Here is a 57,671-nt window from a genome sequence, read left to right as displayed (position 1 = left end):
ATGTGCCGTCCCGTGCGCTTCGCCGCGATGATCGAGCATCTTGCCAGTACTTCCCCGGATACCGTGTTGCTGGAACTGGGAGCCGGGCAGTCGCTCGGCTCGATGTTCCGCGGCCACCCCGATTTCCCCCAGACTTCGTGGTCGCTGCTGGTACCCACCCTGCCCGGCGAGGCCGACCCCCGCCAGGACACGGCCGTGCTCACCGAAGCGCTCGGCCGGGCCTGGCTCTCCGGGGCGGACATCGACTGGCGGGCCTATCACGACGGCCGTGACCCGCGGAAGACCACGTTGCCCGGTTATCCGTTCCAACGCGACCGCTACTGGATCGAGCCGACCGAAGCCGCCGCCGACGTCGCCCTCGGCGCCCGGTCGACCCGGCCGGTCTACCTGATCGAAGGCGACCTGGACGTCACCGCCCGGGATCTGGCCGCCCGTCTGGGCGCCGAGCTCGGCGCGACCGTCTTGTTCGCCGAAGAGCACCCCGGCGGCGCCGAGGCGGTGCGGGCCGCCCACGGCCGGCTCGACGGCGTGCTGGATCTGACCACGAGCAACGCAGCCAAGGAGGAACGATGACCCTCGTCGGAGTCGTCGGCGCCGGTGTGATGGGCACCGGGGTCGCGCAGAATCTCGCCACTAGCGGGCACGAGGCCGTGCTCATCGACGTCGACCCCGGCAAGCTGGCCGACGCCCGCGACCGGATCGAACTCGAATGCCGGATGAGCCGCATGCTCGGCGGCCCGGAGATCGACGCGGCCGCCGTCCTCGGCCGGATCACCTTCGGCACCGAACTCGAACTCCTCGCCGAAGCCGAGGTGGTGATCGAGAACATCACCGAGAACTGGGACCTGAAGTCCCGGCTCTACCCGAAACTCGACGAGGCCTGCAAGGCCGACACCGTGTTCGTCGTCAACACCTCCGCCATCCCGATCACCAAGGTCGCCGCGCTCACCCAGCGCCAGGACAAGGTGATGGGTGTCCACTTCATGAACCCCGTGCCGATGAAGCCGTCGTGCGAGTTCATCCCCGGCTACCACACCAGCGAGTCCACGAAGGACATCGTGCGCGAACTGCTGCTGTCGATGGGGAAGAAGCCGATCCCGGTCAACGACGCCTCCGGGTTCGTCTCCAACCGCGTGCTCATGCTCACCGTCAACGAGGCCGCTTTCCTTGTCCACGAAGGGGTCGCGGACGCGGAGACGGTCGACGAGGTCTTCCGCGGCTGCTTCGGGCACCCGATGGGCCCGCTCGAGACCGCCGACCTGATCGGCGTCGACACGATCCTGTACAGCGTCGAGGTGCTCTACGACGAGTTCAACGACAGCAAGTACCGCCCCTGCCCGCTGCTCAAGCAGATGACCGCGGCCGGGCTGCACGGCCGCAAGAGCGGCAAGGGTTTCTACAACTACAGCGGCTGACCCGCGGCCGACGACCGGTGGCGGGTATGTCGCGAAAGCCACTTTCGCGACGTCTGATGCCCCGAAAGTGGCTTTCGCGACACAGTCGCCTGGTCGATCGGGGCCTGCCGCAAAGCGGTGTTGTGAAAGCCACTTTCACAACGTTGAAGGTTGCGAAAGTGGCTTTCACAACCACTTCTCGCGACAACCACTACCCGCTCCGCCGCGGGCCCTCAGCCCTCAAGAAGACCATCTTCCTTTTACGAGAGAGGCATCCACCATGTCGCAGGACGTCCGCGGCGAGATCCGCGCCTTCATCGGGGCCAAGTTCCCCAGCCTGTCGTTCACCGACGAACAGGACATCTTCGCCCTCGGTTTCGTGAACTCGCTGTTCGCGATGGAGCTGGTCATGTTCATCGAGAAGGCGTTCGCCACGCGGATCCCCAACGAGGAGCTGAAGCTGGACAACTTCCGCACCGTCACGCGGATGACCGAGCTGGTCGAGCGGCGCACCGCCGCGGCCGCGCACTGAACGAGGAGAAAGACGTGAGGGCGAGGACACGGCCCGAAACGCCTGAAGTAGAGGTGGTCGGGCGTTTCGTCGACGAGGAGGTCGGCCCGCACGCGGACGCGTGGGACCGGGCCGAGCGCATCCCCGGTGACGTGCTGCGGCGGGTGGGGGAGCTGGGACTGTGGGCCCCGTTCCTCCCCACCGAAGCGGGCGGTGCCGGGCTGGACATGGTCACCCTCGGGCGGCTGCACGAGGAGGTCGGCCGCGGTTGTTCGTCGCTGCGGAGCCTGCTCACCGTGCACACCATGGTGACCGCGACGGTGCAGCGCTGGGGCGACGACGAGCAACGCGACCGCTGGCTTCCCGTCCTGTCCGAAGGCGCGACACTGGGCGCTTTCTGTTTGACCGAACCGGATTTCAGCGGCAGTGACTCGACGGCCGCGGGCACGGTGGCGGTCGCCGAGAACGGCGTCTGGACCCTGCGGGGACGCAAGACCTGGATCACCGGCGGCCAGGTCGCCGGGCTGCTGCTGGTGTTCGCCGGCACCGCCACCGGGATGAGCGCGTTCCTGGTACCCGCCGACCACCCGGGAGTCCGGGTGACCCCGGTCCGGCACATGCTCGGCACCACCGCGAGCATGCTGGCGACCATCGAGTTCGACGACGTCCGGCTCGACCCGTCCGCGCTGGTCGGGCCGCCGGGCTGGGCCGCCGGCACGGTGATGACCGGCGCGCTCGACCTCGGGCGCTACAGCGTGGCGTGCGGTTCGGTAGGGATCGTGCGGGCGGCGCTGGCCGCGTCGGCCGCCTACACGTCGGCGCGTTCGGCGGGCGGCGGGCTGCTGCGGGATCTGCCGCAGATCCGCGCCAAGATCAGCGAAATGGTCACCGCGCGCGAGGCCGCGCGCCTGCTGTGCGAGAAGGCGGGACGGCTCAAGGACGCGGGCGATCCGGCGACGATCATGGCGACCTGGGTGGCCAAGTACTTCGCGTCCACCGCCGCGGCCACGGCGGCTTCGGACGCTGTCCAGATCCACGGCGCGAACGGCTGCGGCCCGGACTATCCGGTGGCGCGGCTGTATCGCGACGCGAAAGTCATGGAGATCATCGAGGGCAGCACCCAGATCCAGGAGCTGACCATCGCGGACGAGGCGTACCGGGAGGTGTCGGGATGACCGGGGTTTTGGAGAAACCCAAGCGGGGCCGCATCAAATGCGTGGTGTGGGACCTGGACAACACCGTGTGGGACGGAACCCTGCTCGAAGACGGTGAGGTCACCGTCCGGCCGGACGTCGTGGCGGAGATCAAGCGGCTCGACGAGCTGGGCATCCTGCATTCGGTGGCCAGCCGCAACGACCACGAAGCGGCGATGGCACGGCTGAAGGCGGCAGGGCTCGACGAGTACTTCCTGTACCCGCAGATCAGCTGGAACCCCAAATCCGGTTCGGTGGAAAGGATCGCGAAGGCGCTCAATATCGGACTCGACGCGATCGCGTTCGTCGACGACCAGCCCTTCGAACTGGAGGAGGTCGCGCACGCGCTGCCGACGGTCAAGACCGTCGACGTGGCGAAGCTGGGGGAGACCCTGGCTTCGGAGGAGTTCCGGCCCAAGTTCGTCACCGACGAGTCGCGGGTGCGCCGTGATCTCTACCGCGCGGCCGCCGTGCGTGAGCAGGTCGAACAGGACCACGAGGGCACCAGCGAGGAATTCCTGTCCACTTTGGACATGAAGTTCACGATCGCCCGCGCGCAGCAGGAGGATCTGCAGCGGGCCGAGGAACTGACCGTCCGCACCAACCAGCTCAACTCCACCGGCCGCACCTATTCCTACGACGAACTGGACGCGCTACGGACCTCGCCCGATCACGTGCTGCTCGTCGCGTCCCTTTCGGACAAATACGGCGGTTACGGCAAGATCGGGCTCGCGCTGGCCGAACGCGGCGCCGAGGCCTGGCATCTGCGGATGATGCTGATGTCGTGCCGCGTGATGTCGCGCGGCGTCGGCACGGTCCTGCTCAACCACATCATGGGGCTGGCGAAGGAAGACGGCGCGAAGCTGCGCGCGGACTTCGTCGAGACCGGCCGCAACCGCGTCATGTACGTGACCTACGCGTTCGCGGGGTTCTCCGAGATCTCGCGCGACGGTGACCGGCTCGTCCTGGAGTCCGACCTGAGCACGATCCAGCCACCGCCGCCCTACCTGACGATGGAGCTGCGATGACCGCACCGAGCACGGCGCGGCCCTGGCTGCCCGGCGGGATCCCGCCGGGTGGCGCGACCAGGCTGTTCTGTTTTCCGCACGCCGGAGCGAGCGCGGTGGTCTATCGCGAGTGGGTCCTCGCGGCGGGTGACGACCTGGTCGTCCTCCCGGTTCAGCTGCCCGGCCGGGCAGAACGCGGCCGCGAGACGCCGCACGAAGACGTCGAAAGCCTTGTCGAGGCGGTGATCGACGGTCTCGGCGACGCGCTGACCGGGGACTTCGCGTTCTTCGGGCACAGCGTCGGCGCCCTGACCGCGTACCTGCTCACCCGCAGGCTCGCCGAGCGCGGGGCCACGCTGCCGAAACACCTGTTCGTCTCGGGCAGGGCGGCGCCGCAGCTGCCCGACACCCGGCTCCAGTTGCGGGACCTGCCGGACGAGCGGCTCGCCGCCGAACTGCACGCGCTCGGCGGACTGCCGGACGTCCTGCGGCGAGAACGGGAACTGCTGGCGATGTTCCTGCCGCTGATGCGGGCCGACCTGGCCGTCAACGAGACCTACCGGCACGTGCCGGGGGAGCCGCTGCCGGTGCCGCTGACCGTGTTCGGCGGCGACCACGACCCGCGGGCCGATCTGGACGAACTCGCGGCATGGCTCGAACTCGCCGCCGACTCGACGATGGTCACCTACCCTGGCGGGCATTTCTACCTCGAACAGCGCGTGCCGGAGCTGCTCGGCGTGATCCACCGAAAACTGGGCCGATGACGACGCAGTGGTTCTCCGCGTGGAAGCAGCCGTCGGGCGCGCTGGGCGAACGGCTCCGTCCCGGCCGGGACGCGCACGTGTGGCGGATCCCCCTCGCGCGAGTGCTCGCCCCGGGCTCGGCCGAGGTCTACGGCCTGCTCGGCGCGCTGTCGGAAGACGAGCTGCGCCGGGCGGCCGCCATCACGGTGGACGAGGAACGAGCGCGGTTCCTGGCCTCGCACGTCGCCCTGCGCGACATCCTCGCCTCCTACACCGGCACCGCGCCGTCCGCGCTGCGGTTCACGCGCGACGGTGACCGTCCGGCACTGGCGGGCGAGACGGGGATCGAGTTCAGCCTGTCCCGCTCCGGCGCGCTCGCGCTGGTCGCGGTCACCGCCGGGGTCCGGGTCGGCGTCGACGTCGAAGAGGTCCGGGAGGTCGACCACGACGGCCTGGCCGCGCGGACGCTGCGTCCGGAGGAGGCCGCCGCCGTGCGCGAGCCGTTGACCTTCTTCCGGTACTGGACCTGCAAGGAGGCCTACCTCAAGGTCGACGGCACCGGCCTCGCCGGGTTGCCGGGCCCCTCCTTCACCCTCACCGGCGGCGACGTCGTCTTCGACGGCCGTCCCGAGTGGACGATCACGGAACTGGACGCCGGCGCCGGCCACGCGGCCGCGCTGGCCGTCCCGGCGCGCCCGGTCACCGTGCGCGCCTTCGACTGGCTTCCCGGCAGGCGGCGTGCGGCCGGGGAGCACCGGAAAGGCGGAGTGAAATGAGCGACCCGAAAGCGGAGCTCGAAGCGTTCATCCAGACCACGGAGTTCAGCTGCCTCGGCGCTCGCGCGGCGTTGAAGAAGGGCTCGATCGTCCACGGCCACTACCCGGCGCTGGGGGATCCGGAGTCGGCGCGTGCCCACTACCGCGACATGCTCGGCTATGCCCGCGGCATCCGGGCCACGTTGTCGGACAAGAGTTTCCGCACGTTCGTGTCCACTTTCGAGGAGCCCGGCGGGATTCTCGACGAGGAGGAGTACGAACGCCTGCTGTGGCGCCATCTCCAGCTCATCCACGACATCGACAGCCGCACCTACGGCCTCGACGAGGGCGCCACCTCGGACCCGAACGAACCGAACTTCGGCTTCCACGTGGCCGGTCACTCGTTCTTCGTCGTCGGCATGCATCCCGGCTCTTCCCGGGCGAGCCGCCGGTTCTCGCGGCCGGCGATCGCGTTCAACTCGCTGATGCAGTTCATGTTGCTGGGGGACAAGTTCTTCTCGATGCAGGACGCGATCCGCAAACGCGAGACGACGAACAACGGCTCGGTCAACCCGAGTTTCACCACCTACGAGTACCAGATGCCGTCGCGCCACTTCTCCGGGCGGATGACCGAAGAGGACTGGAAGTGCCCGTTCACTTCGCGGCACGAGCCCTCGTCGGTCAAGTACACCTCGGACGTGATGCAGCGCCCTACCGGCTGACTCCCCGTCACGAGAAAGCCCCCGGCCGCTTTGGCGACCGGGGGCTTTCCGTTGTGACCAGACACGGAACTCGCGTGCTTGAGCCCGTGACTCACGTGATTGGAGCCGTGACTCGCGTGACCGGAGCCGGAACTCGTCCGATCACGCGAGTTCCGTCTTCAAGCACGCGAGTTCCGGCCTTAATCACGCGAGTCACGGGTTCGAGCACGCGAGTCACGTCTTCGGGCCCGGTCGGGGATCCTCAGGCGAGGGCTTCGACGCGGCGCGGGGCCGTCGGACGGCGGAGCAGCGCGGTGCGGGTCGCGCGCGGGATCCGCTGGTAGACCAGCTCCCGCAGGGTCGAGCGGCGGAACGTGTAGCCGGCGTCGTCGTCCTCGCGGCGCAGCACCGAGAGGCTCGCGAGCCGGGAAAGTGTTCCCTCGATTTCGGCGGTGTCCCGGCCGCAGACCGCGGCGACGTCCTCGGCGGTGAACGCGTCCCCGGTGAGGCTGGCCGCCTTGAGAAGGGATTTCTCGGCGGCGGGCAGGTTGTCGAGCTGCGCGGCGAGGGTCCGGCGGACCAGCGGGGGTGTCATCGCCTGGCCCAATCCCGGAAACGGGGTGGTCTTGCCATGCACCCCCTGGGCGTACGCGTGCGCGAAGCGCGGGTTGCCGCCGATCCTGCCGATCAGTTCCTGCCTGCCGCGGATGAGCCGGGCGGTGCCGGGCAACAGCTTGTCGAGCAGTTTGCCGACGGCGTCGTCGGAAAGCGGCGCGAGGCTGACCGTCGTCCCGCAGCGTTCGCCGTGTTCGGCTTCCAGCAACCCGGGCCGGGCGGACGCGACGATCAGGACCGGCAGTCCCGAGCAAGCCTCCCCGAGCCGGTCCACGGCGTCTCGGGTGTCGAGGTCGGCGCGGTGCAGATCGTCGGCCAGCACCACCAGCGGCCCGAAGGCGGTCAGTTCGCCGGCGGCGGCCCGAAGTGCCGAGTCGCCGCCCTCGGCGCGCAGGCGTGAGGCGGTCTGGGGGAGCAGACCCGGGACGACGGCGAACGCTTCGGCGACGTCGGCCCCGGCGTCCAGCACCCGGATCCGGGGCTGCTCGGACAGCGTCTCGGCGAACTCGGCGAGGAGCCGCGACTTGCCGATCCCGGGCTCGCCGAGCACCGTCACCCGATGCGGGCGGCCGCCGCGTTCGACGAAACCGAGAAGATGGCTCAGCAGATCGAGGTCGTGCTCGCGGCCGACGAAGCCGCCGGGGTCGGCGGGCTCCGCCACCGGGTGCTGGCGGGCGGAAACCGCGTGCCACCAGCCAGGTGAGTCTTCCGACGCCTCGTGCACCACGGCGGGTTCGGAGGCCTCGCGGACCACGTCCGAAACCCGGATCCGGCCTTCGGGCGCGCGCAGCGCCGAGCGGACACAGCGGTCCAGCACGGGGCCCGCCACCTGACCGGGGCCCGCGGAGGTGAACTCGACGAGGACGTCTCCGCTGTCGACGCCGATCTGGGTGGCGATGCCGGCCGTGGCCAGCCGGTCGTGGATGCGCAGCGCGGTCCGGGTCGCGTGGACGGCGTCGTCGTCATCGGTGCGGGGGAGGCCGAACAGGGCCAGCACGACCGGGCCCGATTCCCCGGGCAGGTGCGCACCCGCGGCGAGAGCCTCCTCTTCGACGACGGTCCGCAGCCGCGCCTGCACCTCGACGGCCTCTTCGGGGTCGTCGTCCGGAGTGGCGGCGAGGGCGACACCGATCGCGACGACCGGCTTCCGCTCGCTCTCGACGGGCTCGGTGCGGGGCAGGGCGATCACCGGGGCGGGAGCGAAGGGCAGCGGCTCGACCATCGGGGTGGGCTCGGCCGACGGCACGGGTTCGGGGCGCGGTGCCGGTTCCGGGCGCCGGGTGAGCAGGGCTTCGTCGTGCTGGAGGATCGCGCGTTCCAGTTCGCGCAGCTCCTTGCCCGGCTCCAGGCCGAGCCCCTCGGCGAGGCTGGCCCGCGTCGCGCGGTAGACCTCGAGGGCGTCGACGTGGCGGCCGCAGCGGTAGAGCGCGGTCATCAGCTGGGCGTTGAGCCGCTCGCGGTTCGGGTTGGCCTCCGCCATCCCGCGCAGGTCGGTCAGCACCTCGTGGTGGTGTCCCCGGTCCAGCTCCAGCCCGAAGAGATCCTCGTGGATGGCGATCCGCTGGTCCTCCAGCGCGACCAGTTCGGGCCACACGACACCGGTCTCGGTGAGGTCGGCGAGCACCGGGCCGCGCCACAGCGCGAGCGCGTCACGGTAGGCCGAGACGGCCCGGTCGACGTCGCCGCCCGCCTGTGCTGTCCGGCCTTCGGTGGCGAGCCGCCGGAAGCGGGAGACGTCGACCTGGTCGCTGTCGACGCGCAGCAGGTAACCGGGCGCGTGGGTGAGCAGCATCGCCTGCTCGGCGGCGCCGGTGCGCTGGGCCAGTGTGGCGCGCAGCCCGGAAACGGCGTTCTGCACCATCTTGCGCGCGGTGGCGGGGATGTCGTCCGCCCAGATCGCCTGAAGGAGGGTGCTGGTGGCGATGACCTCGTTGTGGCGCAACAGGAGATAGGCGAGCACGGCCCGCTGGGTCGCCCCGCGCAGCACGACCGGACGTCCGTCGTGCACGACGTTGAAGGGGCCGAGGAGATCGAAACGCACGGGGTCACCACCTTGTCCAGGGCTTGCGAAGACGATCTCCACCGTGGCCCCGCACCCCGCCTCCCGACAACGTTGTGGCGCGGATACTGGCTCGGTGCCAGTGGCACGCGAGAACGATGCCAGTTACCGCCCGATGTGTTGACTGTGGACGTTCCCACTGCTAGACGCGCGGGGTGACCACGCGCCGTCCGTGATGGCTTCAAGACATGGGGACACTTCGCTGTCGGTGTCCCCAATGTGGCATTGGGGTCGTTCAACGTCTCCAATGCCGCATTGGGGACACCGGCTGGGCTCCGCGGCTGGCGACCGATCATGCCCCACCCCGGCGTGTGGTCCTCCGAACGCGCTTTTCACCCGGACCGAGCCGGGAGCTTCGCGTGACCGAGCGGACGACACACGTGACTGGATGGACGACGTGCGTGACTGGATGGACGACACACGGGCGGGGTCAGGTGCGGTATTCGCCGGTCAGGATCCCTGCCGCGAGTTCCACCCGTGACGTGTACCCGGTCCGGGAGAACAGCCTGCTGAGCCTGCCTTCGACACTCTTCTCGCTGGTTTCGAGGACGACAGCCAGTTGCCGGTTGGTGAGGCCTTCGGCGACCAGGATCGCCAGCAGCCGCTCGTTCTCGGCTGTCGTCTCCGTCCGGCCCGGGCCGGCGAAGCCGTTGTCTCGCAGCAGCTTCCGTACCCGGCCGCGCCAGAACCAGGCGCCGACCTCGCCGAACAGTTCGTACGCCTCGGTCCACGACTGTTCCGGCCGGTGCCCAGCGAGACCCGCGTGCAGGAGCGTCATGGCCGACTCGTACGGGACGTCCCGGCGTTCGCGGGCGATGGCCGCGGCGCGCCGGGCGGCGGCGGGCTCGCGATGGACCGCCGCGCGGGCCAGATGGTGGTTCTGGTGCGCGCGGGCGGTGTCGAGCTGGGTGGCCGTGCGCGCCGCGCGCCGGACCCAGTGCTCACCTTCGCGCTGCTTGTTCCGTGCCAGCGCGGAGCGCGCCAGGTCGGCCCAGAGGTCCTCGGTGCCCAGGACGTAGCCGCCCGCGTCGGCGCTGCGCGCGGCCGAGTACAGCAACGCGTCGGCGCCTTCGGTGTCGCCGAGCTTGCTGAGCACGGTGAACTCAGCGTGGTCGATCGAGTGCCGCATCCCGGACGGACGGCTGTCGGCGGCGAGCGCCCTGGCCCGGGAAAGCCAGCCCTGCGCGCCGAGGATCCGGATCGCGCATTGTGTCAGCAGGAAATGCAGTGGCCGCGCCGGATCGGTGCCGCCCAGCATCGTCCGGCGGGCCAGTTCCATCGCCTCCGCCCAGTGCCCGCCCAGGTAGTTCAGCGCGAACCGGTTCGCCACGGGCAGCTCGCCGACGGCCAGCCCGGACGCGGTGATCCGCTGCCGCACCTGCCGGAGTTCTCCCAGCTGCAACAGCATTTCCACCTCGAACCGGCGATGTTCGACCGCATAGTGCGGCAGGTGCGCCGCCCGCCACAGTTCCGGATGCGCCACGAGGGTGTGCAGCTGGGACGTGTCGCCGAGCACGACGCCGCAGGCCGCGAGGAACATCGTGCCGAAGTCGGCGGTGATGTGGTTGCTGCCGGTCCACACCGCGCGTTCCCGTTCGAGCAGGTCGCGCGTCTCGATCCAGCGATGGCTCAGCAGCAGGGCATAGGCCCGGTTGACCACCATCAGGGCGGGGTCGTCCGGCAGCACCGGCGACGCGCCCGCGGCGATTTCGGCGAGCTCACCGAGGTCGCGGCGGGCGGCGAGCCCGGAGATGAACACGGTCGACAGTTCCTGCGCTTGAGCCGGGTCCAAGTGTCCGAGATGTTTGCAGAGCACCTGCCGCGCGCAGTCCCCGGCTTCGGCCGCCCGGTAGTGCACGGCCTTCGCCGAGCTCAGCAGCATCAGCACGGCCGTCCGCTCGGGCGGTTCGGTCACCCAGGCCAACGTCGCGTGGAGCCAGCGTTCCGCCTTGGCCCCGTCGGTGAACAGGACGCGCTCGCCGTTCTTGATCAGCTCCTCCGAGGCACGCCGCGTGTCGACGAGCGACCCGGCCTGGGTGATCCAGTCGAGCACCAGATCCGGGTCGGAGACGGACGCGGACCCCGACCACACCGCGTGAACCGCCTGGGCGGCAAGACTGCGCGTGGCATACGGCCCGATCCCGGTCAGCAGGGCGTCCCGGACGGCCGCTACCCGGAACCGGTGCCCGCCGTCGCGATCCCGCACCAGGACCCGTTCGGCGACGAGCCTGTCCAGCACCGCGCGGAGTTCGGCCTCCCGCCACCCGAGCGCTGCCGCGGCCAGCGCGGCGGCCGAGGTGCCGAGCGGGCCGAGCACCGCCATCGTCTCGGCCACCTCACGCACTCCGCCTCCCGCCCCGGTCACCGCCCGTAGAAGCGGATGGTCCTCGGTGGCCACGGGCTGATCGACCCTGTCGACGCGGTAGGCGGTGCGGTCGACGATCCGCAAGGCGCCGGCGGACCGGTAGCCGTGCACGAGCGCGGTCAGCGCGGCGGGGTTGCCCCGGGCCGCGGCGTGCAGTTCGGTCACCAGGCCGTCGTTCGGCAGGGCGGACACCAGCCCCGTCAGCAGGGACCGTGACTGGGCTCGCGAAAGCGGCCGGAGGAGCCGCAACTTCGCGTGCCCGCCCGCCCGCAGCCGGGCGAAGGCGCCAAGCAGCGCGGGACTTCCGGACAGGTCGTCTCCCGCGCCGATCCGCAGCGTCGCCACCACGCTGATCGACGTTTCCGCCGAGCACCGGTGCAGGAGCGGGCTCACCAGCCGGGCGGTGTGTTCGTCGAGCCACTGCGCGTCGTCGACCAGGATCACCAGCGGGGTCTGCGTGCGCAGGAGGGCGAACACGGCCGTCGCGATCTTCGCGACGGCCTCAGGGGTCGGCGTGGTTTCGCCCGCCCTGGCCAGCATGGCCAGCACGGACCGGCGCGCGGGCTCCTCCTCGGCCCGGTCCGCGCCGAGGAGGACGAGAAGCCGGAAGATCGCGCCGTACGGGAGTGACCGGTCGAGTTCGGCCAGCCGCAGCACCAGCACCTTGGCCGACGGGGTGAGTTCCTCGGCGAGCCTGTCCAGCACGGTGCCGCGGCCGCAGCCGGGTTCGCCCGCGAGCACCGTCAGCGGGGTCGCGCCGGGACCGGTGTCGTCCCTCAGGGCCCTGACCTCCTCGGTGCGGACATCGGCCCGCAGTCCCGTCCCGGCGCCCGGGTGCCTGGTGCTCATGCGCCCAGTTCACCAGGACCGAGCCCGGCTGGCCGTCACCCAACCGTATGAACCGTGCCGTCGAGGTCGTCCCGGTCGGCCGGTGATCGGTGATTCCTCCCGGACACCGGCGGTTCTCCGGCCCTCGACAAACCGGCCGGTATGCTGAGAGTCCGCACGAGAAGGGGCCGGCCATGACACGAGCGACCACCAGGAAGGCCGAGGCGAGCGGCGAAGATCAGGCCGCCGTCCCGCGCCGTCTGCTGTCGCACGCCACGAAGCTCTTCGCCAAGAAGGGCTTCGACCGCACCTCCGTGCAGGAGATCGTCGAGGCGGCCGGGGTCACCAAGGGCGCGATGTACCACTACTTCGGCTCCAAGGACGACCTCCTTTACGAGATCTACGCCCGGGTGCTGCGCGCGCAGACCGAGCAATTGGAAAAGGTGGCTTCGAGTGAGGCGCCGCTGCGGGAGCGGCTGCGGTCCGCCGCCTCCGACGTCGTCGTCAGCACGATCGACAACCTCGACGACAACACGATCTTCATGCAGTCCATGCACCAGCTCAGCGTGGAGAAGCAGAAGGCCGTCCGCGCGGAACGCCGCAAGTACCACGAGCGGTTCCGCACGCTGATCGAGGAAGGCCAGGCGTCCGGCGAGTTCCGTGCGGACAAACCGGCCGACGTGATCGTCGACTTCTTCTTCGGCTCGGTGCACCACCTCGGTTCCTGGTACCGGCGCGGCGGCGCGCTCTCGGCCCGCCAGATCGGTGACCACTTCGCCGATCTCCTGCTGGCCTCGTTGCGCCCCGAGTAGCGACGCAGCTCAGCCCGGCGCTGTCACCAGGCGTTCGACGAACAGGTCGCACCGGCGTTCGAGCACCGCTCCCACCTCCCAGTTGAAGGCGAAGGCGAGCAATCCCGCCGCCACCTCGTCGGCGGCCGAGGGAGGCCAGCCCTGGGCGGCCAGGCTCGACCGCAACGCCTCGGCGTAGTCGGAGCAGGTGAAACCGGGCAGTTCCGCGACGAGTGCTGTCGTCGTCCCGCGATGCGAGTTCAAGCCGCCGAACGACCGGCCGCAGCCGCAGTGGGAATCGGGCGAGCTCTCGCCGTCGTCGCAGCACGGCGCGATCCAGAGCAGCTCGCCCTCGACGCAGTGGTTGAAGTCGTTCGCCCGCTCGCCCTGGGTCTGCGAGGTGGCCACGAGTAGTTTCATGATGACTCCCTGTTCGATCATTTGTTCGAACAGGTTGTACCGGCGGGGTCCGACACTTTCCGGGCCGGACCCCGCCGGGGGAGATCAGGCGGGCAGGTCGATCAGCGGCGCGAGGGCCGCGCGATGCCGTCCTGGAGTTCCCAAGGCGATCTCGTCGCTCTTCGCCCGCTTCAGGTACAGGTGCGCGGGGTGTTCCCAGGTCATGCCGATCCCGCCGTGCAGCTGGACAGCCTCTTCGGCGGCGTGGACGGCGATGGGGGAGTTCCGGGCCTGCGCCACCGCGACGGCGATCGCGATGTCCTCGCCGGAAGCCAGGCAGTCGGCGGCGTAGCGCGCGGTCGCCCTGGCGTTGACCAGATCCGTGTACAGGTTCGCCAGCCGGTGTTTCAGCGACTGGAAGGACCCGACCTGGCGGCCGAACTGGTAGCGCTCCTTGAGATAGCGCACCGTTTCGGTCAGCGCCCATTCGGCGATCCCGAGCTGTTCCGAGGCGAGCAGTCCCGCCGCCGTCACGAGGGCCGTGTCCAGCGCGGACGCCGCCGTCGTGGCGTCGGCGACGCGTTTCGCGGCCACGTTCTCCAAGGTGACGTCGGCGATGCGCCGGGTCAGGTCCAGGGAAATCGCCTCGGTGACCGTCACGCCCGCCGAAGCCGCGTCGACCGTGTAGAGGCCGGGACCGTCGGGCCCTACCGCCGGGACGACGATCAGCTCGGCCACCGAGCCGTCGGCGACACTGCGGATCCCGCCGCTGAGCGTCCCGTCCGCGGCCGCGGTGACCGTCGACGGGAACTCGGCGCCGGGCGCCGTCGACAGCGGTACGGCCAGCGCGCCGATGAGCGCGCCCGCGGCCAGTTTCCCGAGCTTCTCCGCCACTTCCGCCTGCGAGGTGTCGGTCGCCAGCAAGGCCGACGTCGCCAGGACGGCGCTGCCGAGATAGGGCACGGGGGCGACACTGCGCCCGAGTTCTTCCATCACGACGGCGACTTCGCGCGCCGAGGCGCCGTGCCCGCCCAGCGCCTCCGGGACGGCGAGACCGGCCGCGCCGAGGTCGGCGGCGAGCGTGCGCCACAACGACAGGTCGTACGGTTCGGCCGTCTCGGTCCTGGTGATCAGGGCCGCCGGTTCCGCGCGGTCGCGGAACAGGTCGCGGACGCTGGCGCGAAGGTCCTCTTCGACCTCTGAGTACAACAGGTCGCTCATCGGGGCAGGTCCTTCCAGGCGACGTCCTTGTCGATCCGCGGCTCGGACGGCAGTCCCAGCACGCGTTCGGCGATGATGTTGCGCAGGACCTCCGAGGTGCCGCCCTCGATCGAGTTCCCCTTCGCGCGCAGATAGCGGTAGCCGGCTTCGCGGCCGAGGAAGTTCACGCCGTCGGGACGCCGCATCGTCCAGTCGTCGTAGCGCAGGCCTTCGTCACCGAGCAGTTCGATCTCCAGCCCGGACGCGGCCTGGTTCAGTTCGGAGAACGCGACCTTGACCGCGGAACCCTCCGGGCCCGGCGCGCCGGCGGCGAGTTGCTGCCGCAGCCGCGAACTCACCAGGCGCAGGCTTTCGCTCTCCACCCACAGTTTCAGCAGCCTGTCGTGCAGTTCGGACGTCCGCAGCTCCGGCCGCTCCCGCCAGACGTCCGTGACGACGCCGACCATGCCGCCGTCCCGTGGGAACTCGGTGCCGCCGATCGCGACCCGCTCGTTCATCAGCGTGGTCTGCGCGACCTTCCAGCCCTCGCCGACCGCGCCGAGGCGGTGCGCGTCGGGGATGCGGACCTCGCTGAGGAAGACCTCGTTGAACTCGGCCTCGCCGGTGATCTGGCGCAGCGGCCGGACCTCCACGCCCGGCGCGGTCATGTCGCACAGGAAGTACGTCATGCCGCGGTGTTTCGGCACGTCGGGATCGGTGCGGGTGACCAGGATGGCCCACTGCGACTTGTGCGCGCCCGACGTCCAGACCTTCTGCCCGGTGACCACCCAGTCGTCGCCGTCGCGGACCGCGCGGGTGCCCAGCGCGGCGAGGTCGGATCCGGCGCCCGGCTCGCTGAACAGCTGGCACCACACCTCGCGTTCAGTCCACAGTGGACGCAGGAAGCGCTGGTGCTGTTCGGGCGTGCCGAAGGCGAGAATGGTCGGCGCGGCCATCCCGAGGCCGATCCCGATCCGCCGTTTGTCGTTGTCCGGCGCGCCCGCCGCGGCGAGCTCCTTGTCCACGACGGACTGGAGTGAACGCAGCGCGCTCAGGCCGCCCAGCCCCTCGGGGAAGTGGATCCACGCCAGCCCGGCGTCGAACCGTGCGTCGAGGAAGTCCTGGCGCGGCGTGCTTTCCGGCGGATACGCGGCCAGCAGATCGGCCACGCGCCGCTTCAGATCGTCCACAGTGGTCACTTCGAAGCCTCCCCGCGGTACTTCTTCAGTTCACGGTGCGCCAGCGAGCGCTTGTGCACCTCGTCCGGGCCGTCGGCGAGCCGCAGCGTCCGGACCTGCGCCCACATCTCGGCGACCGGGAAGTCCTGGCTGACCCCGCCCGCGCCGAACAGCTGCACGGCCTTGTCGAGGATCCATTCGACGGTGATCGGCGTGGAGATCTTGATCGCCTGGATCTCGGTGTGCGCGCCCTGGTTGCCGACGGTGTCCATCAGCCACGCGGTCTTGAGCACCAGCAGCCGCTGCTGCTCGATCTTGACCCGCGCTTCGGCGATCCAGTCCTGCACCACGCCCTGTTCGGCGATCGGCTTGCCGAAGGTCTCGCGTGAGAGCGCCCGGCGGCACATCAGTTCCAGCGCGCGCTCGGCCATGCCGATGGCACGCATGCAGTGGTGGATCCGGCCCGGTCCGAGGCGGGCCTGCGCGACGGCGAATCCGTCACCCTCACCGGCGATGAGGTTCTCCGCGGGCACTCGGACGTCCTCGAAGAACACTTCGGCGTGCCCGCCGTGATCGCCGTCGGTGTAGCCGAACACGTGCATGCCGCGCTTCACGGTCATGCCGGGAGTGTCGCGGGGGACCAGGATCATGCTCTGCTGCTTGTGCGGTGGGCCGTCGGGATCGGTCTTGCCCATCACGATGAAGATCTTGCAGTTCGGGTTCATCGCGCCGGAGATGTACCACTTGCGGCCGTTGACGACGTACTCGTCGCCGTCCCGGCGGATGCTGGTGGCGATGTTACGCGCGTCGGAGGAGGCGACGTCGGGCTCGGTCATCGCGAACGCGGACCGGATCTCGCCGTCCAGCAACGGCTGGAGCCACTGCTTCTTCTGCCGGTCGGTGCCGAACATGGTGAGGACTTCCATGTTCCCGGTGTCCGGCGCCGCGCAGTTCAGCGCGGTCGGGGCCAGCCGGATGCTGCGGCCGGTGATCTCGGCCAGCGGCGCGTACTGCAGGTTCGTCAGCCCCGCGCCGTGGTCACCGGGGAGGAAGAAGTTCCACAGTCCGCGTTTGCGGGCCTCGGCCTTCAGCTCCTCGACGACCGGCGGCTGCGACCATTCGCTTTCGCGCTCGGCCAGCTGAGCCTCGAAGACGGCCTCGGCCGGGTAGATGTGCGAATCCATGAACTCGAGGAGTTTTCCCCGCAGCTCCTCGGTTTTCGCGTCGAAGGCGAAATCCATCTTATGCCTCTTCCTTGAGAGTCTCGATTCCGTGCGCGATCAACGGGACGACGCCCGACCCGATGCCGTCGAACCCGGCACCGACGGTCTGCCCCTTGCTGTAGCGGAGGTGGATGCCTTCCAGGATCACCGCGAGTTTGAAGAAGGCGAAGCTCACGTACCAGTCGAGCCGGGAGACGTCGCGGCCCGAACGCTCGGCGTACCGCGCGACGACCTCGTCGTTGCGCGGGTAACCCGGCGCCGAGCTGGCATTGGACACGAACTGCAAGGACACCTTGTCGCGTTCGGCGTAGGCCACCAGGAGCGCGAGGTCGGTCAGCGGATCGCCGAGGGTGGACATCTCCCAGTCCAGCACCGCGGTGATCCGGTCGTCGGCGTTCACCAGCACGTTGTCCAGCCGGTAGTCGCCGTGGACGATCGACGGCTTGCCCGATTCCGGCACCGACGAGGCGAGCCGGTCGTGCAGTTCGTCGACGCCGGGGAGATCGCGGCTGCGGTTTCCGTCGAGCTGCTTCTTCCAGCGCCGCAGCTGGCGTTCGAGGAAGCCCTCCGGACGGCCGAAATCGCCGAGCCCCACCGACTCCGGGTCGACGGCGTGCAGCTCGACGAGGGTGTCGACGAGCTCGTCCGCGATCGCCTTCGTCCGGGCGGGGCCCAGCGCGGCCAGTTCGGTGTCCGAGCGGAAAGGCGTGCCCGCCACGAACTCCATCACGTAGAACCGCGAGCCGATGACGTCGGTGTCCTCGCACAGCAGCACCGTTTCCGGCACCGGGACGGCCGTGCCGTGCAGACCGGAGATCACCCGGAACTCGCGGCCCATGTCGTGCGCCGTCGGCAGGACGTGGCCCAGCGGCGGGCGGCGCACCACCCAGCGGGACCGGCCGTCGCCCACGATGTAGGTGAGGTTGGACCGGCCCCCTTCCACGACCTCGCCGCTCAGGTCGCCCTGGACGAGGCCCGGCCGGTGCTCGTCCAGATGGGCCTTGAGCCTGGCCAGGTCGAGGCCCGGCAGGTCGGTCTGGTTCATGGTGCCTCCAGCGTCTCGCTTTCCGGTTACAGTACCGACCGGTCGGTATGTCGGGTAGTGGTGGCCCGGCGAGGTGCCGGAGGTCACCCGCTCAGGCGATCAGCCGGACGACCATCTCCGCGACACACGCCGGCTTCGGCTCGCCGGCGATCTCGATCGTCCACCGGACGACGGCCTGTTTGCCACCGGTGACGTCGGTGACCTCGACCAGTTCGGCGCCCGCGCGGATCTTCGAGCCCACCTTGACCGGCTGGGGGAACCGGACCTTGTTCAGGCCGTAGTTGATGCCCATCTTCAGTCCGTGGACCCGGTAGAGCTTCCCGACGAAGCCCGAGATCAGCGACAGCGTCAGGAAGCCGTGGGCGATCGGCGCCCCGAACGGGCCTTCGGCCGCCTTCTCGACGTCGACGTGGATCCACTGGTGGTCGTCGGTGGCGTCGGCGAACAGGTTCACCCGGTCCTGGGTGAGCGTGAGCCATTCGCTGTAGCCGAAGTGCTCGCCGACGGCGTTCTCGAACTCCTGCAGGGAGGCGAATTCGCGCATGGCTCAGTCCTTCGGTCCGCCGGCGACGTAGATGACCTGGCCGGAGATGAACCCGGCGCCGTCGCTCACCAGGAACGACGCGAGGTTGGCGATGTCGTCGGGGGTGCCGACGCGCTGCACCGGGATCTGCGACGCGGCCGCCGCCTTGAAGTCCTCGAACGTCATGCCGATCCGCTCGGCGGTCGCCGCGGTCATGTCGGTGGCGATGAAGCCCGGGGCGATGGCGTTCGCGGTGACGTTGAACTTGCCCAGTTCGATCGCGAGGGTCTTGGTGAAGCCCTGCATGCCCGCCTTGGCCGCGGAGTAGTTGACCTGGCCGCGGTTGCCCAGCGCCGACGTGCTGGACAGGTTGACGATGCGGCCCCACTTCTCCTGCGTCTGGTACTTCTGCACCTCGCGGGTCATCAGGAACGAGCCCTTCAGGTGCACGCCCAGCACCGAGTCCCAGTCCTGTTCGGTCATCTTGAACAGCAGGTTGTCGCGGGTGATGCCGGCGTTGTTGATCAGCACGGTCGGCGCGCCGAGTTCCTCGGCCACCCGGGTCACCGCGGCTTCGACCTGTGCCGCGTCGTTGACGTCCAGCGAGACGCCGACGGCCTTGCCGCCCTCGGCGACGATCGCCTCGGCACCCTGCTTGACGCCCGCCTCGTCGAGGTCCAGCAGGCCGACGGCGAACCCGTCGGAAGCGAGCCGCTTGGCCACCGCCGCGCCGATGCCGCGGCCGGCGCCGGTGACGATCGCTACGCGGGAGGGATGTTCGGTCACGGGTGACTCCTCGTCGTCGAGTGGAAGTGACGCCGAGTCTGCCGTACTAAGCGGTTGGTTTATAGGGATGCGCCCCCTGTGATCGTCGTCACGATGGGTGGGCCCGTGCCCGAACGGATATTCCGGGCGACCTGATCGGTCCCGACGTATAGCGCTCCGACCTGCACTTCCGAAAGCCTCGGCGCACCGATACGAGCGCAAACGGAGGTGCCACATGCGCCGAAGAGCCCCTGTCCTGGCAGGCCTGCTCCTGGTGACCATGCTCGGAGCGACCGGCGCGCAGGCCGCGCCCGGCCTGTCACCGGAGGAGAGCGCCGCGGCGCCCGGCCCGCGCACCCTCACCCTGATCACCGGTGACCGGATCACCGTGCAGGAGCGGCGAGGCGAGGTGCCCGCCCTCTCCGTGCGGCCGGGACCCGGCCGCGAACGGATGGGCTTCCAGCGCAGCCAGGACAAGGACGGCTGGTCGGTCTACCCGGCCGACGCCCTCCCGCTGGTGGCGAAGGGCGTCTTGGACGAGCGGCTGTTCCGGATCGACCGGCTGCTCGCCGACGGCTACGACGACAGCGCGCGATCGACCCTCCCGCTGATCGTGCGGCAGTACGGTGCGGTGGCCGTCGCGGGCGCGACCGCGGTCCGGCGGCTCGACAGCGTCGGCGCGACCGCGTTCGCCCAGCCCAAGGAGCGCGCGGGCGAGTTCTGGTCCACGTTGACCGGCCCTCACGCGGCTTCGGTGCGGAAGGTGTGGCTGGACCACCGGGTCAAGGCGAACCTCGACCACAGCGTGCCCCAGATCGGCGCGCCGCAGGCCTGGCGGAGCGGGTTCACCGGCAAGGACGTCAAGGTCGCGGTGCTGGACACCGGTGTCGACGCCGGTCACCCGGATCTGGCGGGCAAGGTGGTCGCCGCCAAGGACTTCTCCGGCGGTGGCGACCCCACCGACCGGCACGGCCACGGCACCCACGTCGCCTCGACCATCCTCGGGTCCGGTGCGGCGTCCGCCGGACGGCTCAAGGGTGTCGCGCCCGACGCCGGGCTGCTCGTGGGCAAGGTGCTGGGGGACGACGGCAGCGGCGGCTGGTCGGAGATCATCAGCGGGATGGAGTGGGCCGTCGCCGAAGGCGCCAAGGTGATCAACCTGAGCCTCGGCGGTGAAGACGGCGAGGACATCGATCCGCTGGAAGCGGCGGTGAACCGGCTCAGCGAGGAGCACGGCGTCCTGTTCGTGATCGCCGCGGGCAACGACGGGGAACGCGGCGCGGGCACGATCGGATCGCCGGGCAGCGCCGACGCGGCACTCACCGTCGGCGCGGTGGACCGGGCCGACGCGCTCGCGTCGTTCTCCGGCAAGGGGCCGCGCAAGGGCGACAACGCGGTCAAGCCGGAGATCACCGCGCCGGGCGTGGAGATCGTCGCGGCGAAAGCCGGCGGCGGCTACCAGCCGATGTCGGGCACCTCGATGGCGACGCCGCATGTTGCGGGCGCGGCGGCGTTGCTCGTCCAGCAGCATCCCGACTGGCGGCCGGAGCAGATCAAGGCCGGTCTCACGGGCAGCGCGAAGCCGGCTGAAGGACTGACCGTCTTCCAGCAGGGAGCGGGACGCACCGACGTCGCCAAGGCTGTCGGGCAGCGCGTGAACGCCGACGTCAGCACGCTGGCCTTCGGCACCGTTCCGGTGGCCGACCCGAAACCGCTGACCCGGGAGATCACCTACCGCAACAGCGGGGACGCGCCCGTCGATCTCGATCTGCGGCTGGACGTCCGCGACGAGAACGGGAAGCCCGCTGTCGACGGCCTGTTCACGGTCGACCGGCCGCGGATCACCGTGCCGGCCGGGGCGACCGCGACCGCGGTGGTCACCGTGCACCCCGGGCAGAAACCTCGCGGCGCGTATGGCGGCACCCTGCTCGCCACGTCCGCCTCCGGCGCCGAAGTCCGCAGCCTGATCGGCGCAGACCTGCAGCGCGAGGTCTTCACGGCCGACGTCAAGCTCTTCGACCGCAAGGGCAACGGCCCCGGTCCGCAGGGGCCGAGCGGCATCCTGATCGTGACCAATCTGGACAGTGGCGACACGAAGATCTACGACGCACGGGAAGGCGGCGGGCCGGTCCGGTTGCCGCAGGGCCGCTACCTGTTCGTCGCGCAGATCAACGAGCCGACGGGGTCGAACCTGGTCAGCGAGCCGGGTTTCGTGCTCGACCGGAACCGGGAAGTGGTGCTGGACGGACGATCGGCGAAACCCGTGACGGTGCGGACGGATCGCGAGGACGCCAGTTCGAACGGTCAGATCGTCGTCTTCTCCGAACGGGTCGCGGGCCGGGGAGCGACGAGCCATTCGTGGTATCAGCCGAGGCTCTTCCATGAAGAGCAGTTCTCCTACGTCGCCCCCACCCGCACGGACGTGCCCGACTTCGACTTCCTCGTCACGACCATGCTGAGCAAGCAGACCGCCGAGGGCCGTTCGGAGAACAGCCCGTACGTCTACAACCTGCAATTCCCCAGCAAAGGCCGGGTTCCCGACGTTTCCGCGTACCGGGTGCGCGACCACGAACTGGCGAAGGTGAACGCCACCTACGCCTCCACCGGCAGGCAATGGGGCAACCTGCACGTGCTGCCCTCGCCCTACGACAACGAAGTCGCCCTCGGCAACGCCTGGTTCCTCACCGCTCAGGCACAGTTGCCCTCGACGCGCGAGGAGTTCTACACCGCCGGGAAGATCCGCTGGCTGAAGCGGCTCTTCGTGGAACGGGTCGGCTCCAACGGAACTTTGGGTGACATCCACGAAACCGCCTCGGGGGTGGAATACCGCCCGGGTCAGAAGTCCGAAGAGGACTGGAATCGCGCGGTCGTCGGTCCGACCCTGGGAAAGCTGACCAAGACGGTCCGTGACGGTGACACCTTCAGCGTCCTGCTTCCGCTGCTTTCGGCGAGGGGTGAGCGCGTCAGCGTTTCGGCGATGGAAGGCACGACGCGGGTGTCGCGGAACGGGAAGGAGATCGGTTCGGTCCCCAAGGTTCCCGGCCACATCTGGCCGAACGCCGGCCCGGTCACCTTCACCGTGCCGCCCGAAGCGGGCGACTACACGCTGACCGTCGACGCGAAACGGCCGGAAGGCGCCAACGCCGAGTTGTCCGGCACCGTGGCCATGTCGTGGAAGTTCCGCTCGCAGCGGACGGCAGGGGAGACGCCGCTGCCGCTCATGACGCTGAAGGCCACCCCGTCGCTCGGCCCGGCCAACGACACCTGGCGCCTGTTCCCGCTCGCCGTGCCGATCGAGGTCGAGCGGTCAGCGGGAATGACGGGCACTCTCCGGCAGGTCACCGCCGAGGCTTCTTTCGACGGCGGGAAAACCTGGCGACGGCAGCTCGTCTTCGGCAGCGGTCCGCGGCGGCAGGCCTTCGTCGTCACGCCGCCGTTCGGCTCCTCGCCCTTCGTGTCGCTGCGGCTGTCGGCGACGGATTCGGCCGGGAACTCGGTGACGCAGACGATCACGAACGCCTACCGCCTGCGGTGAGTGTCGTGTCGGAGGCTGGAGCGGGTTTGCCAACGAGCCCCGGCGACTCTCTCGAGTGTCCATAAGGGACGGTTTTCGGGACTTAGGCGCCCTATTTCGGCGATTGGCACTATTTCGGAAGGGGGTCGTGAGTGGCAAAGAGGGTTCTAACCCTCTTTGCCACTCACGACCCCCGCGTGAAACCAAACATTTAGGCAGAAAGTGGACATTCGTCCCGCTAAAAGTGTCCTTTGTGGACACATGAGTCACGTGCTGCGCAAGGCATGAAGGCCTCCTTCCCTACTCTGAAGGTAGGGAAGGAGGCCTTCACGGACCGGCCACCTGACGCGACACGTTTGCCCTAACCCTCCCGGCGCCGCCGGTAGTCGGTCAGCGCGCGATCCACCAGCCGGCCGGCCGCGCCCGTGTACCCCTCGGGAGCCAGCAGGGCCGTCAGGTCCTCGCCGTCGAACCGGGCGGCGAGCACCGGGTCGGCCAGCAGTGTCTCGCCGAGGGAACCGCCGGTGCGCGCGGCTTCGGCCGCGACTTCGGTCATCAAGGCCTTCGCCGCGACCCGGCCCAGCGACGGCGACAGGACGGCGGCGAGCCGTTCGGTCAGGATCAGGCCGCCGGTCCGGTCCAGGTTCTCCCGCATCCGGTCCGGATGCACCACCAGTCCCTCCACCAGTTCGGCCGCGGTGGTGGCGGCGCCACCGGTCAGCCGGAGACACTCGCGCAACGGCAGCCCTTCGGCGTGCCACGCGCCGCCGGGCCGCTCGTCCTCGGCGAGCATGGCCTGGGTCAGGATCAGGGCGAGCGCGGGCACCTGGAGCGCGGCCGTGCGGATCAGCGTGGCCAGCACCGGATTCCGCTTGTGCGGCATCGCCGAGGACACGCCCCGCGCGGCGCCCGCGGGTTCGGAGACCTCGCCGATTTCCGTACGGGACAACGTCTGGACGTCGATGGCCAGTTTGCCGAGCGCCCCGGAGACGATCGCCAGCGCCGAGCCCAGTCCGGCCAGCGGGGCGCGGGCGGTGTGCCACGGCAGCACGGGTGTGGCGAGGCCCAGCGCGCGGGCGAATCCGGCGAGGAGTTCTTCGGGATACCTTTCCCGGCCTTCGCCGAGCCGGGGCCGGGCGAACTCGACGTACCCGGCGAGGGTGCCCGCGGCGCCACCGAGCTGCGCGGGAAGCGCGGCTCGCGCGCGGCGCAGCCCGTCTTCGGCGGCCAGGACCGACTGGAGCCATCCGGCCGCCTTCAGCCCGAAGGTCACCGGCACCGCCTGGAGAGCGAGTGTGCGGCCAGGCATGACCAGGTCCCGGTGCTCCTCCGCGAGTCTGGCGAGCCCTTCGGTCACCCGCTCCAGTTCGGCCAGGATCAGCCCGGTCGCCCGGTGCGCGACCAGCATCGCGGCGCTGTCGGCGATGTCCTGGCTGGTCGACCCGCGATGGACGTACTCCGCGGCTTCCGGATCGACCTCGGCGACCAGCGCGGTCAGGTCGGCGACCAGGGCCACCACCGGGTTCGCGGCTTCGCGGCTCCGTCTCGCGAGGCTCACCAGGTCGACGGCCTTCACGACGGCGCCGACGCGTTCGGCGGCTTCGGCCGGGATGACGCCGAGTTCTGCCTGCGCGCGGGCCAAACCCGCCTCCGCGTCCAGGAGCGCCTGGAGCCACGACTCGTCGGCCGTGGCCGCTTCGACCGATGTCCCGGCCCGCACCGGGGAAAGCAGCCCGGAGTCCGTCGCGCTCATTTCGCGCCCGTCACGGTGGCGAGCAGCCGGTCGGGCCGGTCGACATGGTTGCCCCGCCAGGCCACGTGCTGGTCGGGCCGGATCAGCACCAGATCCCGTTCGTAGAGGTCGCGGGCCAGCGGATCGACCAGATCGAGCACCTTGAGCGGGATGTTCCGCCGTGCCGCCTCGGTGCGCAGGCCGACGGCGGGCGGTGCCTTCGGTCCCAGGCGGAGCAGCGTGAATCCGACGCCGAAGTGGTCGAAGAGCGAGCTGCCGGTCACGCGGGTGTCGTCCAGCCACAGATGCGGCGCCCGGCCTCCCGGCACACTGCTCGGGGAATAGCTGTCGAACGAATCCGCGGGCGGGTCGTCCGTGCCGTCGACGATCGGGGAGCCGTCGTACCGCGCGCCGAGCTGGATCCCGAGGGTGTCGAGCGTCCGGTCGCCGTAGTCCGCCAGCAGCCGCCCGAGCCGTCGGCGTTCCGCGCGGCCCTCGTCGGTGTCCTGTTCGACGCAGCGAGGCCGCGCGACGTTCGCCAGGCCCAGGTTGAGTTCCCGGGCCGCGCCGGTGTTGCGGATCGCGATGGGCCGCCGCTCCCGGTGGTAGGACGCGAGCAGGCCGGGCCCGGCCCAGCCCTGCGCCGCCGCGGCCAGCTTCCAGGCCAGGTTCGCCGCGTCGTCGAGCCCGGTGTTCATCCCGAAACCGCCGTTCGGTGTGAACAGATGCGCCGCGTCGCCGGCCAGGAACACCCGGTCCGTGCCGAAGTCGTCCGCGACCAGCGCCATCCCCGACGTCCACGGCCGTCTGCCGAGCACCGTGACCGGGACCGGAGCGCCCGCCGCCCGCCGTACGAGCGAGACGAGCTCCCCGTCGGGTGCCGAGTCCGGATCGGCCGAGCTGGTGAGCAGGAAGAACTCGTCCTTCCCGTTGAGCGCGATGAGGTTCAGCACCAGATCGGTGTTCACCGCCCAGTGACTCCACGCCCCGCCGTCGACCAGGAAGTCCCGGTACAGCGTGGGAATGCGCAGATGCGCCGCGACCGTGCGCCCGCCGAGGATCTCCTGCTCCACCCCGCCCGCTCCGGCGTACCGGGAGCCGAGGTGGGGCCGGACGACGCCGCGGGCGCCGTCACAGCCCGCCACGTGGCCCGCGCGCCAGACACGGGCCTGGCCTTGGGCGTTCTCGGCCCGGACATCGACGCCGTCCGCGTCGGCGGCGAGCCCGGTCACCCGCCAGCCGAACCGCAGATCGATGCGCGTCCGGGTGCGGGCCCGGCGGTACAGCAACTTTTCGACGTACATCTGGTTGGCGCGGTGCATGGGTTCGGGGACCTGCGCCGTGCGGGGTCCCGAAGCGACTTCGCGCATCAGGTCCCGCACGGCGGGGCGGCGATTGCGGGCGAGCCGGAACCCGTTGTAGTGGGTGTAGAACGCGATGTCCGTCGAATAGTCCCAAGGAAGGCCGAGCCGCCGGACCTCGTCCGCCAGGCCGAGCCGCCGGTAGTGCTCCATGCTGCGGGCACCGTGCGTGCTGCCGCGGGGCTGGTCCGATGTGGACTCCGCGAGGTCGAACACCACCGACGGGACGCCGTGGCGGTCGAGGAACAGGGCGAGCAACAGGCCCACCGGCCCGCCTCCCACGATGGCGACCGGAGTCCTCGCCGGTGCGTTCATGACCGTTCCCCTCTAGATCGTCTTGACGAACCCGGAATCCACCGCGAACTCCGCCCCGGTGGTGTTGACCGAAAACGGTGAGGCCAGCAGCGCGACCACGGCGGCGATCTCCTGCGGGTCGGCGATCCGGCCGGTGGCCAGGCCCATCATTTCCGGGACCACCTCGGTCATCACGGTTTCGGGATCCTTCCCGGTCTTGGCCGCGAACAGATCGGCGACGCCGCCCTCCTCGGTCCACCAGGCGGTGCGGACCGGGCCGGGGGAGACCACGTTCACCCGGATGCCCCGCGGCCCGAATTCGTCCGAGAGCACCTTGCTCACGTTGTTCATGCCCGCCTTGGCCGCCCCGTAGTCGACGTTGATGGGGGAGGGCTGCCGCGCGTTGCACGAGGAGATGTTGACGATCGACCCGCCGCCGCGTTCGATCATCAGCGGCAGCGCGGCCCGGATGGCGCGCACGGCGGAGAACAGGTTGAACTCGAACATCTTCCCCCACTCCTCGTCCGTGGCGTCCAGGAACGAGGCGCGCGGCAGGATCACTCCCGGTGGCGGCCCGCCCGCGTTGTTCACCAGGATGTCGAGGCCGCCGTAGAGGTCCGCGGCCCGCGCCACCACCTCCGCCGGCGCGTCGGGATCCATCAGGTCGGCCGCGACGTGCGTCAGATCGGCCCCGGCGAGCAGGTCGAGTTCCGGACTGCTCTTGCGGGACACCGCGACGACCCGGGCGCCTTCCTCGCGCAGTGTCCGGGCGATCGCGAGCCCTATCCCCTTGGAAGCGCCGGTGACCACCGCGACGCGGCCGGTCAGCTGTAGATCCATGATTCTCCTGATTCCTTCGGTTGGGATGGTGCGGAGTCCGACAGCGTGATTTCGAGCGCGGCCCTGGCGACGGCGTCCGCGTCGGTCAAGATGACCGAGTTGACGCCAGGGCGGATTCCCGCCGCGGTCACCCAGTGCACGGTCTCGGTGGGCACGCCGAAGGCGAACCGGCGGGGGTGCGGCCTGCCGCCGAGGTCCACCAGGCGATACGGGCGGCGGGTGACGGCGAGGCCACCGGTCGGATACGAACCGCCCTGGGAGATCGGGATCCGGTGAAGGCGGCATTCGCCTCGTGCCAGCAGGTTCCGCAGCAGCAGGTCCTGGGTCCGGCGGAGGTCGGCGTCGGGCAGCCGCGCCTCGATCAGGGTGGTGGCGGCTTCGGTGACGTCGGGCAGCCGCGCGGAGCGCGCGATGAACCGGCGGGCGTCCGGCGAGGCCTGGACGCGCAAACCCGGGCCGAGGACGCTCAGCACGCCGCTGTCGATCAGCGCCGCCATCTCCTCGACGCGCCGCACGGGCGGGCCGATCGAGAGGAACGCGTTCAGCGGCGTGTACCAGCCCTGGAGATCGTCGCGGTAGGAGTCGCCGGAGAGACCGCCGTGATCGACCACGAGCCGGATCTCGTTGCGCAGGTCCCGGAGCACGTCGAGCGCGGCCTTGAGCGGGCTGAGCACGTTGCCCCGCCGCCCTTCGGAGATGTCTTCGTCCAAATAGGACCGAAGCCAGCCGCGGAACGGGCCGGTGCCGGTGAGGGCGTCCGCCGGGATCGGCCGCGCCACGCGGCGCCAATCCCACCGCGTCTCGACACCGAACTCGGCGAGCACCCGTTCTTCCTCCGGTGACGATGCCGGCGCCAGTGGATCCAACGGGACCGGCGCCCCATCACCCGCGGCCTCGACGAAGGCCCGCGTGAATTCCCGGGCTCTCGCCGGTGATTCGCGATCACGCACCAGCGCCGCGTAGAACACCGCGCGGACCTCGCGGTCGATCAGCGGCCACACGTCGGCGCGGAAGTCGGCGGGCTCCGGGCGTCCGCTCAGCCGCTCGATCACCTCCGTGGTGAGGAACAACGGCTCGTGCCTGCCGAAAGCACCCTTCTGGTTCTCGCCGCGCGAGTGGTAGGGAACGCCACGCCGGGATCCGGTGATCAGCCGGGGCTCGCGGCCGGACGGCCGGTAGACCAGACCGTCGCCGGTGCGGAGGAACCGGCCGCCCCGGCCCTCGGTCAGCAGTGCCAGGTAGTCGAAGAAAGCCAGCCCCATTCCTCTGAGGACGGTCGGTTCGCCCGGCCCGATCCCGTCGAGTTCGGCGCCCGCCGGGTTGCGCGGAGCGAGATAGCGCAGACCGTGTTTCCGGGCGAACCGCGTCATGGCCGCCTCTTCGCGGTCCGGGAGCGTGTCCAGATGGCCTTGGGTGAGCACCACGACGTCCTGGCGGTCGAGCACGGTGCCGCCGGACAGCCAGACTCGCTGCGAACCGTCTTCGGCGTCCCGCAGATCGACGGCCTTCTCCGCGCACAGCACGATCCGCACGGCGGCGGGGGCGGTCCTGATGACCCGCCGCAGCGTCCAGTGCAGGTACGACCCGTAGAAAGCCCGCGACGGATAGGAATCCGGCCCCAGCGTCGCGGCCTCCGCGCGGACCGCGTCCGGGATCTCGTCGGACGAGGGCGCCTCCGCGAGCGACCTCGCCCATTCGTGGAGGCTGGGCCCTTCGCGGACCGGGCCGGCCGCCTCCACGGTGTCGTCGAGGAACATGGTGATCTGCGCGGCCACGGTGTTCATCAGCAGTTGCGGGTCCTGGCGCCGATGCCACACCAGGCCGCCGTCGTGCACATGTGAGTCGAGGACGGTCACCACGAGCTCGCGGCCGTCGGGAACCAGGACGGAAGCGTTCGCGCACAACCGTTCCAGTACCGAAAGCCCGCGGGGTCCGAGGCCGATGATGCAGATCTCCACGACGCCGTCACCGCGACCGGTCGGGCCGCGCCGGCGCCGCGACCAGCAGCGTGGTCTCCAGCGCCAGCGGATGGACGGACTCCAGCCGCAGCCCCGCACCGTCCAGAATGGACTCGTAGCTCGCCAGGGTCCGCTCGCGGCCACCCGCCATCATCAGCAGGTGCAGATCCCACAGCAGCGGCAGCACCTCGGTCCCGGAATCGGGGATGACCCGCTCCAGGATCAGCACGCGCGCGGACTCGTCCGCCATGGCGCGGCGGCAATGCGTGAGCAGCGTGATGCACTCGCTGTCGTCCCAGTCCTGCAGGATCCGGGACAGCAGGTAGAAATCGACGTCCTTGGGCACGGCTTCGAAGATGTCGCCCGCCACCACTTCGCAGCGGTCGGCGCAGCCGCGGGCGACGAGCTGGTTCCTGGCCACCGGCAGCATGTGTTCCTTGTCCACGAGCACCCCGTGCAGATGGGGATGGGCCTCCAGCACGGTGGACATCAGATTCCCGCTGCCGCCGCCGAGGTCAGCGATCGTCTTCCCCCGAGTGAAGTCGAACGCGGCGGGGACGTCGGCGAAGAAGGCGCTCCCGGCGTTCATGGCGTCGAGGAACCGCTGCCCGGCCCCCGGCACCTCCGCCAGGTACTCGTGGAGGGTGCGGTCGAACGCGTGCTCGAAACCGGAACGCCCCGTCCGCACGGCGGTGACGACCGAACCCCAGGCCTGGTGGAACTCCTCGCCGTAGAGACGGCACATCTCGCGCATCGAGGTCGCGGTGCCCGTGCGCAGCAGCTGGGAGATCGGCGTGAGGCGATAGCCGGTCCGGTCGTCGCCGTCGAACACGCCGATCGCGACCAGCAGCCGCATCAGCCTGAGGACGCCGTCGGGGTCGGCCTGCGCGCGGGCGGCGAGGGAAGCGCTGGTGACGTGTCCTTCGGCGAGATGGTCGGGCAGGCCGAGCGCCACCGCCGCGTAGAGCGCCTGGGAACGCCAGGTCCCGGTGACGATGTCGACCACGGCGCGCGCGGCCGTCTCGTCGGTCCCGTTCGCGGTCATCCGTGCCATCCCTTCTGCCCGGCACCGGTGAGGAGGTCCCGGTGCCTTTCCCGGAGTTCGCGTTTGAGGACTTTCCCGGTGACACCCACCGGCAGTTCGCTCCGCGAGCCGGCGACGACCACGGCGGCCAAGGTCGCGAGCCCCGCCCGCGCGAGCGCGAGGTTGCACGAGGCGCGGATCTCCTCGGCGTCGGGCGGATCGCCGTGTCCGAACAGCACCACCGCCGCGGGCAGGGACCGGCCGGCGGCGGCGGGATCGGCCACCGCGATCACGGCGGCGTCCAGGGCCTTCGTCTCGTTGAGCACGACCTCCTCCAACGGCAGGCTGTACACCGCGCCGCCGGTGGTCTCGATGACGTCCGGCGTCCGGTCGAGGTGGTACCAGGTCCCGTTCTCGTCCTGGCGCACGACGTCGCCGGTGAGGAAGAAGTCGCCGCTGCGGGCCAGATGGTTCAGTGTCTCGTCGTTCACATAGCCCGGGGTGACGCTCGGCGTGCGCACCCCCAGCAGCCCGGCCTCGCCCGGCGGCAGGACCCGGCCCGCGTCGTCGAGGGCGGCGGCCTCGCGGACCACCCGCACCGGTTTGCCGATCGCCCGCGCGTAGGTGGCGGAGTCGGCGGTGTAGACGTGCTTGAACAGCACCATGCCCATTTCGGACGAACCGAGACCGTCCACATAGGTCGATCCGGCGGACCGGGTCCCGTTGGCCGTGGTGTGGCCGAGCGCCACCAGCGGCCGGATGTGCCGTTCGTGGGACGCGTCGCCCATACCCATCCAGGTGTGGACGGTGTCCGCCGCTTCCGCCGTCAGCGAAGAGATCGGCAGTTCCGCGAGGGTGCCGGGGAAACCGAGCACGAGCGTGGGCCGGAAGGCGTTCATCGCCTCGGCGACCGCTTCGCCCGACGTCCCGTCGGCCAGCATGGTCGGCGTTCCGAGCATCAGGGCGAGGCTCAGATAGCTGATCCCGGAGGAATGACTGTGCGGCAGCGCGGTGAGCATCCGGTCGGTTCGCCGGGAAGGGAACTTCCAGAGCCGTTCCCGTTTGCCGACGGAGAAAGTGCGGTGCGCGAAGGCCGTCGGCTTCGGCACACCGGTGGTGCCGGACGAGTGGGAGATCAGCACCAGGTCGTCGTCCCGGTGCCGGTGGGGATCCGGCAGCGGGGGAGACGGGCCGTCCCACGGTACGTCGACCGTCTTCTCGTCCACGTACCGTCTTCCGGACACGGCGGGCACCTCGGTGTCGGTGACCACCAAAGCGGTGTCCGTGCGGTCGAAGTAATGCGCCGCCGTGTCCGGCGGCATCCGCGGATTGGTCAGCGTGGTGACCCCGCCGAGCGCGGTGATCGCGATGTGGTGCAGGAAACCGGCCAGCCCGTCACGCAGGTGGACACCGACCCGCGTGCCCGGTTCCACGCCCTCCGCCGCGTACCAGTGCGCGCGGCGCAGCACCTTGTCGCGCAGTTCGGCGAGGGAATGTCCCACCACCACACCGTCCTCGTGCCGGAACAGCAGCGGCCGGTCGAGGTCGCGGGCGATTTCGCAGACGTGCCAGAAGAAATTCCCCGCGCCCAGCTCACGCCTTGTCGACAGTTTCAGCCGGTCGGCGACGGACCGGTGCGTGCCCAGCAGATACACGATGCCCTCCGGCTCAAGACCTGCGGCCGAGGCCGCGCATGACGTGTTTCAGCTCGTCGAAGGAGTCGAGGTCCGGCACCGTCCAGCCGTCGAGGTCGTACTCGCGCAGGCACTGCTCGGCGAACCCCTTGTACCCGTCGACCTGGCCGCTTTCGGTCTGCGCCGCGAGGATCTCGGTGCGGATCGATTCGTGGTTCCCGGAGGAGTTGCGCTCGTACAGTTCGTGCCTGCTGCCGAACTCGGTGCCGATCGCGTCCCACAGCAGCTTCATCAGCTTCACCCGGCTCACCGCGTCGTGCCCGTTCGAGCCGCGGACGTACTTGTCGAGATAGGGCCGGATCGCGGGGTTCTTGAAGTCGTCCGCGCTCGAGCTGACGTAGATGAGGCCGCTGGCGACGTCCTGCTCGATGATCTCCTTGATCCGCGGGTAGCCGAGCGTCATGAACCAGCGGTACGCGAGGCCGTAGTCCTTCCGCGGCAGAAGCGAACCGTCCCGCCACTCCCGCGGATTCCTGGCCATCGCCTCGCTGAGCGCCCAGAACAGGTTGCGCCAGGCGAGCACCTCGCCCGCCCGCGCCTGCACGCCGCGGAAGTCCTTGGTCCCGGTCATCTCGATCGCCTTGAGCAGGAGACCCGCGATGAAGTCGATCTTCACCGCCAGCCGGATACAGCTCTGGAAGGTCAGCCGCTCCAGCGAACCGGACTCGGAGACGAATTCGTTCACCTTGTCGGAATCGCCGTAGATGAACACGTTCTCCCAAGGAATGAGCACCTTGTCCATCACGAAGATCGTGTCGTTCTCGTCGAACCGGCTGGAGAGGGGATGGTCGTAAGGACTGCCCATCACCGCGGCGGTGGCCGCGTAGGACGGACGGCAGATGAGCTTGAGCCCCGGCGCGGTCATCGGCAGGGTCGCGATCAGCGCGAACTCGCGTTCCTTGATGGGCATGCCGTAGTGCGAGATGAAGTTCAGGTTGGTGATCGCGGAGCCGGTGGCGACGACCTTCGCGCCGCTGACGATCAGGCCGCTGTCGGTTTCCTTCTCCACGTGGACGAAGACGTCCTTCACCGACTCGGACGGCAGGTGCCGGTCGACCGGCGGATGCACGATCGCGTGGTCCCAGAACAGCACCTTCTCCTGGGACTCGCGGTACCAGCGGCGCGCGTTGTCCTGGAACGGCGAGTAGAAGTCCGCGTTGGCGCCGAGTGTCCCGAGGAAACTCGCCTTGTAGTCCGGGCTCCGGCCCATCCAGCCGTAGGTGAGCCTCGCCCATTCGGCGATGGCCTCGCGATCGTCGAGGAGGTCCTGCGGGGTGCGCGGGGTACGGAAGAAGCTGTGCGTGTAACCGCCGCTCCCGGTGTCGGTCGCGGTCGTCAGCACGTCGTGTTTGGCCGGGTCGTGCAACGCGTCGTAAAGCCGCGCGGTCATCAGGGCGGAATTGCGGAACGCCGGATGCTTCGTGACGTCGGCGACGCGGTCGCCGTAGAGGTAGATTTCCCGGTCGTCGCGCAGGCTTTCCAGATATTCCTGCCCGTTCATCGGCCGGGAAGCCGTCGGACGGCCGTTCGCCGGACCGGTGGTTTCCTGCTGGAGTGTCATCGAAGGATTCCTGTCCCGTCGGTGGTAGGGGCGAGCGCTTCGGTGGCGGTTCGGCGCAGTTCGTGGAAGCCGCCGCGGTGGAAGACGAGCGGGGGACCGCCCCGGATCTCGAAGTTCCGCACTTGGCCGAGGTAGATCACGTGGTCGCCACCGTCGTAGGAGGCCCACGGCGCACAGCTCAGATACGCGGCGCAGCCGGCGAGCCGGACGGAATGCGGGAACACATCCCAGCGGATCTCCGGTGCCGGATCCGTGCCCGCGCCCGCGAAATGCCGGGCGATTCCTTGCTGCCACGTGGAAAGGATGTTGATTTCGAAAGCGGCTCCCGCCAGTCGCGCGCACAATCTGCTGCGGCGGTCCAGCGAAACCATCACGAGCGGCGGGTCGAGCGAAATGGACGCGAACGCGTTCACCGTCGCGCCGTGCACGGCGCCTTCATGGCGAACGGTGACCACGGTGACGCCGGTGGCGAACTGGGCGAGGCAGTCCCTGAGCCCGCGGATCGCCTGTTTCACCGCCCACTTCCGGTTCGTCGGGGAAAGGGCGGGTGGGGTTCTTGGCCGGACACCGGTGTCTCCCTCCTGGACCGAATCGGTACGCCTCCCATGCTCACGAGGTCCGATGAAAAATCGAGCAAGGTCCGCTATAGCGATCTCCGTGATTCCTGGTATCCGCTTGGCTAGCCCTCGGATTACTAGGAATGACAGAGCACTATCTGCCGGACGCGTGGCCTGCGAGGCTGGCTGAATCCCCGGATCGGAAAGCGACGATCCGGTTTGTCGCGGAGTCACGACCCGAGGAGCGTTCTGGTGACCAAGCAAGTGCCGCGCGTCGAGGAACTGGGCGCGGGTTTCACCCCGAGACTGTGGTGGACCCTAATCCTGCTGGCGGCCGCGGTGGCGCTCGACGTCGGCAGCGTGGCGGTGGTCAATCCGGCGCTGCCCGACATCGGCCGGGATCTGCGGATGGACGACGCCCTGCTGCAGTGGACGATGACCGGCTACGGGATCACGTTCGCGGGCTGCCTGCTGTTCGGCGGCAGGCTGGCCGACGTGTTCAGCAGGCGGCTGGTACTGGCTGCCGGGATCGGGGTCTTCGCCGTCGGCGCGCTCGCCCCGGTCGTCGTGCCCACCGCGGAGGTGCTGATCGCGGCCAGGGCGGCACAGGGGATGGGCGCGGCCTTGTCCGTCCCGGCGGCGATGGCGTTGCTGTTCCAGGTCTTCCCGCCGGGACGGCTGCGCAACCGCGCGCTGGGGATCTACACCGCGGTGGGCGCGGCGAGCTTCGGGGTCGGCCTGGTGCTCGGCGGCGTGCTCACCAGCGCCTTCGGCTGGCACGCGGTGTTCGCCTTCAGCGCCGTCATGAGCGTGCTGGTGCTGCTCGGTATCCGGCCGCTCCTGCCGAGCTCCGTCGGCGACCGGCGGCCGGTCGACCTGCCCGGCGCGGCGATGGTCACCGCCGGCCTGCTGGCGGGCATCTTCGCGGTGACCAGGGCGGGCGAAGTGGGCCTGTCGGACACCGGCACGATCGTGTCGGCGCTGCTCGCGCTCCTGCTGCTCGCCGGTTTCGTGGCCTGGGAACGCCGGGCGCCGGAGCCGCTGTTCTCGGTCGGCATCCTGCGGTCCCGGCCGGTCCGGGCGGCGACCCTCGCCGGCGCCCTGTTCTTCTTCGCGCTCAACGGGGTCCTGTTCTTCGCGCCGCTCTACATGCAGGGCATGCTCGGCTACACGCCTTTGCAGTCGGGGCTGGCGGTACTTCCGATGAGCCTTCTCGTGGCCGTGTTCTCGAACGTCGCCGGCCGCCTGCTGTCGCGGTTCGGCCAGCGACGGGTCCTCGTCGCCGGCCTCGTCCTGCTCGCCGCGGGAGTCGCGCTCTGGCTCCGCACGCCGTTGGACGGCGACTACCTGACCCACATCCTGCCGGGGGTCGCGGTGATGGCCATCGGACAGGGCCTGGCCTACACCGCGCTCACCGCGGCTTCGCTCACCGGAGTGCCCGGTGCGCGGCACGGCGTCGCCGGCGCGTTCAACATCACCGCCCAGCAGGTCGGTTCGAGCGTCGGCATCGCGGCGCTCGTGGCGTTCGCTTCGGCACTGTCCGGATCGGGGGAGCAGGCCGATCGCCTGTCCACCTATCACGCGGTCTACCTGGTGATCAGCTGTGTCGTCATCGTGGGCGCGCTCGTCACCGCGGCCTTGTTCGGCCGTCGCGCGGACGATCGGGCGCCGGAGGTGGGCACCCCGGTCACCGGATGAGGTTTCACCCGTCAGCGCAGTGGATCGAAGGGAGTCGAGTCACCGTGAGGATCGCTTTGCTGGGCCCGCTCGAGGTGCAGTACGACGGGAGGCCGATCGCGCCCTCGGCGCCGAAGCAGCGAACGCTGCTGGCACTCCTGCTGCTGAACGCCAACCACGAGGTGAGCGTCGGTCAGTGCGCCAGAGAGCTCGGGGACGGGGCGTCGAGGAAGTGTTCGGTGTCGACGGTGCACACGCACATCCTCCAGCTGCGCAAGGCACTCGGTCCCGCGGCGAAACGCCTGCGCACCACCGGCGCCGGCCCGGACGCGGGCTATCTGTTCGCCACCGAGCCGATGGAACTCGACCTCGACCGGTTCGACAAGCTCGTCGGCATCGCGCGGACCCGGCGCGCGGACGGGAACCTCGGCGACGCGGCCAGGCTGATCACCGAAGCGCTCAACCTGTGGCGCACCGAGGCACTCGTCGACGTCAAGACCGGCCCGGGGGCGCAGCGGACGCTCGTCGGGCTGCGCACCAAACGGATGGAGGCCCTCGTCATCTGCGCCGACCTGGCGCTGCGGCTCGGTCACCACCGCCAGGTGCTCGGCAAGCTCACCGCGCTGGTGCACCGGCATCCGGCGGAGGAACAGCTGACCGCGCACCTGATGACGGCGCTCTACCGCAGCGGCAGGCAGGGCGACGCGCTGGCGGTGTACCAGCGGTTCCTGACCTCCGCCGAGACGAGCTCACGCGCCCTGAGCGAACTCCAGACGGCCATCCTCCTGGCCGACCCGGTCCTGGAGGGGCCCGCGATGACCCCCTCCGACCTCATCTCCGCCGGGTGACCGAGGGGGTCACCCGGCGATTTCGAGGAGCTCCAGGTCCCCGCCGGCGTGTTCGGCGCGGCCGAGGAGCTGGAGTGAGCCGGTGACCGGGTCCCGCCGGACCCGGTCACCGGTGGACAGCCAGCCACCGTTCCAGGGGTCGCTCTCCATGACGTACGGCGAACGGGCCAGGTGCACGTCCAGCACGCCGTTCGCGACGCGGATCCTGATCCCCGGCACCGGTTTCCCGACGCCGGAGACCGCGAACCGGCCCGCGACGTCCATCGAGATCACGCCGGTTTCGGTGGTGCCGTAAGCCTGGCCGACGCGCACGCCGTGCCGGGCCCGGAAGCGGTCGAAGACGTCACGGCGCAGGACGTCGCCACTGGAGATCGCGGCACGCAGCGAGGTGAAGGGCTCGACGGAATCCTCGCCGAGCCGCGCGAAATCCCGGGGTTCCCCGAGGACGACGTCGGCCGCCCGCGTGGGCGCGGCCGGGGCGGGGAACAGCAGGACAGCGCCGGTGTCGAGGCCGTGCAGGACACCGCCGACGAGACCGAAGGAACGCGCGGTGGAGTTCAGCAGCAACACCAGTTCCCCAGGGCCCGGAACGCCGTCCACGGCGGCGATCCGCCCGAGTTCGGCGAGGATCGACTCCGGCGTCCGGCCGATGAGCTTTCCCGCGCCGGTGGTGCCCGAGGAGAGCTGGAGCAGACCGTGGCCGGTGGAGGCGGGCTCACCGCCGGGCAGCCGTCTCACCAGCACTTCGCATTCGTCGGTGAACGGGCGGTGCCTGCGACCGCTGCCGCCGAAGGTGACGAAGTACTGCGGCCGCCACCGGCCGAGCAGACAGGTCATCTCGGCGAGGCAGGTCTTCTGCTCGATCAAGGCGATCTGCGCGCCCAGCTCCCACAGGGCGAACACCGACCACATCTGGGTGAAGCTGGGGGTTCCGTGCAGGGCGACCGTGGTCCCGGCGCCGATGCCGTGATGACGGTAGGCGCCGGCGAGCCAGGCCACCTCCGCCCGGAGCTTGCCGCGGGTGACGGCACGCTCTCCGCACGCCCACAGCTCGTCGTCGGTGCCGCGGCCGAGAAGGTCCTCTCCCCACCAGGATCGCGTTTTCATGCCCACCACCGTCCGAAGGCCGGTCCCACCCGGGCCGCGAGACCCGGGCGCGGGACCGGCGGAGGTCACTTTTCCAGACAGAATTCGCCGACGGGCCAGCCGACGTGCCGCTGGTCGGTGGCGAGGTAACCCAGTACCTGCGTGCCCGGCGTGAGCTCGGTGACGTTGAGCACCGCGCCGCCGGGGCCGAGCACCCGCACGTGCCAGTCGTCCTGCACGATCAGGTTGACGCCGACACCGTCCTCCGAAACGGCCTTGATGCTCAGCAGCGGCCGGGATTCCAGCTTGATCCGCCCGACCACGATCCGGCGGGTCCGGCCGTCGGCGCCGACGCCGAGCACGGTGCTGCCCGCCTTGAGCTCGCTCAGGTAGTTCGTCCGGTTGTCCTGCCCGAAGACGTACGAGTGCAGTGCCCCGGCGTTGATCCGGAACGGCCTCGTCGGCATGTAGGGCAGCGGATGGGTTTCGCTGCAGCACAGGATGAAACCCTGCGAGTACGAGCCGACCAGCATGCCCTCGTCCTCGCCGAAATGGGTGCAGGTGTCGATGCAGACCCGGTCGCCGAGTCCGCAGTGCTCGATCGACTCGACGGTGAGCTTGGTCAGGCTCAGCTGCGGGGTCTTGTCCCGCAGGATCTCCATCAGGCCGAAGACGTCGTTGGCGTCGCGAGGCGCCAGCAACACGCCTTCGGAGCCTTTTTCGAGGACGTCCACGATGATCTGCGCTTCTTCGAGATCGGCGGCCTGGCAGATCAGCTGCCCCGGCGAACCGTCCGCCGCCGCGATCACGATCTCCAGCGGGATCTTCGTCGGATCGCGGAACTCCACCACCGTGTAAGGCAGCGAACGGGCGGATTCGCAGGCGAGCGTCAGCGTGGCGTCGTCGCGCACGTGCACCAGCCCGGCGATGTCGGTCTTGTCGTCGTACCACGCGCTCTTGAGCGCGTTCAGCTCGGTTTCCCCGCCCACGGTGCGAAGCCGCACCAGGCCCTCGCCGGCACCGGCGCCGTCCGGCTGGACCAGAACGCGTTTGACGGTGGCGGGAAGGGTGTCGAGCAGGCTTACGTCGTCGTGCACGATGGCGTCCACCCGCGCGTGCACGGCCGCGTCGACGACCGCCTCTCGCTGGACGTCGGGCACGGTACGGAGGTCGATCCAGGCGAACTTCACGGGGCACCCACCAGTTCCTTGCGCAGGGAGTCGGTCAGCTGAGGGCCGTGGATCGCCGCGGCCAGTTCACGGACGGCGCGGCGCGGGTCAGGGCTGTCGAAGACCCGCCTGCCCACGGCCACGCCCCGGCAGCCCGCCGCCAGGGCCGAGGTGGCGAAAGCGGTGAGGCCGCCTTCGACGGCGGCGCCGCCCGCGACCACGACCGGGATCGGCGAGCTGAGCACCACCTGGGCCATCCGCTCGGCGGGCGTGGCCAGCACCGTCTTGACGATGTCGGCGCCGAGGTCGGCCGCGATGCCGACCACGTGCGCGAGCAGCGCCGGATCGCCGGGATCGCTGATCCGCGGGCCGCGGGGATAGATCATGGCCAGCAACGGCATTCCCCAGTTCGCGCAGGCCGACGCGACGGCGCCGAGATCGGCCAGTTGCACCGCCTCGGTCTCCGAACCGATGTTGACGTGCACGCTGACCGCGTCCGCGCCCAGCCGCACCGCTTCGTCGACACCACCGACGAGCACCTTGGCGTCCCGGTCGCTGGCGTGCGTGGTGCTGGCGGAAAGGTGCACCACCAGGGAACAGTCGCCCAGCGCCGCCGGATCGACCATGCGCGCGCGTCCCTTGTGCACGACGATCGCGTCGCCGCCACCGTCCGAGATGTCTTCTATCAAGCGATTGAAAGCCGCCGCGGTGCCGATGGGGCCATCGGAGATCGAATGGTCCAGCGGCACGAAGAGGTATCTGTTGTCACCGCGCCGGGAAAGGCGCGCCATGCGTAGTGATTTCCCGGTGAGAAGATTGACTGACATCTGCCCGCCTAGCGTGTCGTATCGAAGTACCTGCCTTTGGCTGCTGGGCTCCGCATCCGGCATTCGAGCGGTGCGGGATTCTCCCTTGAGCCAGGCTGGCAGCGCACGCTGAAGAATCAGGCGAAAATCGGCAGAGATCAGCCGCCCGGCGCCGCGACCCGGTTCTCGGGCCCGGCCTCGCGCTCCGCGTGGGCGCGCTTCGTCTCGGCCGCCGCCGCGGCGAGCGCTTCGAGGGCGGCTTGGGACGGGCTGCCCTTGTCCGCGGTGTAGGTGACCAGTTTCTGGTCGAGCACACCGGGAACGGAAAGGGATTCATAATGCAATTCGAGTTTGCCCACCAGCGGATGGTCGAACTCCCGCAGGCCGTGGCTCCGGTCCTGGACGTCGTGGTTCTCCCACCACTGCCGGAAATCCTCGCTCTTGAGGAACAGTTCCCCGACCAGCGCGACGATGCCGGGATCGTCCGGATAGCGGCCGACCGCCACCCGGAGATGCGCCAGTTCCTGCCGCGCCATCTGTTCCCAGTCGACGTACAGTTGCCGCGCGGCGGGATCGCAGAAGCCGTGCCACACCATGTTGCGCAGCGGTGGGCGGCAGGCTTCGAAATCGGTGAGCAGCGCGACCGCGAGATCGTTCCAGGCGAGCACTTCCATCCGCCGCCCGACGACGAACGCGGGCGTGCTCGGGTTCAGCAGTTCGAGCAGCCTGCGCACGCTCGGCCGGACCTCTTCGTCGGAATTCGCCCGCCGGGGCGCCGGTTCGGAGCGGGCGAGCGTGTACAGGTGACTGCGTTCGTCCTCGTCGAGGCCCAGTACCCGGGAAAGCGCCTCCAGCACGGTGGGCGAGGGCCGCCCGTCGCGGCCCTGCTCCATCCGGACGTAGTAATCGACGCTGATCCCGGCCAGGTGGGCGATCTCCGTGCGGCGCAGGCCCGGAGTACGCCTGCGGCCGACCGACGTCAGTCCCACGTCCTCCGGCCGCAGCCGATCACGCCGGGACCGCAGGAAATCGCTGAGTTCCTTCCTTGCCTGCACCTACCCATTATGGCGGACCGGGCGAGGTGAACAACCTCGGTAAGCTGGTAATGCCATTACTAGGCTGGCGATTACTATTAAGGGGTAAGCCCAACGTGCCGTGCTGGGCGGGGATGCTTTCCCTCGCGTCGGGTTGCGGGTCCGTGAAGGCCTCCTTGAGGGACCTAGAGTCCCTCAAGGAGGCCTTCACGGACCGGTGTTCGTCGGCGATCGGAAGGGGCGGGGATTTCGCGATACCGAGGCCGACCGTGCGAGCGGTCGAGCACGACACCATTGCCTTTCGGCCCGCGACACGGCGCGGCCGCCATCAGGCGAGCCGGAGACTGGACAAGCTGTCGGGCGCTTCCATCGTGAGCAGTGTGTCCGTCTTGAGAATGGCCTCGAACAGCCGTTTCGTCTGCGGACTGGGTTCCAGTCCCAGGTCTTCGGCGAGGGTGCGGCGGAGCCGGTGGAACACCATCACCGATTCCGCGCGCTGGCCGGAGCGGTAATGCGCCACCATCAACTGGGCGTGGATGTTCTCGTCCATCGGATGGGTGGCCGTGAGCTGCCGCAGTTCGGCGATGACCGCCCGATGCCGTCCCAGCCGGAGATCCGCGTCGATGCGTTCGCCGAGGACGCTGAACCTGGTCTCTTTGATTTCCAGCTGGTAGGCGGCCACCGACGGGCCCATCCGGACGTCGGTGAGGACGGGTTCTTCGCACAACCGCAACGCGGAGTGGAACAACGTGGCGGCCCGGCACACGTTGTCCATGCCGAGTTCTTCCCGTGCCGCCTCGACCTGCCTGTCGAACAGTTCTTTGTCGAGGCATTCCTTCGGTACCACCAGCTGGTAACCCTGGTGCCTGGTGCGCAATTCGAGCGTCGCGTCGGGCGAGTCTGCGCTCGCCGGGATGGACCGGAGGATCTTGCGTAGTTGCAGGGTATAGGTCTGCAGCGTCGACAAAGCACTCTTGGGTGGGTCCGTCGGCCACAGTTCGTCGATGCAGCAGTCCACCGAAACGACTTCGTTGGAATTAATCATGAACAAAGCGAGAAGGTGTCGCAACTTGGGTGCCGTCGGCGTGTAGTCAACACCGTTCGAAGTCAAGGAAAGGCGGCCAAGTATACGCAACTTCATGATACCCCCGTATGCGCAATGGACATTATGCTCACGTGGCGGAAAATCCGGCCAAACATCCTATGTTTTATCCTAGCAGGAAGCTTCTGGGCCGAATGGGTGTTCCCAAGGGTGGCGAACCGGCGATTTGCTGACGCACGGCGACAGGCGGGTGCGGGGATTTCCTGGTGGTTGGTCCATTCGTCCCTTCCCGGTGGGGTCCGTGGCCACGCGTGACGACAGGTGTGTTCCACGCTCGGACGTGTTTCCATGGTGAGCGGGAAACTCTACGTGATCTTATGGAATCACCGAACGGCATTAGTACCGACGCTGTCAATGTCCGTCGAGGCGCCCTTTGGTGAAAGCGGGGCGCGGAATGGACTTTTCCGCGCCCCGTCGATCAGCTCGCGCGCCTGCCGAGAACCTCGGTGATCAGCTTCGGAAGGTCGCCGCCATGCCACGAACTCGGCGAGAACCGCTCTTGCGCGATCCCGTTCCAAGGCTCGGTCTTCTCACCGTCGTCCAGCGAGATGCCTTCCTCGCGGGGGGCGAGGATGCCGATCTCCTGCGCCGCGACGCCTTCCTCGGTGAGAACCTTCCTGGCGAGCTCCACGTCTTCCGGCCGCACGGCGACCACGAGCGTCCAGTCGCCCCAGGCCTGCGCGAGCTCGAACCGGCCGAGCCCCGCCTGCGCGCAGACTTCGGCGGGCGCGTTGTCGAGGTGGATGTCCGTCCTGATCCGCGCGCCGAGACCGTTGGCGCCGCAGAGGGTCCGCACGGTTGGGAAGAGGCCGTCGGACACGTCCATCGCCGCGCGTGCCAGCCCCGCCGCGGCGAGTGCCTTCCCGGCGGCCACCTGGGCCATCGGACGGAAGGCGCGCTCACGGATCCCGGCGACGATCGCTTCGGGCAGCCGGGCCTGCTCTTCGACGAGCAACGCGTACGCCCAGAGGTAGCCGGGCGAACCGACCAGCAGCAGACGATCGCCCGCCGCGGCGCCCGCGCGCCCGAGCCTGCCGCCGGGAACGCACCGGCCGATCGCGGTCGCGGTGAGCTGCCGGACCGGTCCGTCCCGGAGATCACCGCCGACGACCTTGGTCCCGTGGGTCTTCGCGCAGTCGTCGACGCCGTCGAGGAGCCGACGGAACTCGCCGGCCGTGGTCGTCTTCGGCAGGGTGTAGTTGACGACCAGCCCGAGCGGGGTGGCGCCGGCCGCCGCGAGATCGGACAGGTTGATCGTCGCCAGCAGCCAGCCGGCGTGGTAAGGATCCGTTTCGCCGAGGCTGGTGACCAGCGGGGTGGGGCAGCTGTCGGTGGTGGCGACCAGTTCGCCGAGAAGCCCCTCTTCGGCGTCCAGGACGGCGCAGTCGTCACCGAACCCGCGGACACCGCCGTAGCGTGGCCGCAGGATGTGCTCGAGGATCGCGTGCTCGCCGAGTTCGCCGAGGTGGACGTCGTCGCCGACGGGCGAGAGTTCAGTTACGACCGACATGGTCCGCCAATCGGGACGGGGCGACGGTGTGGTCGCTGGAGTAGTTGTTCGGCATGGCGCCGTAGGACTGGTCGCTGCCGGTGGTGGCGAACAGCATCAGGTTGCAGATCCGGGTGCCGGGGTGCAGGAGCACCGGATGCCGCAGGTGGTTCACGATCTCCAGGGTCAGCACGGCGCCTTTCTCACTGCCGAAGCCGGGGCTGACCTGACCGCACAGGACGACGCTGATCCCGAGCCGCGCGTAGTCGCTCGTGCCGTCGACGAGCCCGGCGAGTTTCTCCGAAAGCCCGATTTTCTCCAGTGTCGGCGCGAGAACGACCTCGCCGGGCTCGACGCGCAGCCTGCCCTCGGCGTCGAGTTCCTTCGGCCGCAGTTCCGGATACGTGCTCCGGTCGGCGATGTCGACGGTTCCGGTCGTTTCCAGCGCGAACGCCTCACGGCCGAGCCGCAGGCTGATCGCGGCGGGGCGGACGAGACCGGGGTCGAACGGGGTGACGGAGAGTTCCCCGTTCCGGTGCGCGCGCCGGATCGCCCTGTCGGTCAGGATCCCGCGGCGCGGCGCGGGCCGGATCAGGGGCATGACGCCACCGCTTTCGCGACGGCGCCGACGAGGTCGCGGAAGTCGGCTTCGGTCAGTTCGCCGTTGGGCTGGTCGTCGGTCTGGCCGGGTTCGCAGTAGACGACGGTGGTGCCGGTGCGGTGCGGGCCCTGGATCACCACCGTCGCGGTCAGGCCCGCCGCGATCGGCCGGACGGTGTGCACGACGGTGGTGTCGCACGCGTAGACGTCGCCACGCCGGACGTGCGGAGTCTTTTCCACCGCGAGACGGGCTTCGCCGTCCGCGAGCAACGCGGCAGGGTTCGCCGGATCGGCGCCGTAGCGGTACCGGTCGTGCGCCTTGCCGACTTCGGTCGTTTCGCGGTATTCGACCATGTGCAGGCCTTCGCCCGCGACGATGGCCGAGGCGAACTCCCAGCGGTGGCTGTGCGGATTGGATTCACCGCGGGACGGTTCCTCGGACTCCGGCCAGACGTGGAGCCGGATCCGGAAATCGGCCGAGGCGTGCAGCACCATTTTGGCGAAGCCGTTGGGATGCCAGTAGGAACGTTTCGCCGCGGCGCGCACGGCTTCTTCGTCGCCGAGGATTTCTTCGAGCCACGCGAGAAAGGCGCCCGGGGTGTCCTGGACCCGGTGCGCCACCATGCGCAGCCAGGTCAGGTCCGCCTCGCCGGCCGGAGCGGCGACGAGGGTCGGGGGCGGGGAGTCGATCATGGAGTTCCTGGAGGACTGAGCGGGGGTACGGCCACCGCGAGGGCGGCCGCGCGGAGGGCTGTGACGGCGTCGAGCGTTTGCCAGATCGGCAGGTCGCCACTGCCCCAGACCCAGAGCCCCTGATCGGCGTCGTAGCGCTCCCAAAGGGTTCCGAGCGCCCGGTTGAGCCGGGGGAGGGGCAGGCGGGGGGCGTTGGCGAGTGCTTGGACGACCCAGGCGGCGGTGAAGTGGCGGATGATGATCCGGGTCGTTCCTTCACCGTCGGGCCGGGGCCTTTCCAGGTCCTCGGCCACGCCGTCGTCCGAATGCGACCGGTCGATGAGCCATTGTGTGGCTTCGTCGGCCGCTTCACGGACGTCGTTGCGATCTTCACGGCTGCGCAGGACGTCCCGCAGAGCGACGACCGACCGCGCGGTGTGGACCACCGAGGCCTCCGGGGCGACGAGTCCGGCTTCGTTCTTCTCGGGCCACAGGCGTGAGCCGTCGAAGTCGAGCCGGGCCGCCAGGAGGGCGTCGATCAGCCGGTCGGTCAGCGGGGCGTCCGGCCGGAGCCGGACCGCCGTGTGCAACACGGCGGACAACAGGTACGGGCGGGTCCGGCTGTACGGGTCGAGCGACCCTTCGAGCCGTTCCAGCCCTTCGTCGGCGGACAAGGTGCTGGTGCGGAAGAGCGCGTCCACCACCGACGCGGTGGTCTCCGGTCGCTTGCCCCCGGCGCGCCCTCGCCAGCCGTGCGCCGATTGCAGCCGGTAGAGATCCTCCGACAGCGTGTGTAGGTCGATGTAGGGATCGCCTACCACCAGCATCGTGTTGATCCCGTACGCGGTGCTCAGCGCCTTGGGCCCGGTGTTCTTCTGCAGGTTGTGCCGCCAGCCGAGCGGTTTGCCGTCGGCGTCGTGGATCAGGTGCTCCACGAGTTTCGCGCCGACGGTGTGGAAGACCTGGAGCAGCGAGCGGGAAGTGTCCACGACGCCGGCGTCGCCGGCCGCGGGCGCGGCGTGTTCCTGGGGTGATCGGGCCTTTTCCACCAGCTTGAACAGCGCGTTCGCGGCGCGGAAGTGGTCGTCGAGCTGGCGGGCGTTGTGCGCCGACGGCAGGTACTTGGCGGTCTCCCACTGGGTCAGGTTCGCCCTGGTGACGCCGATGATCCTGGCGGTTTCCGCCTGCGTTTCGCCCGCGGCCTTGCGCAGCCTTCGCAGCTCACGGCCGACATCCGACGCGGTAACGGTTTCCGCATCGGGGCTTACCGGCCGTCCCCCGGTCGATGTAGGCTTCATGTAGGCACTAGACACGGGCTTACCTACCTCGGGTAGGCAATGTAGGGCGGTGACTGAACGTGCACACAACGGCGAGAGTACAGCAAGCGAATCGGACCGCGCTGGCGCGTCGGTCAACGTCGTGTCACAACGTGGGAAAGGCCGCGACGGGACCTGTTGTACCAGGTCCGAGGGTGCGCGACCCGCCCGGCGACCAGGGCCGGTGCGACCCGGGCGCGACCGGAAAGCGGATGCTGTCAGCCATCTGATTGTGACGCTGCGCATCCGAACCGGCTCGAGCCGTCTGCGGGCCACACGAATGCCGGAGTAGGCGTCGTGTGTGCCGACCCGAGTCCGCGCTCCGCAGTATCGGGGGTGAACTCCATGTCCCACCACGAGAACCACACGTCAACACCCCGATCTTGGTTCGATCGGCTTCTTCAGCGCTTCCACGAATGGCTCTTCGCGTCCGGCGAAGACGCCCGCGCCGCCTCGCGCGGCTGGCAGGTGATCCGCGTCCAGGGGAGCAGGCGCCGCGTCTACCGCGATCCCCGCTGGAACACCGTGCACGCGTGCGAACCGTGCGGCGGCACGGGGTGGTGGCCCTACGAAGACGCCGTTTGCCCGGACTGCGCCGGTGCCGGTGTCGTCCGCTCCATTCCCGCGGCGGCGGTGGCCGCCGAACAGACCGCCGGTCGGACAGGAGGAAGGTCATGAGCCGTTGGCAGGAACCCCAGGCGATCGCCGAGCTGGCCAGGGAGGTCACGGTGGTCAGGCGGCCGAACCCGTTCGCCGCCCTCTATCACTGGCGGTACGAGATCGGTGCGCTGCTCGTCCTCCCGTACGCGTTGTTCACGCTGTTCGAGACGGCAGGCCCGATCTGGGCCGCGGTCGTGCTGTTCGGCGTCGCGAACTGGCTGTTCTACTGGAAAGCGGCGCGGCGCGCCCTCCGTGACAGGCTCCGCTCGATCGTCGTGCAGCACCGCTTGCGGACCGGGTTCGCCCGGGCGCGGGTGTGCACGCTCGACGGCAAGCTGCCGGTGATCCTGTGGACCAAACCGCGCGGTGACGAAGTCGAGGTCACCGTGTTCTGCCCCGCCGGGGTCGGCTACGAGCGCATCGAACAGCGGCGGGCCCTGCTCGCCGCGGCGTGCTTCGCCACCGACGTCCACGTGTACCGCCATCACAAGCGCGCCAACGTGGTGCACCTTTCGGTCTGCACCGCGAGGTTGCGCAAGGACGCCGACGAGGACGAGTTCACGCCCGCGCGACGATATGCCGGGCAAGCGGACGGTGCCGCCATTCCCCTTCAGGGGCCCTTCGCAGGAACTCCTCGCGTAGCGCGGCGATGAACCCTTCACCGCGCATGCTCGCCAGCGGCCGCATCGGCCCGGACCGGGTGTGCGCGGTGAAGAAGGTGTCGGCGTCGGGGTGAGCCATCGGGAACGACAACGGCTCGTCCCGTTCCAGCACGAGGTCGCTCAGTGCGGGGACGAGCCGCTCTTCCCAGGAGCGGTCTCCGGCCGGGACGCGTTCCCGGAGGACGTCGGACAGCACCGTGAACGGCCCGCCGGGTTCGGTGCTGTGCGGCCAATAGACGACCGAAAGCAGACCGCCCGGGCGGAGCGCGCCTGCCCAGGACCGGAGCGCGGCGTCGGGTTCGGGCAGTTGCTGGAGCCCGAAGACCGAGACGATCGCGGCGGCGGAGGCCGGTTCCAGTGCCGAGGCGTCGCCTTCGACGACGTGCGCCAGCGGATTGCCCTCGGACCGCTTTCGCGCCTTGGCCGCCATGCCCGCGGACAGGTCGACGCCGACGATCTCGCGGCCCGGAAGTCGCGCGGCGAGCGCGTCGAGTTCCGGGAAGGTCCCGCAGCAGGGAACGAAGACGGGGCCGTCGGGCAGGTCCGCGGGAAGGGCCCGCACCGCCGCGTCGACCCACGGCGCGAACCGGGGGACGTAGTAGGCCTCGTACCCGTCGGCGGCTTCGTCCCAGCCGCGGGCGATACGGGCGAGGTGTTCGGCGGTCAGGACGCGACCCGTAGCGCTTCGGCCTCTTCCGCGACCGGGGCCGCCACCCGGGCCGGGATGAGCAGCGACGCCAGCGCGATCAGCCCGGTCAGCGCCATCGCGCGTTCGACCAGCCCCAGCGGGATCGCCTGCCACCACGGCCTGCCGCCGTTCATCGAGACCACGATCGCCCCGAGGATCACGCCGAACCAGGCCAGCGCGGCCAGCGCGAGCACCCGCGTCACCGCGCGGCGAGCGGGGGAGGCCGGGAAAACGGCTTTCGCGGCGAACCACACGGCCAGCGGCAGGCAGACGAAGGCCACGACGCTCGCGATCCGGTGTACGGTGCCGCCCGTGCTCGGCCCGATCGCCCAGTTGTTCTTCGGGAACGCCACGATCACCACCAGGCTCACCGTCCAGAGCGCGCAGAAGACCGATGCCGCGGACAGCGCGGGAAGGTGCTTGCGGCGGATCAGCGCGCCGAAGCCGATCGCCGAGCCGATGGCGACCAGCAGGACGGCGACGTCGAAGATCCACTTGTTCTCGCTCAGCGCGTACTCGCTGATGGTGCGGCGGACCGGGCTGATGCCGCTGGTGGCGGGGAGGACCTGCAACAGCAGGATCAGCAGCGCGCCGCCGGCGACCGAGCCGACGGCGGCCAGCAGTGCCAGCGGGGACCTGGCGGAGACCTGGGACGTCGTCATGGTGGAAAGGTAACCGCCCAACCTGAAGGTTTTCTTAGGTCTTCCTGTCGGAATCGACAGGAAAGTCCCATTCTACGGTGTCCGGTCGCGGTGATCGTTCCTGCACTTTCGGTGAGATCGTTGGGCCGAAAGGGGTGCAGACGACTTGTGGCGGGTCCCTCGGACGGGGTCCCGGGTCTAGTGTCTCGCTACCGGTGACCTCACCCGGTCACCGGACTGTCCAAGGAGGTCAGTCTGTGGGGTATTCACCAAACCGGCGAAGAGCGGGATGGACGGCGGCGACACTGGTGCTCGCCGGCACCTTCGTGGCCCTTCCGTCGGCCACGACGGCGGGGGCCGCGGACAACGTGGTGCGCGCCAATCAGGCCGTACCGCGGTCCTGTTTCGCCTCGTTGCAGAAGCCGGGCACGTCCGGCACCGATCGCCGCGAGTTCACGTCCACAGTAGACGGTCTGCTGCAGGCGCGGCTCGCGCCTCGTGGCGGCGCCGAGGGGGACTGGGACCTCGCGGTCTTCGATCAGGCGACCGGTGCCGTGGTCGCCGCGTCCGCCGCGTTGCGCAGTCACGAACTCGCCGAAGGCTTCGTGAAGAAGGGCCAGAAGCTGGTCGTGCAGACCTGCCGGTACGACGGGCAGACGCGCGACGCGCTCCTGGGGGTCGACTTCCTCGCGCTCACGCCGCAGGGGACACCGACCGGCGCCGCGCCCGCGCCGCAGCGCGCCGAACTGGTCCGGGTCGAGACCCCGGCCAAGAAGGACAAGGACAAGCTCCTCCGGCTCGGGCTGGACGTCACCGAGAAGGCCGACGCCACCGGCGTCGAGGTCGTCCTCGCCAACGACGCCGACCGCAAGACACTGGCGGACAACGGCTTCAAGTCGAAGGTGGTCGACGCCGACCTCTCGGCGAGGTCGATCCAGAACGCCAAGACCGACCGCGAGTACGCCGCGAAGACGCCGGGCTCCACCCTGCCGTCCGGGCGCACGAGCTACCGGCACCTCTACGACTACCAGTTCGAGGTCAAGGAACTGGCCCGCAAGAACCCCAAGCTCGTCACGGCGTTCACGCTGCCGCAGCCGACCTGGGAAGGCCGTGACGTCATCGGTCTCGAGATCGCGACCGACGTCAAGAACATCACGGACGGCAAACCGGTCAACTTCACCATGGGCGTGCACCACGCCCGGGAGTGGCCGGCGGGCGAGCACGCCATGGAATGGGCGATCGAGCTGGTCAAGGGCTACACCGGCAACAACGCCGAAATCCGCGGCCTGGTCGGCCGGACGCGCAACATCATCGTGCCGATCGTCAACGCCGACGGCTTCGAAATCTCCCGTGAGGCCGAGCCCAAGGGCGACTTCTCGCGTTTCGACTACGAGATGAAGCGCAAGAACTGCAACGTCAACGACTCGCCGAAGGAATTCGCGACCGGCGTCTGCAAGGCCAACCCCGGCGGCCGCGAACGCGGCACCGACCCGAACCGCAACTACGCGGGCTTCTGGGGCGGCGCGGGCGCGTCGACCCTGTGGCGCAGCGACACGTTCCGCGGCTCCGGCCCGTTCTCCGAGCCCGAGACGCAGAACATCCGCTCGATCGTGTCCAACCGCCAGGTGACCAACCTGATCACGCTGCACACCTTCTCGAACCTGGTGCTGCGTGTCCCGGGTGTCGCCGCCGTCCGCCCGCCGCTCGACGAGCCGGCGTACAAGGCGCTCGGCGACAAGATGGCCTCGCGCAACGGATACACCAGCCAGCCGTCGTGGGCGCTCTACGACACGACCGGCTCGACCGAGGACTGGTCGTACTGGGCCACCGGTGGCTGGGGCTTCACCTTCGAGATCGGCAACACCGAGTTCCACCCGCCGTTCCAGGCCGGTGTCGTCGCCGAGTACACCGGCGTCGCCCCCGCCGCCGGTGCGGGCAAGGGCGGTAACCGCGCGGCCTTCGTCGACATGCTGGCGAACACCGCCGACCCGGCGGCGCACTCGACGCTGATCGGCACGGCGCCGAAGGGTCACCAGCTGAAGCTGCACAAGACCTTCCAGACGCCGACCGCCCCGGTGGTGCAGCCGGACGGCTCGACGAAGCCGCCGATCTACGTGACCGACAACCTGAACTCGTCGCTGTCCTCGACCGGCGGCCGGTTCGCGTGGTCGATCAACCCGTCGACCCGTCCCTACGTCGCGGGCCGCTACGGCCGCGAGCCGCAGGGGCCGGTGCAGGCGAACATCCCGGTGACCAACCCGGCGGGCGTCCCCGCGACCAACACGAACTACCCGACCGACCCGACGTCGGAGAGCTTCACGTTCCACGTCGACGGGCTGCCGAAGGTGGACAACGGGAAGTTCAGCGTCGACGTCAAGTGGGCCAGCCAGGACACCGACTGGGACCTGTACGTCTTCGACGCCGCGGGCAACATGGTGTCGTCGTCGGCGAACGGTTCGACCACGGAAGAGCACGCGATCCTGTACGACCCGCCCGCCGGGGACTACCGGGCCGTGCTCGTCAACTACGCGCAGGCGAACCCGTCCACTGTGGACGACTGGACCGGCGGAGTGTCGTTCCAGGCGCCGATCCCGCCGACCTACGGCCCCAAGGAGGCGTACCAGCTGACCTGTACGTCGCCGAAGGGCAAGCTCGTCGGGCTGGCGGACGTCTACATCGACCGCGGCCAGACGGTCGACGTCGGTGAGGTCTGCACCCGTTCCGCGCGCGCCAACAAGGAGCGCTCGGTCCGGTAGCGCGTTTCTCGGTACATGAAGGCCCCCTTCCTTGCGTCAGGCGCAAGGAAGGGGCCCTTCACACGTGGACCTGTAAGCATTTCGTCCTCTGAATGCGGTAGTTGGTAACGTGAACTACCGCATTCAGAGGACGAAATGCGGGGCTTCCTAGACGGTGCCGATCACCCGGTCCCGCACCACCCGCATCGTCGCCGAGTCCACAGTGGACGGCTCCGCCGCCAGCCAGCCGCCGATCTCGTGCAGGAACTGCTCCGGCGTCATCGGCGGTGCGGGGGAGGGATCGTCGAGGTCCGTGGTGATCTCACCGGTCCGGCTCGGGTACACGATCATCGCCCCGCGCAGCGCGACCCCCGGCAGGATTCGCCGATACTCGGCCAGGCTTTCCTCGAGCCTGCTCCCACCGCCGCGGAAGGCGCGTCCGTTGCGCAGCAGCCGGTCGTCGTCATCGGTTTCGTAGTGCCCGGGCAGCCACAGCTTCGATTCGACGAGCACGAGCCGCTTCCCGCACAGCACCGCGTGGTCGACGTCGGCGAACACCGAGTCCGGCCACGAGAGGCCGTGGAAGATCCGCGCGCCGGGCAGCCGGGTCAGGTAGCGCTCCAGCAGGTCGGCGGTGAGCCGTTCGGCGAGTTCGTCGGTCTCGGTGCCGGGAGTGCCGAACACGCGTTTCCCGCCGAACTCGGCGGCGAACCGGTTCTTGGCGCGGGAGGCGGCGAGGTAGCCGCGCGCGAGCCGTTGCACTAGCAGGGCGGTCCCGGCGGTCAGGATCAGCCAGACGATCAGCGTGGGCGCCGAGAAGCCGACCCCGGTCAGCACCGGCAGCAGTACCAGCACCATCCCGCCGACCGCCGCCACGACCGGGGTGTGCCCGGGGCCGCGCCGCCGCCCGTGGCGCACGCGTCCGTCCTGCGCGGCGAATTCCCACCATTCGAGGTCTTCCGGGTCGATCACGACCGGCTCGGGCTCGTAGCCCGGTTCCTCGCCGAAGCGACGTCTCGGCCGCGGCCGGATCGGGACGCGCACGGAACGCCCGTCCGCGTCGTAGCCCGCGCGCCGCATCGGATCGCTCAGCGTGTCGTACGCCTCGCGGACCAGCTGGAACGTGAGCGCGGAGCCCCCTGTGTCCGGGTGATGCGACTTCGCCAGGCGCCGGTACGCGGTCTTGATCTCGTTGACCGAGGCGGCCTTGCCCACGCCGAGCACCTCGTAGTAGTCGACATCGGGCACGGGCGGTTCACCTCCAATGGGCCGGGCCGCAACACTATTCGGCCGCCGCCGGGCACCCGCAACCACCTCCGCGGCGCGTCGGGGTGACACCGCGGGCATACTGTTTCGCTTGTGGCGGAACGAGGTCCGCTTCCGGTGCGTCGTGGATATCGTGGAGATCGACAGCGTAGGAGGAAGGATCGCGGTGGGAGAACCGGTCACGGGCACGGCCGCGGGGGTACCGTTCACCGCCTTGCCGCCATCTGCCGAGGTCAGCGGCCCCGCGCCGGTGGTCGTCGCCTGGCACATGATCGACGCGCCGCGCACCGACGCCGCCTTCGCGGCCGCGTTGCCGCTGGCGGGGGTGCCGGCGTGGCGCGTGTACCTCGGAATGCCGTTGTGCGGCGCGAGAATGATCGACGGCAGCATGGACGCCATCGTCGAGCGGGCCCAGCGGGACGCCATGCTCGCGTACGTGGACCCGTTCGTCCGGCAGGCGGCTCTGGAATTCCCCGCCGCACTGGCTGAACTGCGGGAACGCCTCGGTTTCGACACGTCCCGGACGGCCGTCGTCGGCGGTTCGCTGGGCGGTGCCGTGGCGCTGACTGTCCTGGCCACGCGGGAGATCCCGGTCCACGTCGCGGCCTTGGTCAACCCCGCCGTGCGGGCGCGTTCCGTGATCGGCCTGGTGGAAGGCATGCTGGAACAGCCCTATCCGTGGACCGGCGAAGCGAATCAGGCGGCGGATCAGCTGGACTTCGTCGCACGATCGGGTGAAATCTCGGCCAGGGAAAAGCAAGTCCCGCTGCTGGTGGTCAGTGGTGAAGAGGATTACCCCGCGTTCCGCGCGGATGCCGACGAGCTCGTCGACACGTTGCGCGGTCAGTACTTCGTGCCCGGTGACATCCTGCTGGATCGCGTTCCCGGTCTCGCGCATCCGCTGGCCGAAGAACCGGGCATCGAGCCCGCGCCGCAGCTGCCGATCGCGAAGCAGGTCGACAACGCGGTCACGGAATGGCTGGTGCGGCACCTGGGTTAGCAGGCGGCGGGCGGTGCCGACCGCGCGGGACCGAATTCCAGCCGGATTTTGTCCGTCCTCGGAATCACGAACGCCACACCGCTGCCCGCCCGCCAGCCCGACGGCACGAACACGTACTGCCCGCCGGACTGCAGCAGCAGCTTCAGTCCGGTGTACCGGTACTTGTAGGCGGCGTCGGGATCCGCGCATTTCACCTGCAGGACACCACCGGCCGTCAGGTTGAGGCTTTCGGCGCTGTAAAGCGTCGCCGCGGGCCGTGCGGGAAGCTGTGCCGCGGTTTCGAAACCCCTCCGCGTGCCGACGGCCGCCGAGTAGTCGCTGACGGCCCAAAACAGCCCGATGCTGATCAGCGCGTAGCCCAGGACGAGTTCCAGCGGGTTCGATCGCAGCGCCGAAGCCCAGTGGCGCCAGGCGAACAGCAGCATCAGCACGCCGACTCCGAAACCGAGTCCCGGCAGGCCGGGGAAGTCGCGGAACGGCTCCGGATTCAGCGTGACGATCACGGTCGCGACGACCAGCAGGGCGCCGAGCCCGGCCGCGCTCGGCACGCAGATCCGTAACAGCCGGGCCCACGCGCCCTCCGAAAGGCGCAATCGCAGGATCCGGACGGTGAGCACAAAACCGAGGACGGCCCCCGCGACACCCGCCAGCGGCAAGTACAGACCGTCGGCACCGCGCGCGAAGATCTCGTCCGGGGTCTGGGCGAGAAGCGTGTAGTGCACTCGGAAGTACGCGAAGAGCACCTGCGTCTCGACGAGCCCGAAGAAGTACAGCAGCGCGGTGAGCAGGGTCGTGTTGGCCAGCACCGCGCCGATGAGTTTGAGCGCCTGGGGCGGCCCGGGGTCCGGTTCGGCACCCTTCGGCTCCGGACGGCGCAGACCGCGCCGGGTCGTCATCCGGACGTGGTCTCGGCGGGAGCTTCACTGGAGGACACCGGGCTCTCCGAGGACGTGGTCTCCTCGGAGACCTCGGGCGCGCAGGCCTTGGCCTTGACCGTCACCGTCCCGCCGGGTTTCACCGGGGAATGGGTGATGCTCGCGGTGCAGTCACCCGAACCGGTGATCACGACCTTCACCCCGCACAGCCTCGGCCCGCAGACCTTCCGGATGTCGCCCTCGATATCCGACTTGGCGGTCTCCGGTGCGGCACCGAGCCGCGTGTGGTCGTAGACGATCGGGCTGCCGGGAACCCCGGGCGGTGCCGGATCGTCGGTGTGGCCACCGCCCCCGCCGGACGAGGCGGACGAAGCCGGACCGGCCGACGCCGTCGGTGCGACCTCGGTGGTCACACCGCCGCTGGTCTGATCGGCGGGCGCGGTGTCGCGGGGAGTCGAAGTTCCGCCGCAAGCCGCCGTGAAGCCGAGAGCGGCGATCGCCATCACCGCGCTGAACAGCCGTTTCATGGACCTCACCGTCCCTGGGAAGACGTCGCCTCTTACTGAGGACGCGGAACGGTGACCCCCTGATACGTCCCAGGACTGGTCCGTTCGGGCGTATTCCGGGGGATTGCGCCCTTTCGGGCAATTCCGGGTGGACCGGCGCGCGACAACTTTGCCGACCGGCCTTCCGACACGCCGCAAATTATGTTAAGAAACTTTACTAACTAATAGGGAGGCGCGTTTTGAGTTCATCCCCGCGGCCGGGGCTCGAGCGGAAGATCGGGCCGCTCCAGGCGACAGCCATCAACATGACCCAGATGTGCGGGATCGGCCCGTTCGTCACCATCCCCGCCATGGTGGCGACCCTCGGCGGCCCGCAGGCCATGTTCGGCTGGCTCATCGGCGCGCTCATCGCGCTGGCCGACGGCCTGATCTGGGCCGAACTCGGCGCCGCCCTCCCCGGCGCCGGCGGCACCTACGTGTACCTGCGCGAAGCGTTCGGCTTCCGGACCGGCAGGCTCATGCCGTTCCTGTTCGCCTGGAGCGCGGTGCTGTTCATCCCGCTGATCATGTCCACCGGCATCATTGGTCTCGTCCAGTACCTCGGGTACCTGATCCCGGGGGTCGCCGACGACGGCGGGACGACCGCGCTCGGCAAGGTCATCGGGCTCGGCGTCATCGCGCTGATCGTGCTGGCGCTGTTCCGCAAGATCGGCGAGATCGGGAAGCTCACCACCGTCCTGTTCGCGATCATGCTGTTCGCCGCGCTCTCGGTGATCGTCGCGGCCTTCACGCATTTCGACGGCGCGCAAGCGTTCGCCTTCACGCCGGGCGCGTTCTCGTTCGGCGGCGGCGCGTTCTGGGCCGGGCTCGGCGCCGGCCTGATCATCGCCATCTACGACTACCTCGGCTACAACACCAGCGCCTACCTCGGCGGCGAGGTGCGGGACCCGGGCCGGACGCTGCCGCGGTCGATCATCTTCTCGATCCTCGGCATCATGAGCCTGTACTTCCTGCTGCAGCTCGGGGTGCTCGGCTCGATCCCGCTGGAGGAGCTGAAGAACGCCACGTCGGTCGCCTCCACCGTGCTGGAGCAGGCGTGGGGCACGGGCACGGCCAAGGTCATCACGGTGTTCATCGTGATCGCCGCGATCGGTTCGGTGTTCGCCGGTCTGCTCGGCGGCTCGCGGGTGCCGTTCGAGGCCGCGCGCGACAAGGTGTTCCTGCCGGTGTTCGCCAAACTGCACCCGAAACTCAACCTGCCGACGGCCGGTGTGCTGACCATGGGCGCCATCACCGCGATCGGGTCGCTCTTCACGCTGACCGCGGTGATCAACGCGGCGGTGACGGTGCTCGTGCTGATCCAGTCGCTCGCGCAGGTCGCGGCGATCGTGGTGCTGCGGCGACGACGTCCGGAACTGCACCGGCCGTACCGTCAATGGCTCTACCCGATCCCGACGATCATCGCGCTGCTCGGCTGGGTCTACATCTATTTCTCCGCCACCTGGCTCTCGATCGGGCTTTCGGTGGGGTGGATCGCGCTCGGCGTGGCGGCGTTCCTCGCCTACGCCAAGGCCGAGCGCGTGTGGCCGTTCGGGCCCAAGGGAATCCAGGAATCGTTCGCGGGGGCGGCAGAGGGGAACGGGAAGTGACGGGGGAAGAACTGATCCTGGGGATCGACTTCGGCGGGACGAAGGTCGCGATCGGGCTGGCGGACAGAGCCGGGAGCCTGCTGGTCACCCGGCGGCTCGACACCGACGCGCAGGCGGGCGCCGAACAGGTGGTGAGCCGGGCGCTCGCCGCCGCGAGGAAACTGCTCGCCGACGAAGGCGCCGCCGACGACCTCGCCGCGATCGGCGTCGTCAGCCCCGGCATCGTGCTGGAGGACCGCATCCTGCTGGCCCCCAACGTGCCGGGCTGGGAGGAACTGCGGCTGCGCGAACTCGTCGCCGACGAGTTCGGCGGCGTCGGAATCGAGGTGGGCACCGACGCCAAGGCGGCGGCGCTCGCGGAATGGCGATGGGGGGCGCTGGCGGACACCGATCCGGCGGTGTTCCTCTCGCTCGGGACCGGGATCGCCGCGGCGGTCCTGGTCGGCGGCCGGCTGCTGACCGGCGCGAATGGCGCTGCGGGAGAGATCGGGTACAACCTCCTCTCACCGCAGGACACCGACGGGTTCGCCAGCGGAGCGGCGCCGCTGGAAGAGGCCGTCGGTGGGCGTGGGCTGGGCGGCCGGGCGAGTGTGCTGCTCGGCCGCCCGGTAACCGCGGGCGAGCTGTTCGGCCTCGCCAGGGAGGACGCGCGGGCCAAGGACCTGGTGGGCGCGGCGCTCGACGAGCTGTCGATGCACGTCGCGAACCTCGCCATCGCGCTCGACCCGCAGCGCATCGCCGTCGGCGGGGGACTGGTGCGCTCGGCCGACATCCTGCTGCCCGCGCTGCGTGAGCGGCTGGCCAGGGCCGTGCCGTTCCCGCCCGAGCTGGTGTCGGCGAAGTTCGACCAGGACGCGTCCCTGCTGGGCGCGATCGCGATCGCGCTCGACGCGTAGCGAGTCGGGGTGGCGAACTGTGCGCTGACCGGTGCGCCACTCACGACCCCCTTGCCCCGCCAGCAAGTACATGAAGGCCCCCTTCACGCGGCACCGCTGTGGTGTGTGGGGTTTCTGTGGCGCCTGAGGCTTTCGGGGCGATGTGGCTGTCCGTGAAGGCCTCCTTCACTACCTTCAGGGTAGGCAAGGAGGCCTTCACTGACCCTGGCCCGCGATCGCGCTCGGCGCGTAGCGAGATCACAGACCGAAGCCGCCGGGCGTTCGCTAGATCCGATCTAGCGAACGCCCGGCGGCTTTCTCGCGCCTGAAGGGTGAGGCGAGAGGAGGTCGGTCGTGAACGACAGTCCGCTGCGGGTCGCGGTGATCATCGGCAGTACCCGTGAAGGGCGGGTGGGGGACGCCGTCGGCAAGTGGTTCACCGGCCGCGCGGAAGGCCGGGACGGCCCTGGGCCCGTGGACGTCGG

The 57,671-nt window shown here is 69.7% G+C and carries 49 protein-coding genes (1 of these 49 running past the window's edge); 18 read left to right on the top strand and 31 right to left on the bottom strand.

The window, feature by feature from the left end; translation table 11 throughout:
• The 8 genes from CFP71_RS30875 to gntA form a co-directional block, all read left to right on the top strand.
• Positions 1-573, top strand: partial view of a type I polyketide synthase gene (locus CFP71_RS30875; protein WP_093937479.1) — the 3' portion only. 2,364 nt of this gene lie to the left of the window's left edge; the window shows 573 of its 2,937 coding nt (coding positions 2,365-2,937); its start codon lies beyond the left edge, outside the window; its stop codon occupies positions 571-573.
• Positions 570-1,415, top strand: coding sequence for a 3-hydroxyacyl-CoA dehydrogenase family protein (locus tag CFP71_RS30870; RefSeq protein ID WP_093937478.1), 846 nt, complete (start codon positions 570-572; stop codon positions 1,413-1,415). The genes CFP71_RS30875 and CFP71_RS30870 overlap by 4 nt, the downstream gene beginning before the upstream one ends.
• A gap of 259 nt (positions 1,416-1,674) precedes the next feature.
• Positions 1,675-1,926: an acyl carrier protein gene (locus CFP71_RS30865; RefSeq protein WP_005152895.1), complete on the top strand. Its 252-nt coding sequence runs from the start codon at positions 1,675-1,677 to the stop codon at positions 1,924-1,926.
• Between the two features lie 14 nt (positions 1,927-1,940).
• A complete protein-coding gene (locus tag CFP71_RS30860; protein ID WP_093937477.1) occupies positions 1,941-3,080 on the top strand; it encodes an acyl-CoA dehydrogenase family protein in 1,140 nt (379 codons plus the stop codon).
• Entirely contained in the window at positions 3,077-4,126 is a 1,050-nt protein-coding gene (locus tag CFP71_RS30855; RefSeq protein WP_093937476.1) for an HAD-IIIC family phosphatase, read from the top strand. The genes CFP71_RS30860 and CFP71_RS30855 overlap by 4 nt, the downstream gene beginning before the upstream one ends.
• Entirely contained in the window at positions 4,123-4,869 is a 747-nt protein-coding gene (locus tag CFP71_RS30850; protein WP_093937475.1) for a thioesterase II family protein, read from the top strand. Before CFP71_RS30855 ends, CFP71_RS30850 begins: the two co-directional genes overlap by 4 nt.
• Positions 4,866-5,624 (top strand): 4'-phosphopantetheinyl transferase family protein, encoded by a 759-nt coding sequence (locus CFP71_RS30845; RefSeq protein WP_093937474.1) that lies wholly within the window; start codon positions 4,866-4,868, stop codon positions 5,622-5,624. The genes CFP71_RS30850 and CFP71_RS30845 overlap by 4 nt, the downstream gene beginning before the upstream one ends.
• Positions 5,621-6,325, top strand: a complete 705-nt coding sequence (gntA, locus tag CFP71_RS30840; protein ID WP_093937473.1) for a guanitoxin biosynthesis heme-dependent pre-guanitoxin N-hydroxylase GntA — start codon at positions 5,621-5,623, stop codon at positions 6,323-6,325. The genes CFP71_RS30845 and gntA overlap by 4 nt, the downstream gene beginning before the upstream one ends.
• Before the next feature lie 241 nt (positions 6,326-6,566).
• Here gntA and CFP71_RS30835 read toward each other — a convergent pair whose 3' ends face one another.
• Positions 6,567-8,960, bottom strand: a complete 2,394-nt coding sequence (locus CFP71_RS30835; RefSeq protein WP_093937472.1) for an ATP-binding protein — start codon at positions 8,958-8,960, stop codon at positions 6,567-6,569.
• A 448-nt stretch (positions 8,961-9,408) separates the two neighbouring features.
• Positions 9,409-12,192: an ATP-binding protein gene (locus tag CFP71_RS30830; protein ID WP_093937471.1), complete on the bottom strand. Its 2,784-nt coding sequence runs from the start codon at positions 12,190-12,192 to the stop codon at positions 9,409-9,411.
• A 173-nt stretch (positions 12,193-12,365) separates the two neighbouring features.
• Here CFP71_RS30830 and CFP71_RS30825 point away from each other — a divergent pair, with 173 nt between their 5' ends.
• The gene (locus CFP71_RS30825; RefSeq protein WP_093937470.1) at positions 12,366-12,983 is read left to right on the top strand and encodes a TetR/AcrR family transcriptional regulator; all 618 of its coding nucleotides are present in this window, start codon (positions 12,366-12,368) and stop codon (positions 12,981-12,983) included.
• Between the two features lie 9 nt (positions 12,984-12,992).
• On the opposite strand, the gene CFP71_RS30820 is transcribed toward CFP71_RS30825, so the two are convergent.
• The 7 genes from CFP71_RS30820 to fabG all read right to left on the bottom strand — a co-directional run bounded on the left by CFP71_RS30820 (position 12,993) and on the right by fabG (position 19,316).
• Positions 12,993-13,382 carry a DUF7715 family protein gene (locus CFP71_RS30820; RefSeq protein WP_093937484.1) on the bottom strand — a complete coding sequence of 130 codons (390 nt, stop codon included), beginning with the start codon at positions 13,380-13,382 and terminating at the stop codon, positions 12,993-12,995.
• Positions 13,383-13,466: 84 nt separating this feature from the next.
• Positions 13,467-14,582 carry an acyl-CoA dehydrogenase family protein gene (locus CFP71_RS30815; RefSeq protein ID WP_093937469.1) on the bottom strand — a complete coding sequence of 372 codons (1,116 nt, stop codon included), beginning with the start codon at positions 14,580-14,582 and terminating at the stop codon, positions 13,467-13,469.
• Complete coding sequence (locus tag CFP71_RS30810) at positions 14,579-15,760, bottom strand: acyl-CoA dehydrogenase family protein (protein WP_093937468.1); 1,182 nt, start codon at positions 15,758-15,760, stop codon at positions 14,579-14,581. The genes CFP71_RS30815 and CFP71_RS30810 overlap by 4 nt, the downstream gene beginning before the upstream one ends.
• Positions 15,757-16,980, bottom strand: coding sequence for an acyl-CoA dehydrogenase family protein (locus CFP71_RS30805; RefSeq protein ID WP_093937467.1), 1,224 nt, complete (start codon positions 16,978-16,980; stop codon positions 15,757-15,759). The genes CFP71_RS30810 and CFP71_RS30805 overlap by 4 nt, the downstream gene beginning before the upstream one ends.
• Position 16,981: 1 nt before the next feature.
• Complete coding sequence (locus CFP71_RS30800; RefSeq protein WP_093937466.1) at positions 16,982-18,007, bottom strand: phosphotransferase family protein; 1,026 nt, start codon at positions 18,005-18,007, stop codon at positions 16,982-16,984.
• 91 nt (positions 18,008-18,098) lie between these two features.
• Entirely contained in the window at positions 18,099-18,551 is a 453-nt protein-coding gene (locus CFP71_RS30795) for a MaoC family dehydratase (RefSeq protein ID WP_093937465.1), read from the bottom strand.
• A 3-nt stretch (positions 18,552-18,554) separates the two neighbouring features.
• Positions 18,555-19,316, bottom strand: coding sequence for a 3-oxoacyl-ACP reductase FabG (gene fabG, locus CFP71_RS30790; protein WP_093937464.1), 762 nt, complete (start codon positions 19,314-19,316; stop codon positions 18,555-18,557).
• Positions 19,317-19,530: 214 nt separating this feature from the next.
• On the opposite strand from fabG, the gene CFP71_RS30785 reads away from it, so the two are divergent.
• Positions 19,531-22,830: a S8 family peptidase gene (locus CFP71_RS30785; RefSeq protein ID WP_093937463.1), complete on the top strand. Its 3,300-nt coding sequence runs from the start codon at positions 19,531-19,533 to the stop codon at positions 22,828-22,830.
• Between the two features lie 340 nt (positions 22,831-23,170).
• Here the strand turns inward: CFP71_RS30785 and CFP71_RS30780 are convergent, their stop codons facing one another.
• From CFP71_RS30780 to CFP71_RS30745, 8 genes are read right to left on the bottom strand one after another with little or no spacing between them, the layout of a single operon-like run.
• The gene (locus CFP71_RS30780; RefSeq protein ID WP_093937462.1) at positions 23,171-24,562 is read right to left on the bottom strand and encodes a nitrosuccinate lyase; all 1,392 of its coding nucleotides are present in this window, start codon (positions 24,560-24,562) and stop codon (positions 23,171-23,173) included.
• Positions 24,559-26,217, bottom strand: a complete 1,659-nt coding sequence (locus CFP71_RS30775) for an FAD-dependent monooxygenase (RefSeq protein WP_093937461.1) — start codon at positions 26,215-26,217, stop codon at positions 24,559-24,561. Before CFP71_RS30775 ends, CFP71_RS30780 begins: the two co-directional genes overlap by 4 nt.
• A 12-nt stretch (positions 26,218-26,229) precedes the next feature.
• Positions 26,230-27,036 (bottom strand): SDR family NAD(P)-dependent oxidoreductase, encoded by an 807-nt coding sequence (locus CFP71_RS30770; protein ID WP_093937460.1) that lies wholly within the window; start codon positions 27,034-27,036, stop codon positions 26,230-26,232.
• Positions 27,021-28,994 carry an FAD/NAD(P)-binding protein gene (locus CFP71_RS30765; protein WP_244199905.1) on the bottom strand — a complete coding sequence of 658 codons (1,974 nt, stop codon included), beginning with the start codon at positions 28,992-28,994 and terminating at the stop codon, positions 27,021-27,023. Before CFP71_RS30765 ends, CFP71_RS30770 begins: the two co-directional genes overlap by 16 nt.
• A gap of 7 nt (positions 28,995-29,001) precedes the next feature.
• Positions 29,002-30,039 carry a methyltransferase gene (locus CFP71_RS30760; protein ID WP_093937459.1) on the bottom strand — a complete coding sequence of 346 codons (1,038 nt, stop codon included), beginning with the start codon at positions 30,037-30,039 and terminating at the stop codon, positions 29,002-29,004.
• On the bottom strand, positions 30,036-31,673 hold the full coding sequence (locus CFP71_RS30755; protein ID WP_208636076.1) for a class I adenylate-forming enzyme family protein: 1,638 nt from the start codon (positions 31,671-31,673) through the stop codon (positions 30,036-30,038). The genes CFP71_RS30760 and CFP71_RS30755 overlap by 4 nt, the downstream gene beginning before the upstream one ends.
• A 13-nt stretch (positions 31,674-31,686) precedes the next feature.
• Entirely contained in the window at positions 31,687-33,273 is a 1,587-nt protein-coding gene (locus CFP71_RS30750) for a 4-hydroxyphenylacetate 3-hydroxylase N-terminal domain-containing protein (RefSeq protein WP_093937457.1), read from the bottom strand.
• Positions 33,270-33,788, bottom strand: coding sequence for a flavin reductase family protein (locus CFP71_RS30745; RefSeq protein ID WP_093937456.1), 519 nt, complete (start codon positions 33,786-33,788; stop codon positions 33,270-33,272). Before CFP71_RS30745 ends, CFP71_RS30750 begins: the two co-directional genes overlap by 4 nt.
• A 294-nt stretch (positions 33,789-34,082) precedes the next feature.
• On the opposite strand from CFP71_RS30745, the gene CFP71_RS30740 reads away from it, so the two are divergent.
• Both CFP71_RS30740 and CFP71_RS30735 read left to right on the top strand, forming a co-directional pair.
• Entirely contained in the window at positions 34,083-35,528 is a 1,446-nt protein-coding gene (locus CFP71_RS30740) for an MFS transporter (protein ID WP_167406336.1), read from the top strand.
• Positions 35,529-35,572: 44 nt separating this feature from the next.
• The gene (locus CFP71_RS30735) at positions 35,573-36,355 is read left to right on the top strand and encodes an AfsR/SARP family transcriptional regulator (RefSeq protein WP_167406335.1); all 783 of its coding nucleotides are present in this window, start codon (positions 35,573-35,575) and stop codon (positions 36,353-36,355) included.
• A 9-nt stretch (positions 36,356-36,364) separates the two neighbouring features.
• Here CFP71_RS30735 and CFP71_RS30730 read toward each other — a convergent pair whose 3' ends face one another.
• From CFP71_RS30730 to CFP71_RS30690, 9 genes are all read right to left on the bottom strand, one after another.
• On the bottom strand, positions 36,365-37,462 hold the full coding sequence (locus tag CFP71_RS30730; RefSeq protein WP_093937453.1) for an AMP-binding protein: 1,098 nt from the start codon (positions 37,460-37,462) through the stop codon (positions 36,365-36,367).
• A 65-nt stretch (positions 37,463-37,527) separates the two neighbouring features.
• On the bottom strand, positions 37,528-38,631 hold the full coding sequence (locus CFP71_RS30725; RefSeq protein ID WP_093937452.1) for a 3-dehydroquinate synthase II family protein: 1,104 nt from the start codon (positions 38,629-38,631) through the stop codon (positions 37,528-37,530).
• Positions 38,628-39,437 carry a 2-amino-3,7-dideoxy-D-threo-hept-6-ulosonate synthase gene (locus CFP71_RS30720; RefSeq protein ID WP_093937451.1) on the bottom strand — a complete coding sequence of 270 codons (810 nt, stop codon included), beginning with the start codon at positions 39,435-39,437 and terminating at the stop codon, positions 38,628-38,630. The genes CFP71_RS30725 and CFP71_RS30720 overlap by 4 nt, the downstream gene beginning before the upstream one ends.
• Positions 39,438-39,574: 137 nt before the next feature.
• Entirely contained in the window at positions 39,575-40,471 is an 897-nt protein-coding gene (locus CFP71_RS30715; RefSeq protein ID WP_093937450.1) for a helix-turn-helix transcriptional regulator, read from the bottom strand.
• A gap of 307 nt (positions 40,472-40,778) precedes the next feature.
• Positions 40,779-41,591 (bottom strand): AfsR/SARP family transcriptional regulator, encoded by an 813-nt coding sequence (locus CFP71_RS30710; protein WP_093937449.1) that lies wholly within the window; start codon positions 41,589-41,591, stop codon positions 40,779-40,781.
• A gap of 379 nt (positions 41,592-41,970) precedes the next feature.
• Complete coding sequence (locus CFP71_RS30705) at positions 41,971-43,062, bottom strand: thiamine-phosphate kinase (protein WP_093937448.1); 1,092 nt, start codon at positions 43,060-43,062, stop codon at positions 41,971-41,973.
• Positions 43,046-43,642 (bottom strand): dCTP deaminase, encoded by a 597-nt coding sequence (gene dcd / locus CFP71_RS30700; protein WP_093937447.1) that lies wholly within the window; start codon positions 43,640-43,642, stop codon positions 43,046-43,048. The genes CFP71_RS30705 and dcd overlap by 17 nt, the downstream gene beginning before the upstream one ends.
• The gene (locus tag CFP71_RS30695) at positions 43,633-44,334 is read right to left on the bottom strand and encodes a hypothetical protein (protein ID WP_093937446.1); all 702 of its coding nucleotides are present in this window, start codon (positions 44,332-44,334) and stop codon (positions 43,633-43,635) included. The genes dcd and CFP71_RS30695 overlap by 10 nt, the downstream gene beginning before the upstream one ends.
• Positions 44,331-45,611 (bottom strand): helix-turn-helix transcriptional regulator, encoded by a 1,281-nt coding sequence (locus tag CFP71_RS30690; RefSeq protein ID WP_093937445.1) that lies wholly within the window; start codon positions 45,609-45,611, stop codon positions 44,331-44,333. Before CFP71_RS30690 ends, CFP71_RS30695 begins: the two co-directional genes overlap by 4 nt.
• A gap of 363 nt (positions 45,612-45,974) precedes the next feature.
• On the opposite strand from CFP71_RS30690, the gene CFP71_RS30685 reads away from it, so the two are divergent.
• Both CFP71_RS30685 and CFP71_RS30680 read left to right on the top strand, forming a co-directional pair.
• The gene (locus CFP71_RS30685; RefSeq protein ID WP_093937444.1) at positions 45,975-46,307 is read left to right on the top strand and encodes a hypothetical protein; all 333 of its coding nucleotides are present in this window, start codon (positions 45,975-45,977) and stop codon (positions 46,305-46,307) included.
• A complete protein-coding gene (locus CFP71_RS30680) occupies positions 46,304-46,942 on the top strand; it encodes a hypothetical protein (RefSeq protein WP_093937443.1) in 639 nt (212 codons plus the stop codon). The genes CFP71_RS30685 and CFP71_RS30680 overlap by 4 nt, the downstream gene beginning before the upstream one ends.
• On the opposite strand, the gene CFP71_RS30675 is transcribed toward CFP71_RS30680, so the two are convergent.
• Together CFP71_RS30675 and CFP71_RS30670 are read right to left on the bottom strand one after the other, a co-directional pair.
• A complete protein-coding gene (locus CFP71_RS30675; protein ID WP_208636075.1) occupies positions 46,848-47,513 on the bottom strand; it encodes a class I SAM-dependent methyltransferase in 666 nt (221 codons plus the stop codon). The two genes, CFP71_RS30680 and CFP71_RS30675, sit on opposite strands and share 95 nt — an antisense overlap.
• Positions 47,514-47,614: 101 nt before the next feature.
• Entirely contained in the window at positions 47,615-48,301 is a 687-nt protein-coding gene (locus tag CFP71_RS30670; RefSeq protein WP_093937481.1) for a DUF998 domain-containing protein, read from the bottom strand.
• Between the two features lie 236 nt (positions 48,302-48,537).
• Here CFP71_RS30670 and CFP71_RS30665 point away from each other — a divergent pair, with 236 nt between their 5' ends.
• A complete protein-coding gene (locus CFP71_RS30665) occupies positions 48,538-51,036 on the top strand; it encodes a M14 family zinc carboxypeptidase (protein WP_244199904.1) in 2,499 nt (832 codons plus the stop codon).
• 147 nt (positions 51,037-51,183) lie between these two features.
• Here the strand turns inward: CFP71_RS30665 and CFP71_RS30660 are convergent, their stop codons facing one another.
• Entirely contained in the window at positions 51,184-52,263 is a 1,080-nt protein-coding gene (locus tag CFP71_RS30660) for a J domain-containing protein (RefSeq protein ID WP_093937441.1), read from the bottom strand.
• Between the two features lie 184 nt (positions 52,264-52,447).
• Here CFP71_RS30660 and CFP71_RS30655 point away from each other — a divergent pair, with 184 nt between their 5' ends.
• Positions 52,448-53,281 (top strand): alpha/beta hydrolase family protein, encoded by an 834-nt coding sequence (locus CFP71_RS30655; protein WP_244199903.1) that lies wholly within the window; start codon positions 52,448-52,450, stop codon positions 53,279-53,281.
• Here CFP71_RS30655 and CFP71_RS30650 read toward each other — a convergent pair.
• The gene (locus tag CFP71_RS30650) at positions 53,278-54,177 is read right to left on the bottom strand and encodes a hypothetical protein (protein WP_093937439.1); all 900 of its coding nucleotides are present in this window, start codon (positions 54,175-54,177) and stop codon (positions 53,278-53,280) included. The genes CFP71_RS30655 and CFP71_RS30650 overlap by 4 nt on opposite strands.
• A complete protein-coding gene (locus CFP71_RS30645; RefSeq protein WP_093937438.1) occupies positions 54,174-54,683 on the bottom strand; it encodes a hypothetical protein in 510 nt (169 codons plus the stop codon). The genes CFP71_RS30650 and CFP71_RS30645 overlap by 4 nt, the downstream gene beginning before the upstream one ends.
• Before the next feature lie 218 nt (positions 54,684-54,901).
• Here CFP71_RS30645 and CFP71_RS30640 point away from each other — a divergent pair, with 218 nt between their 5' ends.
• On the top strand, positions 54,902-56,311 hold the full coding sequence (locus CFP71_RS30640) for an APC family permease (protein ID WP_093937437.1): 1,410 nt from the start codon (positions 54,902-54,904) through the stop codon (positions 56,309-56,311).
• Complete coding sequence (locus CFP71_RS30635) at positions 56,308-57,207, top strand: ROK family protein (protein WP_093937436.1); 900 nt, start codon at positions 56,308-56,310, stop codon at positions 57,205-57,207. The genes CFP71_RS30640 and CFP71_RS30635 overlap by 4 nt, the downstream gene beginning before the upstream one ends.
• The last annotated feature ends 464 nt before the right edge of the window (positions 57,208-57,671 follow it).

This window comes from Amycolatopsis thailandensis, from assembly GCF_002234405.1.
GTDB classification, from domain to species: Bacteria; Actinomycetota; Actinomycetes; order Mycobacteriales; family Pseudonocardiaceae; genus Amycolatopsis; species Amycolatopsis thailandensis.
Note: the sequence above shows the minus strand (reverse complement) of the source record. Positions and strands in the feature narration are given on the sequence as shown.

What these genes read in the sequence shown, in the direction of transcription:
- CFP71_RS30870 (WP_093937478.1), top strand. Translation starts at nt 570, where the DNA reads ATGACCCTCGTCGGAGTCGTCGGCGCCGGTGTGATGGGCACCGGGGTC.
- CFP71_RS30865 (WP_005152895.1), top strand. Translation starts at nt 1,675, where the DNA reads ATGTCGCAGGACGTCCGCGGCGAGATCCGCGCCTTCATCGGGGCCAAG.
- CFP71_RS30855 (WP_093937476.1), top strand. Translation starts at nt 3,077, where the DNA reads ATGACCGGGGTTTTGGAGAAACCCAAGCGGGGCCGCATCAAATGCGTG.
- CFP71_RS30850 (WP_093937475.1), top strand. Translation starts at nt 4,123, where the DNA reads ATGACCGCACCGAGCACGGCGCGGCCCTGGCTGCCCGGCGGGATCCCG.
- CFP71_RS30845 (WP_093937474.1), top strand. Translation starts at nt 4,866, where the DNA reads ATGACGACGCAGTGGTTCTCCGCGTGGAAGCAGCCGTCGGGCGCGCTG.
- gntA (WP_093937473.1), top strand. Translation starts at nt 5,621, where the DNA reads ATGAGCGACCCGAAAGCGGAGCTCGAAGCGTTCATCCAGACCACGGAG.
- CFP71_RS30830 (WP_093937471.1), bottom strand. Translation starts at nt 12,192, where the DNA reads ATGAGCACCAGGCACCCGGGCGCCGGGACGGGACTGCGGGCCGATGTC.
- CFP71_RS30825 (WP_093937470.1), top strand. Translation starts at nt 12,366, where the DNA reads ATGACACGAGCGACCACCAGGAAGGCCGAGGCGAGCGGCGAAGATCAG.
- CFP71_RS30820 (WP_093937484.1), bottom strand. Translation starts at nt 13,382, where the DNA reads ATGAAACTACTCGTGGCCACCTCGCAGACCCAGGGCGAGCGGGCGAAC.
- CFP71_RS30815 (WP_093937469.1), bottom strand. Translation starts at nt 14,582, where the DNA reads ATGAGCGACCTGTTGTACTCAGAGGTCGAAGAGGACCTTCGCGCCAGC.
- CFP71_RS30805 (WP_093937467.1), bottom strand. Translation starts at nt 16,980, where the DNA reads ATGGATTTCGCCTTCGACGCGAAAACCGAGGAGCTGCGGGGAAAACTC.
- CFP71_RS30800 (WP_093937466.1), bottom strand. Translation starts at nt 18,007, where the DNA reads ATGAACCAGACCGACCTGCCGGGCCTCGACCTGGCCAGGCTCAAGGCC.
- CFP71_RS30795 (WP_093937465.1), bottom strand. Translation starts at nt 18,551, where the DNA reads ATGCGCGAATTCGCCTCCCTGCAGGAGTTCGAGAACGCCGTCGGCGAG.
- CFP71_RS30785 (WP_093937463.1), top strand. Translation starts at nt 19,531, where the DNA reads ATGCGCCGAAGAGCCCCTGTCCTGGCAGGCCTGCTCCTGGTGACCATG.
- CFP71_RS30780 (WP_093937462.1), bottom strand. Translation starts at nt 24,562, where the DNA reads ATGAGCGCGACGGACTCCGGGCTGCTTTCCCCGGTGCGGGCCGGGACA.
- CFP71_RS30775 (WP_093937461.1), bottom strand. Translation starts at nt 26,217, where the DNA reads ATGAACGCACCGGCGAGGACTCCGGTCGCCATCGTGGGAGGCGGGCCG.
- CFP71_RS30770 (WP_093937460.1), bottom strand. Translation starts at nt 27,036, where the DNA reads ATGGATCTACAGCTGACCGGCCGCGTCGCGGTGGTCACCGGCGCTTCC.
- CFP71_RS30760 (WP_093937459.1), bottom strand. Translation starts at nt 30,039, where the DNA reads ATGACCGCGAACGGGACCGACGAGACGGCCGCGCGCGCCGTGGTCGAC.
- CFP71_RS30750 (WP_093937457.1), bottom strand. Translation starts at nt 33,273, where the DNA reads ATGACACTCCAGCAGGAAACCACCGGTCCGGCGAACGGCCGTCCGACG.
- CFP71_RS30730 (WP_093937453.1), bottom strand. Translation starts at nt 37,462, where the DNA reads ATGAAAACGCGATCCTGGTGGGGAGAGGACCTTCTCGGCCGCGGCACC.
- CFP71_RS30720 (WP_093937451.1), bottom strand. Translation starts at nt 39,437, where the DNA reads ATGTCAGTCAATCTTCTCACCGGGAAATCACTACGCATGGCGCGCCTT.
- CFP71_RS30710 (WP_093937449.1), bottom strand. Translation starts at nt 41,591, where the DNA reads ATGAAGTTGCGTATACTTGGCCGCCTTTCCTTGACTTCGAACGGTGTT.
- CFP71_RS30705 (WP_093937448.1), bottom strand. Translation starts at nt 43,062, where the DNA reads ATGTCGGTCGTAACTGAACTCTCGCCCGTCGGCGACGACGTCCACCTC.
- dcd (WP_093937447.1), bottom strand. Translation starts at nt 43,642, where the DNA reads ATGCCCCTGATCCGGCCCGCGCCGCGCCGCGGGATCCTGACCGACAGG.
- CFP71_RS30695 (WP_093937446.1), bottom strand. Translation starts at nt 44,334, where the DNA reads ATGATCGACTCCCCGCCCCCGACCCTCGTCGCCGCTCCGGCCGGCGAG.
- CFP71_RS30690 (WP_093937445.1), bottom strand. Translation starts at nt 45,611, where the DNA reads ATGAAGCCTACATCGACCGGGGGACGGCCGGTAAGCCCCGATGCGGAA.
- CFP71_RS30685 (WP_093937444.1), top strand. Translation starts at nt 45,975, where the DNA reads ATGTCCCACCACGAGAACCACACGTCAACACCCCGATCTTGGTTCGAT.
- CFP71_RS30680 (WP_093937443.1), top strand. Translation starts at nt 46,304, where the DNA reads ATGAGCCGTTGGCAGGAACCCCAGGCGATCGCCGAGCTGGCCAGGGAG.
- CFP71_RS30670 (WP_093937481.1), bottom strand. Translation starts at nt 48,301, where the DNA reads ATGACGACGTCCCAGGTCTCCGCCAGGTCCCCGCTGGCACTGCTGGCC.
- CFP71_RS30650 (WP_093937439.1), bottom strand. Translation starts at nt 54,177, where the DNA reads ATGACGACCCGGCGCGGTCTGCGCCGTCCGGAGCCGAAGGGTGCCGAA.
- CFP71_RS30645 (WP_093937438.1), bottom strand. Translation starts at nt 54,683, where the DNA reads ATGAAACGGCTGTTCAGCGCGGTGATGGCGATCGCCGCTCTCGGCTTC.